Below are 57,671 nucleotides of genomic sequence, written 5' to 3'. Positions count from 1 at the left end.
CTGAATGCGCTTGAGCTTACGTCAAGATCCGGCTTGATAACCGCTGTTTCGACGGTAATTGACGGCAATGGGCGTTTAGTTTCCGCACTGGTGCCGCTACTTGGGGCTTTTACCTCAGCTTTGGCTGCAGTTTTTTCCTGGCCTCCCGCTGAAGCCACTGTCATATCGTCGGGTATGAAAGCCAGCATTCGCATCAGCGTCATGGTGAAGCCGGCGTACTCATCCGGTGCCCGGCTCAGGTCATCACGGCCATTTATGGCAATCTGATAAAACAACTGAATATCTTCCGGCAAAAAGACTTTGGCCAGCGCGAAAATTTGTTCGCGCTCCGGTGCATCCTCGCCGATAGCCGACGGCACGATTTGCGCCAGCGCAAGACGGTGCAGCAGCGTTGCTATATCCTGCAGCGCGGTATCAAGCGACAGGCTGCGGGTTTCCATCGCATCGGCTATCGCCAGCATCTTTGCCCCGTCTTTTTGCGACAAAGCATCCAGCAAGTCATAAAGATAGCGCTGGTCAATAGCGCCGAGCATGTCGCGCACTCCGGCTTCTTCTATCTTCCCTTCGCCAAAAGCAATCGCCTGATCCAGTATGCTCAAGGCGTCACGCATGCTGCCCTGCGCCGAACGCGCAAGCAATTGTAACGACGTTTCATCGCAGCTTATATGCTCCTGCTCAAGTACATGCTTGAGATGCACAGCGATCAGCGGCAGCGGAATCTGCTTCAGGTTGAATTGCAGGCAACGAGACAGAACCGTTACAGGAATCTTCTGGGGGTCGGTAGTGGCGAGTATGAACTTGACGTGCTCCGGCGGTTCTTCCAGCGTCTTCAGCATGGCATTGAAAGCCGATTTGGAGAGCATGTGTACTTCGTCAATAATGTAAACCTTGTAGCGCGCCACCGTAGGGGCGTAAAGTGCGTTCTCCAGCAGTTCGCGCATCTTTTCGACTTGCGTATTGGAGGCCGCATCCATTTCAATCAGATCGATGAAGCGCCCGCCATCAATCTCGGTGCAGGCGGAACATACGCCGCAAGGCGTCGACGAGATGCCTGTCTGGCAGTTGAGAGCCTTGGCTAAAATACGTGCGATAGTAGTCTTGCCGATACCTCGGGTTCCTGTAAACAGATAGGCATGATGCAAGCGTTTTTGCTCAAGCGCGTTGGTAAGCGCCCTGACCACGTGATCCTGCCCGGTCAGCTCGGAAAAGTTCTTCGGTCGCCATTTGCGGGCAAGAACCTGAGTCTGGGACATGATATCGAGAGATGACTATTTAGGCTGGGTTATAGAGCGGAAAGAATTTGGGACTTTTCTGTTTACAGCACGGCGAAGGGAAATCGGCTTGACGCTCGTTCCCTCCACCTGTGCAAACAAAAAATGGTGGCGAGCCTAACCCCCGGCACTTGCAGAAAATAGCTGTGGCTGCTTCCTTCCGGACCTGACCAGATTCACTACTATGCAATGCGGGGAGGCCCGCCATAAAGCTGGAATTCAATAGTGAGGATCACAACGCTACGCTATCCATCAATTGTACTATTGTGCACTGAGTTACGTCTTGCGTCTACCGGCATAATAACCAACCAGGCTCGCATTCCGATGGGAATTGACATTGGGGCAAATAATTCTAAGTATGCCGACGAGCCTGACAGAACAGACCGGAAAAAATTTTCCCCCATTGCATGGTGAGAATATGCAGTCAGGACGCGGCCTTACGATGGATTTGATGAGACTGACGGCACAGCATCTGCGGGTTATACGGTACAACGAACTCCGCCCTCTACGAAACGCAGAGGGCGGAGAGGTAAAGCGCAAAGCTACAGTACGGATTTAGACAACGTTATCCAGAATGGATCTACTTTGTTTATTCCATTGCACATCCAGAAGGTTGGAAAAGCGTGCGATGATCTGCACAGCAAGACCACCAGCGAACAGCGCTGCCCATGCCAAGACTACGAAACCCCAATGCAACGGCGCGCTGAAGAGCTCTTCCATGAACCAGAAGGCATGGCCCCACTCGTTAAGACCCACGTTCGGCAGACTCATCACCGGTCCGCTGATAGCCATTACCAAAGGAAACGAAGTTCCCTTGTTGTAGAGAGGCAACCGCGTGCTTGCGTACAGGTAAGTCGCTATCCCCATGATGATGTACATCGGAAATGAGCCATAAAAAAGCGGGATATGGCTGGGCGTGAAGCTCGTATCGCGAATGATCACCTGATGCCATGAGGCGTCTTGCTCGGTGAAGAAACTTGACCCGAAATAAACAGCGAACAGATATACGCCGAGCCACATGAGGAAATAAAAATAGCGCTTTATTTCCTGTTTCACCGTCAGGCTGGCCAGTTGCGCCTCGCTATCACGCGTCTTCCATATCCAACCCCAGACAACAAGCGCTACGACCGGCCACAGCATCATTTGAAAACGCCATAGTCCCATCCAGATTTGCTCGAACTCCGGTTCCATCGAGTCCATCCCATGCGAGTAGGCATAAGTGCGTTGGAACCAGACCCAGAAAATGGCAATCCCCAGTATAGGCAAAAGGCCCATTTTGTAATACTTGGAGTCGTACCACTCAGACATATCGTAGCGAGCACTGCTCACCTTCGTTTGATGTGTAACTAATTTTTCTGGCGTAGTTGTAGACATTACCAACTCCTATTTTGTAAGTTAATTAAGAATTTCCAGACCAGAAACGTGGGGAGTCCAAATTAAAAACAAAAACTACCAGTTTTGCTTGGACTGAATAAATTTCAATATGGTTCCAAGGTATTTTCCGCAGCGACCAAGGTTTCGCTTGATGCCATCGTAACCATTGCAAGCTCCTTTAAAAAATATTTAAACTACCAGTTCAAATTAGACAAATTTAATTCTTAATAGTTCGCAGCGTGCTGCTTATAACGATCGAATAATCCGCTTTCTTCTGTAAAGCAATGATTTCAAACGATGATGTAAGCATTCGCAAACTCCTGTTTCAAACAATCAAGAACTTCCTGTTCCCAAAGGATCTACTAGTCCTTGTTCGACTCAGCCTCTACAGTTTAGTTCCCCCTGATTACGTCGAGGGTATTTCACTGCAGTCTTGCGCATATTACGATAGTTGCACTGATGGGGATAAACGAACAATTGGCTTGAATGATCCCGGCGAGTCTTGTTGAACTGGGACTCTAAAGAAAGCATTCCTGCCCATATAGCTCATATTCTCCGAAAAACCGGCACCAAAAACAAACCCCGCCGATCAGGCGGGGTTTGTTCATGCGACTTACCTGATATAAATCAGGCTAACCTTGCAGCTTATTATTGTTTCTACGCTTTACCATACCACCCATCAACAACAGCCCTGCTACCAGCATGGCATAAGTCTCCGGTTCGGGAACTGTCGGCACTTGTGTCAGAGTAAAGGTAGAAGTGTTACCGGCACCGGGATCGAACGGGCTCAGGTTGAAGGTCGCGTCGGCCACACCGCCGGCCGCTAAATTCCCGGTAAAGTTAAGATTACGTGGACCGCTTGAACTATCAAGCGTAAAGTCACCAAACGTTGACTGATTATGGGCAGTAAATACAACGCCATTACCCTGGTTTGGTTCGGTAATACTGTAATGAAAGTCTGTCCACGCCTGTCCAGTATTATTGGTAACCGCCTCGGTCACGGCGTAGGGATTTCCCCCCGTAGCATCCTCATGGGCAACCGTAAATGTCAACGAGATGGGATTGATACTGCTGAAGGTCTTGGCAAGATCCAAGGTATGATCCCCAATAACACCTGAGTCAAACGTTCCCCCGGATGTGTCGGTGGCCATAATATTTGTGATCACGCCACCTGCGGTTGCGGTAGAGATGGAACCTCCAAGAACCAAAGCGGCTATGAGTGCTTTTGACATTGTATTCATTTTTCTCTCCTGGGATGATAAGCTATTAATATGGCGGATATTCTCATGTAAAGCCGTGGTAATTCGAATCCCCAGCAAAGCTGCTTTATTTTGAAAGGGAGTCAATTACATCTTTAGCATCTACCATGCCAATTAAAAAAGAGTTAATAAATACAAAGATTTGAGCAGGATTCGCCGTAGAGGCGGAGCTCAGGATTTCGTCGTTGTAAAGCAACACGTTGTTTTTTCTTTTAACTCAGGTACTTGAAAAAAATCATATTAGTTGTGTCGTTGTTTGATGACGGACTTTTTTCCAATATTTTCAATAGCTTGAATCTAAAACAATTAAAGCTGTCTCAAGTTGGAGACATAGTTCTTTATCACTATATCGGGACCTCTCCCTGAAAACCACGATAGTTCACCCCACAAAATACCTGCTTAAGCCGCACGGGAATTAACGACTTGGGTGAAGACAGATTTTTGGGAAACGCCAATACAATAATTTTCTATTGGCCGAAAAAGCGGCGAAATATGAACCGGCCAGACGCTTTTGCAGCCGATTTCCTTAGGGATGCCGTGAAAGGGGTTGTTTAACCGAAACTTGGGAGAAGGCGCGACGCCCCGCCATACGCGGGGTTTGTCTTTTCTGGCGATTGCTCAATGAGTGATTGAGCAGAGAAGTCCGCATCGCTCCGCACATGGGAGCCATACAGCACAAAGCCCCAGCTTGGGTTTGGGGCTAAACGCTTTGATTTGGTTGCGGGGGCAGGATTTGAACCTACGACCTTCGGGTTATGAGCCCGACGAGCTGCCAGACTGCTCCACCCCGCGTCAGAGGAATACGATTATATCAACCTACCCATAGCAAGGTCAAATCTTATTGCTCCGTAAACTTGGACTGGGGACCGCCAGAGATAGTCTGGTTTTACGAAAAAGTTTTCTTGACTTAAGCTACCAAAGCTTGGCCTATATGTCGTTAAGGGTAAAAAATGTCCAAATATGGCCACTCGAATTACAGTAACCCTCAAGCCCAACCCGGAGCGCCGCGTCAGTATTATATTGCGCGCTATTTCTCCCTAAATTTCCATTCGCTGCAGCCGATATTTTCCGAAATGAATCATTTCTTGTTTCTTATGAGAGTTAGCGCACAGATACCGACGCAAAATAGCAGCAAAATTTGCGCGTTTAAGGCCTGAGAATTTGCCATTGACCAAACTCAACATCGATCAGCCAGGTTACAAAAATAGTCGGCCAATTGAATATTCAAGCAATATGATCACTGAAACCGACATTCATAATGCAAAAATCCTGATCGTTGACGACCAGGAATCAAATGTCCAGCTCCTGCGAAGCGTGTTAAGCACTGCAAACTATACTTCCATCAGTTCGACGATGGATCCCTATAAGGTTTATGAATTGCATCGGCAAAATCGTTATGACCTGATTTTGCTTGATCTCAAAATGCCCGGCATGGACGGATTTCAGGTGCTCGAAGCCTTGAAGGAGATCGAAGCGGACGGATACCTCTCCGTACTGGTCATTACCGCTAATCCTGACTGTAAGCTCCGCGCGCTCCAATCCGGGGCAAAAGATTTCGTCAGTAAACCGTTTGATATGGCCGAGGTGCTTGCCCGGGTTCATAATCTGCTGGAAGTACGTTTGTTGCATCAGCGATCACGCAGTTATGCTAAAACGCAGGAATTCATGGCACTGCATGACCCTTTGACTGGGCTATCCAACAGGCGGCTTCTGGTGGAGAGAGTCTCCCAGGCAATTATCCACGCAAAAAGATATGACAGCATTATGGCGGTTATATATCTGGATCTGGATGGTTTCAGGCAGATCAATAACACCTTGGGTCACGACGTCGGCGATTTGCTTCTAAAATTGGTCGCAGCACGCCTGGTGGCGGCTGTACGTCAGGAAGATACCGTAGCGCGACTTGGTGGTGATGAATTTGTGATCGCAATGCCGCATGTCAGTAACGTCAACGGTGTAGCACTTGCAGCAGAAAAAATTATCAAAGTGCTGTCACAACCCTATAGTATTCAGGGAAATAATGTTTGGGTCACAGCGAGTGCGGGTATCGGTCTTTATCCGTTCAATGGCAAAGATGTCAATACGCTTTTGAAAAATGCGGACGCGGCTCTGCTGGACGCCAAGCAGGCAAACAAGAATACCTATCGAATTTCGGAGCGAGCATATATGTGATGGCCAATTCTGTTTCGCGTAGACTCACGAGCTCGATTCGAGTTTGGCAAGGTATTTCCGTGTCAACAATATAAATTCGTCAGGAAAGAATAGAGTGGAATATGGATATCGAGTGCGCGGTACCCGTTCCGCTCCGTGTTTATCCCGGACAGACGTGCTGATAGGCTCCACATTCTGGTCGGGGATGGCAAAAGTCAGTTACTGAGAAATAGTTGCTTTTACCATTACCATCTACAGAACGATGGAGTATCTTAGGCAAATTCGAAAAAAATCGATTAATTGCCAGTGAATAGGGAACAGAAAATGATTAGTACTCCCGACATTCTTAATGCTAAAATCCTGATTGTCGATGATCAGGAAGCTAATGTCCGGCTGCTTGAGCAAATGCTGAGCGACGCACGTTATACCTGTATTGCCTCGACAATGAATCCACGCGAGGTATCCGAGCTCTATCGCCAGAGTCGTTATGATCTGATTCTTCTCGATCTGCAAATGCCGGGCATGGATGGCTTTCAGGTGTTGGAAGCCCTGAAGCAAATTGAACCGAAAGGCTATTTGCCAGTACTCGTAATCACTGCCCAGCCAGGTCATAAGCTGCGAGCGCTTCAGGCCGGTGCAAAAGATTTTGTCAGCAAGCCATTCGATCTGGTCGAAGTCCAGACACGTATCCACAACATGCTGGAAGTACGCCTGTTATATAAGCAACTCGAGGATTATAATAAAAAGCTGGAACAAACCGTGGCGGAGCGAACTGCGGAACTACGCGAGAGCGAAGCGCGCTTTCGCCGGTTGACCGAACTGGCGTCTGACTGGTACTGGGAACAGGACGAGAAGGGGCATTTTACCAAGGTTTATGGACCCGTCCTCGACATGCTCGGGATCGGGGTTGACAAACTGATGGGTGAGCATAGGGAAGATAGTGGAACGCGCTGGAATGAATCCGAGTATGCCGCGTTCAAGGAAAATATCACGGCACGACGGCCTTTTATCGATTTTGTCTACAGCCGCACTAAAGCCGATGGCGCCAAGCAATATCTGATGGTTAGCGGAGAACCGATGTTCGACTCGTCTGGCCGCTTCATCGGTTATCGCGGAATAGGTAAAGATGTTACCGACAGTATGCGGTCAAAACAAAATTCCTAACCTTTGTTCCGATCCCCGAATGAACCCCGGGTTTACCAGTAGCTGGACCGGTGGAGTTAGCGCAGCATAATCAACCGGTATCAGGTCAGCCAACTGTTATCAGGTTAAATTACGCCGCCAAAGCTCCGCTTCCGGATGAGTAATCCGACAAAATAATCGGGATCGGGGAAGCAGCGAAAACCTTTTGCTCTACCTCCACCGAACTGTTCAAACGTTCCCTATAAGTCTACTAGGGGCGATTTCACCCTCTGCGGTTATTTTTCCCAATCCCAGAAAACGTTTGGTCTGATCGTACAATCGAATCTTTTGTCCCTCGGATAGGCAATCCTGCGAGAAATAGTCGCAGATCACACGTCCTTGAAGCAAAGATGCCGCCGCCGCGGCATCCAGTGTAGCGGTCGCCAGGTCCCGCATGAGAATATCGACCGGAAGCAGACAGCAGTCTCGCTGCGGCAGCGGCATAGCTTCAAGCGCATCCAGCGTATAAGCTTGCGATAAGTCAAAATTATCAACAATGCTTCGGCGCAAGCGGGTGAGATATGCCCCACCGCATCCTAGCGCCTTGCCTATATCTTCAGCCAGCGTGCGGATGTAAGTACCCGAACCGCACTTGACCAGGATGCGTAAACCATTCCCCTCGATGGCCTCGATATGCAAATCATGAATAATGGCTTCACGTGGTTGCCGCTCGATTTCCAATCCTTCCCTTGCGTAAGCATACATGGGTTTCCCCTGATGTTTCAGGGCACTATACATCGGCGGCACCTGCATGATCGTGCCGGTAAATCTTTTCAGTACCGCCTCAATCTGCTGCGGCGCCAACTTCAAATCGCTGGGTGCTATTTCGCTTGCAACTGAAATTTCACCTTCGGCATCGCCGGTTGTACTGATATAGCCCAGCCTCAGCGTCGCTTCGTAGGCCTTGTTCGCCCCAAGCAATGCCGACGAGAACTTTGTAGCCTCCCCGAAGCAAATGGGCAACAGGCCGGTTGCCATCGGGTCAAGCGTACCTGTGTGACCGGCCTTATGCGCTGCAAAGATGCGTTTAGCTACCTGCAACGCTTGATTGGACGAAATGTGGGCTGGTTTGTCGAGCAGCAGGACGCCGCTGATGTGACGCTTGACGCTTGCAGGTTTTAGAACACGGTTCAATATGGAGGTGATCTATACCTGATCGGATACAGATCAGGTATCATCCGGTTCGTTTGCCGGCGCCTCTTGTGCTACGGCCTCATCTATCAGTTGGGATAAACGCACACCGCGCTCGACCGACTCGTCATAAATGAAATGAAGTTGCGGGATTACTCGAAGCTTCAATCGATGCATCAAGTGGTTGCGTAAAAATCCAGATGCGTTTTCCAATCCTTTGCCGGTGAGGAAATTGTCGCTTTCGCTACGCAGCGTCGTGTAAAAAACTTTGGCATGCGCGTAATCCTGGCTCACCTCGACACCGGTCAAGGTGATCATGCCAATACGGGGATCGTTGAGGTCGTTGCGAATCAGGTCAGCGAGTTCACGCTGAATCTGGTCGGCTATCCGCAGCGAGCGGGAATAATCTTTAGGCATGATGATCCCATCCGGTGCGGCAGTTACAAGCTACGTGCAACTTCGACGATTTCGTATGTTTCCAGTTGATCCCCCACCTGGATGTCATTAAAGTTCTTCAGTGATAAACCACATTCAAAACCCGCTCTCACCTCTTTCACGTCGTCCTTGAAACGCTTCAGCGAATCAAGCTCGCCTGTGTGAATGAGTTCGCCATTGCGTATCAGCCTGGTTAGCGACCCGCGCTTGATGACGCCCTCCAGCACCAGGCAACCCGCCACCGCGCCCACTTTAGAGATGCGAAACACTTGGCGTATCTCTACCAGACCCGTAACGTTCTCCTTGCGGTCAGGGGTCATCATGCCCGATAGCGCTGCCCTGATTTCGTCCACAGCCTCGTAAATAATACCGTAGTAACGCACATCCACTCCGGTAGAACCGATGAGCTTGCGCGCCACCGTATCTGCGCGGCTATTGAAGCCAATCACAACGGCTTTGGAAGCGAGCGCAAGATTAATGTCGGATTCGGTAATCGCCCCCACACCGCTGTGGATAATATTGACTCTGACCTCGTCGGTGGAAAGCCCTTGCAGCGCATGCGTCAGCGCTTCGTAAGAACCCTGCACGTCGGCTTTGATGATAAGCGCGAGTACTTTGACCTCACCCTTCTGCTCAAATACATTTTCCAGTTTGGCCGCCTGTTGTCTGGCAAGCTTTACGTCGCGGAATTTGCCTTGGCGGAAAAGTGCGATTTCGCGAGCTTTGCGCTCATCCGTCAGCACCACTACCGTTTCGCCAGCGACAGGAACTTCTGACAAGCCTTGAATTTCCACCGGAATGGAAGGTCCGGCCTGCTCCACCGGCCGACCGCTTTCGTCGAGCATTGCACGCACTCGGCCAAAGACGGCGCCTGCCAGCAATATATCACCACGCTTCAAGGTTCCCGACTGAACGAGTATTGTCGCCACCGGGCCACGGCCTTTATCCAGGCGCGACTCGATGACGATACCTTTGGCGGGTCCGTCCGTTACGGCCCCGAGTTCCAGCACTTCAGCCTGGAGCAGTACGCTTTCGAGCAATGAATCGATGCCTTGGCCGGTCTTGGCGGAAACCTCGACGAACATCGTATCGCCACCCCAGTCTTCCGGGACGACTCCCTGCGTTACCAGTTCCTGCCTGATACGTTCTGGATTAGCGTCGGGTTTATCTACTTTTGTTATTCCTACCACGATCGGCACTTTGGCGGCCTTGGCATGGTGTATCGCCTCGATTGTCTGAGGCATTACGCCGTCATCCGCCGCTACAACCAATATAACCAGATCGGTAACTTTGGCGCCGCGGGCGCGCATGGCGGTAAAAGCTTCATGGCCGGGCGTATCCAGAAACGTGACCATGCCTCTTTCAGTTTCCACATGATAGGCACCAATGTGCTGAGTAATCCCGCCAGCTTCTCCGCTTGCCACACGTGTACGACGTATGTAATCGAGAAGCGAAGTCTTGCCGTGATCGACGTGTCCCATAACGGTAACTACCGGCGCACGCGGCTCCGTCTTCGATCCCGCTCCGGGTAGTTCCGTGTCCGCCAGAAAGGCTTCAGGGCTATCCAGCGCCGCATATTTGGCGACATGGCCCAGTTCTTCCACCACGATCATGGCAGTTTCCTGGTCCAGCATTTGATTGATAGTTACCATATTCCCCATTTTCATCAGGGTCTTGATAACCTCTGCGGCTTTAATCGACATCTTCTGCGCGAGCGCCCCGACGGAAATGGTCTCAGGTACCATTACCTCATGGACAATCGGTTCGGTGGGTACGGAAAAGCTGTGAGCGCCCTGGTCTTCCGTAGTCGCTTTACCGTGTCTATCTCTGCGCGTACGCCAACCCTTGACGCTGGATAAATCGCTCCGTGTCTTGAGTCCTCCACGTTTCTCGACCCTGTCGTCTTTCCAGACCACTTGCTTGGCCTGCTTCTTTTTCTTTTCGGCCTTCGCCGCCTTCTCTTCCGGCTTGACTACCGGCTTATGCAATGTTCCTTCGGTTGGAGCAGGCTGGGCCGCCTCAACCGCAGGCGCCACCGATGGGGTACCGACAGGCGCAGCAGGTATGGGCTCGGGAGTAGCAACGGGTTCGCCCGGGACTGCGGCAGCCGGCTCAACTTCCTCGATATTAACTGCCGGCTTTTGCCGTTGTTTCTTTTCCCTCAGTTCCGCAGTCTGCCGTGCGATCAATTCAGCCTGTGTTCTCGCTTCCTCTTGCCGCAAGGCCTGCTGTGCCGCATCCACCACCGGCGTGAGAACCGGCGCAGTCGTAACGGGAACGGAAATGACAGCGGGTTCCGCCGCCTTTGTCTCGGTCGTTAAATCACCCTTCACAAACACACGCTTCTTGCGCACCTCTACCTGGATACTCCGGGCTTTGCCGGTGCTATCCGACTTCTTGATCTCGGAAGTCTGCCGACGCGGAAGAGAAATCTTGCCCTTGTCCTCATTGGCACCGTGGATTTTGCGCAAATAGTCGAGAAGCTGGGTTTTATCGCTTTCGGTCAAACTATCCTCAGTCAGATGCTTGCGGATACCGGCGGCCCGGAGTTGCTCCAGCAGCACTGCAGGAAGCACACCCAGTTCACTAGCGAATTGTTCTACGTTCATTTGAGACATTGATAACCTTTAATAACCTATGCCCTGTCTGCCGAGGCAAACCACGGTGCGCGCGCCGCCATGATCAACTGCCTGGCTCGTTCAGCATCCATCTCGACCATTTCAATCAGGTCATCCACAGCCAGATCGGCGAGATCCTCCTGAGTATTCACCCCTTTGGCCGCCAATTCACGCGCTGTCTGACTGTCCATACCCTCCAGAGAAAGCAGGTCTTCTGCTATATTCTCCACTTTTTCCTCGCTGAAGATCGCCTCCGTCAAAAGAGCGTTACGAGCTCGAGTGCGTAGCTCATTGACCGTCTGCTCGTCAAATGCCTCGATTTCCAGCATTTCATTGAGCGGCACATAAGCCACTTCTTCCAGCGTGGTAAAACCTTCCTGCACGAGAATATCCGCCACTTCCTCATCCACATCAAGTTTTTCCATGAAGAGGTGCCGGAGCACGGAAAATTCCTCTTCATTTTTTGCCTGTGACTCTTCCATCGTCATGATGTTGAGCTCCCAACCCGTCAACTCAGACGCAAGCCGTACATTCTGGCCTCCACGTCCAATAGCCTGGGCAAGGTTATCTTCATCCACCACGATGTCCATGCTGTGCTTTTCCTCATCCACCAGGATGCTGCTGATTTCGGCGGGCGCCAGCGCATTGATCACGAATGTAGCGGGATCGTCGGACCATAAAATGATGTCCACTCTTTCTCCGGCCAGTTCGCCAGTTACCGCCTGCACCCTCGAACCCCGCATACCTACGCAGGTACCGATCGGGTCAACGCGCTGATCGTGAGACTTTACCGCAATCTTGGCACGTGAGCCCGGGTCCCTCGCTGCAACCTTGATCTCCAGCAGACCTTCCTCTATTTCCGGCACTTCCAGTTCGAACAGTTTTACGAGAAACTCCGGTGCAATCCGTGACAATATCAACTGCGGACCGCGGGCGGTCCGGTCGATCTTGTATAAATAGGCGCGCACCCTGTCGCCGACGCGCAGATTTTCCTTCGGGATCATCTGATCGCGGGGCAGTGCCGCCTCAACCCTGCCGGACTCGATGATTGCGTTGCCACGTTCCATCCGTTTGATGGTCCCGGTAACCATGTATTCTTTACGTTCCAGAAAATCGCTCAGAATCTGCTCGCGCTCAGCGTCGCGAATTTTCTGGAATATCACCTGCTTCGCAGCTTGAGCGCCGATACGCCCAAACTCCACCGGCTCCAATACTTCCTCGATGAATTCATCCAGTTCGATTTCAGGATTGCGCTGCAATGCTTCGCTCAACGGAATTTGACGGGCAGGCTCTTCCACAGCATCGTCCGCCACTACCTGCCAGCGGCGCAACGACTGATAATCGCCTGTCTGGTGATCGATCGACACACGCACATCAGCGTCTTCGTGAAAACGCTTTTTTGTAGCGGATGCCAGCGCCAATTCAAGCGCGATAAAAACAATGTCTTTCTCGACATTCTTTTCGCGCGCCAGCGCATCCACCAAAAGTAAAACTTCGCGCGTCATGTTACCTCCAGCCAATCTCTCTCGAATAATTACAATTTTGGAACCAGACGAACCTTCTCGAGATTGTTTAGATCCAGATCGAGCATTTTTCCGTCTACTTCCAGCTTTAATATCCCGTCGTTCACTTCACGCAAAATTCCGACGAAATTTCTTTGACCCTGTAACGCCACGCGTAGCCTCAGTTTAACCGACTCACCCGCAAAGCGGATGAAGTCAGCGGCCTTTTTTAGCGGCCTGTCCAAGCCGGGCGATGAAACTTCCAGTCGATCGTAATCGATGTTCTCAACCGCGAGCAAGCGGCTCAGATGATTGCTGACGGCCCCGCAATCATCTACGGTAATACCGTCGGGTTTGTCAATGAACACACGCAACATTTTCCCTCGCGAAGACCGCTCCACTTCGACGAGCTCATAGCCCAGCCCGGTCAAGGTCGATTCAAGCAATTCATACAGATCCATAGTGCCGGCACAAACAAAAAATGGGCTAGAAAGAGCCCATAGTCATTGCTATTTTAGCAAAATTTTATACTTAATGAAATAGACCCCTGTTTGAATTATAACTGGTTGCGTCAGGGAATATCTGTTTCCGTTTAGCGCTTATTCAGCGGTTCCATACATATTATGAATTTATGAATGATACAATTTCACCGATCTCCCAAATAAAAACTCATTGGAGGCATCCCGTGGCCGCGATCAAATCCATTCTGAATGAAACGCGCATTTTTCCGCCGGACCCGGCGTTTGTTCAACAAGCCAATGTGTCCGGCATTGAAGCTTATCATGCCCTCTGCGCCGAAGCTGAAAAAGACCTTCCTGCGTTCTGGGGCAAACTGGCGCGCGAACACATATTGTGGCACAAACCGTTCACGCGCGTATTGGATGAAACGAACCATCCCTTCTTCAAATGGTTTGATGATGGCGAGCTGAACGTCTCGTTCAACTGCCTCGACCGGCATCTGGCAACCCAGCCGGACAAGATCGCGATTATTTTCGAGGCGGATGACGGCACAATCACCCGTTCCACATACCGTGATCTTCATCGCCGCGTTTGCCAGTTTGCCAATGGTCTGCGATCTCTTGGCATCAAGAGAGGCGATCGTGTCATTATCTACATGCCGATGAGTATCGAAGCCGTAGTGGCAATGCAAAGCTGTGCTCGCATTGGTGCGACGCATTCGGTCGTATTTGGTGGCTTCTCTTCCAAAAGCATTCATGAGCGCATTCTTGACGCAGGTGCAGTGGCTGTCATTACCGCCGATGAGCAACGGCGCGGTGGCAAAGTCAACCATTTGAAAGCCGCGGTGGATGCAGCGCTTGCCATGGGTAACACCGACTCCGTGAAATCGGTCATTGTATATAAGCGCAGTGACGACAACCTGCAACTGCAAGAACGCGATATCTGGTGGCACGAATTGATCAGGGACCAGAGCGACACCTGCGAGCCGGAATGGGTCAATGCCGAGCACCCGCTATTCACGCTCTATACCTCTGGTTCCACCGGCAAACCAAAAGGTGTGCAGCACTCTTCCGCGGGTTACCTGCTGGGCGCAATCACAAGCATGGAGTGGATTTTCGATTACAAACCCACCGATATTTTCTGGTGTACCGCCGATGTGGGCTGGGTTACGGGACATAGCTACGTTACCTATGGTCCGCTGGCCGTGGGCGCCACCCAGATCATCTTCGAGGGGGTTCCCACTTATCCCGACGCAGGCCGCTTCTGGAAAATAATTCAGGACCATAAAGTCACCTCGTTTTATACAGCGCCCACCGCGATCCGGTCGCTAATCAAACTGGGGCCCGACCTGCCCGGAAAATATGATCTTTCCTCTTTGCGCCTGCTCGGTTCGGTAGGTGAGCCGATCAATCCGGAAGCGTGGATGTGGTATTACACCGTTGTTGGCCAGTCCCGCTGTCCCGTTGTGGACACCTGGTGGCAGACCGAAACAGGCTGCCACATGATTGCCCCCATGCCCGGTGCGGTGCCGCTCAAGCCCGGTTCCTGCACGCTGCCCTTGCCTGGCATCATGGCGGCCATTGTGGATGAGGCAGGTCATGATCTGCCTAACGGCAAGGGCGGGTTTCTTGTCATCAAACGCCCGTTTCCGCCACAGGCACGTACTTTATGGGGCGACCCGGAACGCTTCAAGCAAACCTATTTTCCCGAAGAACTTGGCGGCAAGTACTATCTGGCCGGCGATTCCGCCAACCGCGACCTGGATGGCTATTTCTGGATCATGGGGCGTACCGACGACGTATTGAACGTTGCCGGTCACCGTTTAGGTACCATGGAAATCGAATCCGCGCTGGTGGCCAGCCCCCTTGTCGCAGAAGCGGCAGTGGTAGGCAAACCCGATGAAATCAGGGGCGAGGCCATCGTCGCATTCGTGGTGCTCAAGGGCGAGCGCCCGGAGGGCGAGAATGCCCACAATGTTGCAATGGAATTGCGTGACTGGGTATCGAAAGAAATTGGTCCTATTGCCAAACCCGATGAAATCCGCTTCGGCGATAATCTCCCGAAAACCCGTTCAGGCAAGATCATGCGGCGCTTGCTTCGCACCCTGGCCAAAGGCGAGGAAATAACGCAGGATGTTTCTACGCTGGAAAACCCTGCAATACTTGAACAATTGAAGCACCCGATAGCATAGAGGGTTGGATAGCTTGACGAATAATCGCCTTCATATCCAGGCAGAAGCATCGGCTGAAGCCCCACCGCTGCCCGTCCGCCTGCCTCGGGTCACCGACTACGACCATGGTATCAGCGCTATCGACGCGGACTATTTCCGCACGGGGCTGGCCGCGATTCACCTGATTGTCGAGGCGGGAAAAGCGGCACTGGTGGATACTGGAACATCATCTTCCGTCGCCGGCCTGATGGAAATCCTGCACCAAAAGAATATCGCCCCGGTGGATGTAGCGTACGTGTTCCTGACCCACATACATCTGGATCACGCCGGAGGTGCGGGAGAATTCATGCATCGTTTTCCCAATGCGAAACTGGTGGTACATCCCCGCGGTGCGCGACACATGGCCGACCCCGCCAGGCTGGTTGCAAGCGCAATGGCAGTGTATGGAGAAGCGGAATTCAAACGTGTCTATGGGGTTATCCGTCCAGTGGAGGCAAATCGCATCGTTGAGGCACCCGATGGATTCAGTCTGGATTTCAATGGCAGGCCGTTACTTTTTCTTGATACGCCAGGCCACGCACGTCATCACTACTGCATCTTCGATAAGCAAAGCCAGTCGTTTTTTACCGGCGACACGTTCGGCATCTCCTATCGCGAATTCGATGTGGACGGCATGGAGTTCGTGTTTCCGACCACTACGCCGGTGCAGTTCGATCCGATAGCCGCGCATGCCTCGCTGGACCGGCTCATGACCTACAACCCTTCTTATGCTTTTCTTACACACTACGGCCGCATCGGCCATTTGCCGCGCCATGTGGCCGAGATGCACGATTTGATCGATGCCCATGTGTCGATAGCCCGGAAATTGCACGATGCGCCCAACAGGCATTCCGCACTAATGGAGGAACTTGGAGAGTTGCTGTTACAGCGAGTTATCGCACACGGCTGCAAATTGCCGGAGGAAGAAATTCGTTCTCTGTTAAACCTGGATGTTGGGCTGAATGCGCAGGGACTGGAATACTGGCTGGATCATGCGGGAGGAAGCAGTTGAAGTCGATACGGTATCGCAAACCGCAGGATGTCTTTGGTAAAGGAAACCCGGAAATCTGAAGCTGAATATTTCTCAGGCCGTTTCCATCTGCCTTACTCTCTCAAAAAAACATACCGCCGCCGCTGCCGCCACGTTCAATGATTCCGTTCCACCGGGCATGGGAATGCTGATTTCGTCAGTGATTACTTGCAGCACCGCATCAGACAAGCCCACGCCCTCGTTACCGAACACCAGTGCGATCGGCCCCGTCAATTCGGTCTGGTAGAGACTGTTTTTTGCTCTCAGGCTGGTAGCAATTACCTTGCCGCCAAATGCACGCGCCACTTCCGGCAGATTGGATTGTTCGTGAATATGCAGAAAAAAGTGTGCACCCATCGCGGCGCGCAGCGTCTTGGGTGACCACGCATCCGCGCAATCATTGGATAAGTAAATATCCGTCGCTCCTGCGGCGGCGGCGGAGCGCAGTATGGAGCCGATGTTTCCAGCGTCTTGTATGGCTTCGAGCAATACGCAAAAACTTTCATTTCTTCCACGCTTGTTTTGATTCCTTGCAGGTTTACGTATGAGGATGATTTCAGCCGAGGGGACGCGTGCCAGCGCCATGATACCGGTTGGAGTCTTGACTGGAGAAACCTCGCGAAACAGCGAGTCGCTCAACACAACCAAGTTCAAACTTTCCCTGGGTTTCCATTCCTCCAGTAAGCGTTTTATTTCCGCGCTTTCCCCACCCGACTCGCTCATGATGAGAACTTCCGGCTGTCCCAGTGCAACACGATAGGCAGAGACCAGATGTACGCCATCGAGCAGTGTCAAGCCGGCTGCTCTGCGCTGCTGTGCAGACCCGGCCAATTTGATCATTTTCTTGAAGAATGGATTATCGCGGGAACTGATAAATTTCATGATTAGACTGCGAATAGCCTCAGCGGCTATTTGTATCGACCGCCCCCACTTCAGCCTCATCTGCTTTTCCGAATGGTTCCATCGGAATCATCCGGTATCTGACTTCCAGAATTTCCAGTTCTTCAGTGCCACCCGGTGCGTGCAATGTCACCACGTCCCCTTCCCGCGCCTTGATCAATGCGCGTGCCATGGGTGAAATCCAACTGATGTAGGCTTTGGAAGTATCGATCTCATCCACGCCTACGATAGCAACTGTTTTTTCATCGCCTTTTTCATTGGCAAATGTAACGGTTGCGCCGAAAAAAATACGGGTCTCGTCATCCCTGGGTGCGGCTGGGTCCACTATTTCCGCCATATCCAGGCGTTTGGTCAGAAAACGTATACGCCGGTCGATTTCACGCAGGCGCTTTTTGCCGTAGATATAGTCGGCGTTCTCCGAGCGGTCGCCATTGCTGGCAGCCCATGATACTGTAGCGGTCACATGGGGGCGCTCTTTATTCATCAGCCATTGAAACTCGTCCATCAGCCGTGCATGGCCGCCGGGGGTGATATAGTTTCTACTACCGGCAGGTAAAGAAGATGGAGTGTCGATAACCTCTTCTTCAAGATCATCAGCCGGTTCTGTTTCCTTGGTAAACGCTTTGCTCATATTCTGATATCGCGCCCGAAAATATTGATATTTAAAACAACTGACCTTCAGGCTCAGGCCCACTATTATTGGATCGTTACAGCGCCGCAATAATATCCGCTCTCAAGTAAACCAGCTTATCCTGGCTACTCCATCTATGAATAACAGCGCGTCTGTTTGGCACCGTCTCGCTGCAGCGCCGCATCATGGCATGTTTCTGGCTGGAGCTCTGCAAGGTGCGTTCACACTGTTATGGTGGGTACTCGATCTCGCTAGGCGCCATGATATTGCGCTGGCAATCGGATACTTCGCGAATATGGTGCTGGGCATGGCTTCGCGTGTCACGCTTGGGCATTCGGGAAACTTACTGGTGCTGGACAAATTTACCTGGCGGCTGTTTATCGGTTTCAGGCCGTAGTTTTGCTGCGGATATTTCCCGATCTTTTGCCTGACGCTTTCGGTACGGCTACCATGACGCTATACCTCCTGGCGGGACTGTCCTGGCTGATCTGCTTCACACTCTGGGCAGTTCGCTATGTTCCCCTCTACTGGCGACCGCGGATCGATGATAAACCGGGCTGATCACTCGTCGAGTGACAACGATATCACGCGGGCATCATGGTCATTAATTATTTCCGGCAATCCGCCGCGCTTCTTGGGTAGCGCCCAGCAGTCCGATTTTTGGATTCATGACCACATGCACCGGGATATCCTCCATCAATGAGGAAAAACGTCCTTTGTCGCGAAACGCTTTCATGAAACCGCCTTCTCTCAGCTTATCGATGATCCGGGGGGCAATACCGCCCGCCACATACACGCCATTACGGCACAAGCCCGCCAGTGCCAGATTCCCGGCATAAGCGCCATAGATCTCAACAAATAAATCCATCGCTCTCATTGCGATGGGATGTTTTTGGTTGAAAGCCAGGTCTGATACTTGCGCCGCGCCATCGGGCTTCAGCCGCACCTGCACCAGCGCTGGCGTGCTATTCAAGTCCGTCTGCAGAAAATTGAAAGTATTGGTCAATCCCGGCCCTGACAGTATCCGCTCGATCGATACATGGCCAAATTTCTTCCGCAAATATTGGAGCAGGCGATCCTGCAATTCATCCGCGGGAGCAAAATCCATGTGCCCTGCTTCACTGGACAAGGGTATATAGCGGCCGTCTTGCCATATGAGCCACGCCACACCCATGCCCGTGCCTGCGCCAAGCGTAACCCGAAGCTCCATAGCAGAAGGCTTCCCTGCCTGCAGCGTTGCCAGGTCACTCTCGGGCAGGGTTTCAATACCCAGTGCCACGGTTTTAAAATCGTTGATGAGTTTAACCACAGGAATGGAAAATTCTTTGGTGATAGCTGCACTATCCATCACCCAGGGCAAGTTGGTGAGATTTGCCACCTGTTGCGTGATCGGTCCCGCCACCGCGAAACAGGCGCTTACGGGGTTGGAGCCAATGCCCAGCGCCATCGTCTCCCGCAAAAACTCCCTCAGCATATCGGAAAAACACGCGTATTCCTGACTGGCATAACGGCGTTCGCAGCATACCTGAGCGTCGCCGTCCTTCAGTTCAGTTGCCTGTAGCAATGTCTTGGTTCCGCCAATATCACCGCTGATGTAATATCCGGTCACGATTTTCTCCAACGTTGGGCAGGGTCCTGACGATAAAACAACATCAACTGCTCATATACCCCAGGAAAATGTAGCTTTACCGACAAGGGTATTTCAAAAAATGCCTCGCTCATTACTGCGAAGAACTCCGCGGGATCCTCGGCCGCATAGGGATCCACTTCTATCGCCTCATCCGCATCGACGCGTCTGCAAAAATCTGCATAAGCTTCACTGAAAGCTTCGCTCCATGCTTGCCGGCTCATGTCCGCATGCAATGGCGGGAATCCGTTGGCATCGCCGTTCAGCATGTCGAGTTTGTGCGCAAACTCGTGTATTACGACGTTATACCCCAACTCGGCTTCAGCAGCAGAAACATCCTCCCAGGAAAGAATCAGGGGCCCGCCGAGCCAGGATTCTCCCGATACGGCCTCGGCCGCATGATGCACCACTCCATCTTCGTCCACATACTCATAATTGCGAATGAATTCACTGGGGTAAACGATAATTTCGACCCAGCCATCGTAATAATCCAGGTCGAGATTCAGGATCAGAATGCACGCCTGCGCTGCGATCAGCACATGCATTTCATCGGTGACGATCAGCCCGTGCGCGCCACTTATCTGCTTTGAATGAAGAAACAGAGTGGCGTATTCACGCAGTCGTTCTAGCTCAGCCGTATCAAGGCCGCGTAAAAATCTCAGGCGCGTTACGGCCTGTCGCCAGATATCATCAGGTATGGATTCATTTTTAAGGATGCGGCGACGATACCAGGCTTTGAAGTTCGAAAGCATAGAGATTCGGAATCAGCCATCGCCGGGTTCCAGCACAGGGGTTTCCACTTCTGGAGCTTCCAGTTCCACCGCGTCGATCCGCGCAAAGCGCTGACTGATCTTGCGGCTCGAAACGTGTACCTCTTCCACATCCTGATTAGCCTGACGGATATGATCGGCAAGCTTCTTCATGCGCTCGTCGAATCGCGCAAAATCCTTGCCGAGCCTGGAGAGTTCATCCTTGATGATATGCACCTGCTCGCGAGTTTCGATATCTTTCAACACCGCGCGCGCAGTATTCAGCACCGCCATCAAGGTTGTCGGTGAGACTATCCATACCTGCTTCTGCATGGCGTAATCGACCACATCGTAGTGATAAGCATGGATTTCGGCAAAAACGGCCTCCGCCGGCACAAACATCACCGCGCCGTCACAGGTTTCCGGCGGCAGAATATATTTGCCGGCAATATCATCCACATGCTTCTTCACATCCGCCTTGAATTGCTTTTGGGCCAATGCCCGGCTGGCTTCATCCGCATGGCGGTCAAACATGCGATGAAAGTTTTCAAGGGGAAATTTCGAGTCCACCGCCACCATGCCGGTCGGTGGAGGAAGCCTCAACACGCAGTCGGCACGGCTACCGTTGGAAAGCGTGTGCTGCATCGTATAGGCGGCAGCAGGCAGAATATTGCGAACCAGTGCTTCCAGTTGTACCTCGCCGAATGCGCCGCGGGAACGTTTATCACCCAAAAGTTCCTGCAGGCTCACCATATTGGTGGTGAGGCTATCTATTTTTTTCTGCGCCTCATCAATAGTCGCAAGCCGCGTCATGACGCTGGTAAAAGTCTCGTTAGTCTTTTTGAACCCTTCGTCAAGACGCTCGGTAACATGGCCGCTGATCTGATCCAATCGCGACTCTACCGTGCCGCGCAACTGCTCGGAGGTTTTACCGAGCGCCTCCGATAATCGGTCTCCCTGCTTTGCCAATCCCTCGTGCAGGTCCTTGAGCATGTCGCGGTGTTTGTCTTCCATCGACTTCGCCTGATGCCCCAACAGTTCGCGCACCATTGTCGAAAGCATGCTGAGCCTGATCACCAGAAAAGCCATGGTGACAAGCAATATGGCGGCGGAAGCAATAATCAGCAGGGGTCCGGGCATGATGTTGTAGAGTATACCGGAGAAAATAGGACAACTGGACATATGGAAAACATGACCAGGGCGCCACAGGAGAAATTCGCCTCATTGAAAGGCAGTTCGGCATCTACAGCGCTTAATCAATCAGATCAGGGACGCAGTTCTGGTTTGTCCTTTTTTGCAACAGAGCCAAATTTCTTAATGTCTCCGGCTCCAGAAGTCTGACTTAGGCCAGCGGCATTCGTGCTGATAAAATTTATTGCGTGTTTTAAGGTAGCCGTTGAAATGGTTTGTTATATCAAGCTGGTAGGATGCAAATGCGTCTATCGTATTTCGAGTCAAGTTATTTGCAATAAGACGGGCCGCTTGACACGCGGTGGAAATTGCGAAACCAATACCCATTGATGATATCGGGTCAAACGCGCTGACCGCATCGCCAACCGCGATAAAATTTTTGCACGACGAAAAATCCGTTATCTGTGACGCAGCATTGCGAACCCAAGGCTTATTTGAGCATATTGACGCGCCCTTAACCCGCATCTTGACGTGATTCGTTTGCTGTAACAGTGCTGCCCAGTTATCGCCTTGATGCAGTTGATGATGCGATACGATATCGGCATCGGAAAACAAAGTTACCACCATCGTATTATTGGGTAATAAAGCGCTATACCACCACCCCAGTTCGGCTGCCTCAATTAAATATTCATGGGCAAGCATGGTTTTCGGGTCATGGTTAAAAAAAGTTCCTACGCCCACCAGATTATCCAGTTTCCTTGGGGCAGCGCCTACCCGTTTACATATGCTTGCGTTTCGGCCGGTTGCATCCACCAAAAACTTTGCCTCGACATAAAATACACCTTGCACAGGATGCTTGAGTTGGATTCGCCAACCGCCATTATCAAGTTTATCAACTGACATGCACCTGGTTCGTGGAAATATGCGTCCTCCTCGATGAACAACCTGTTCAACCAATTTAAAATCGAATCGTTCACGATCCAATTGAAAACTGGCCTGCTCGGTCGTGAATATTGAATCACGGCAATTGGGCCTATCACTGCCCCAATACGATGTGCCACTGTAAGAGGGAATAAAACTCCCCTCGTCAAATTCATCTTTGTCAATTATCAAATAATCCATCAGGCTGAAAATGCTCGCCGAAACCTGCTCTCCCACGCGAACCTGGTTGAAATCAGACTGCTCAACCAATATAACGTCAGAGCTTGAGTAATTAAGGAGAGCAAGTGCGGCGGAGGCCCCAGCAGGGCCTCCGCCGAATATCAGCGCATCGGTTTGATGAACAATGCTATCCACCGCCCGTTAACGCCTGCTGCGCGTACCGGAGCGAGGCATGCCTAAACCACCGCTGGCAACTTCAATGGGTTTAAATGCGCGTTGTTCGAGAAACTCCACCATTTTTGCAGCACGCAGACTCTTGGCTTTAATTACGTCTTTCTTTTTTTCGATATAAAAAACGGGAATCTGGGTCTCGTTGTCTTCTGGATTTCCGCTTATAAGACCCACACCCACGTCTTGATAAGAGAACAGCTCATGGTTACGCTCTGTTTCTGTGAAGTATGGAAAGCCTGTGTCTTGCGGGTTGGAATCCCGAATAAATGCCAATGCTGACCAATGCTCCACCATTTGCACAAACGTATTAATGCCGCGCGCGTAATTCATTTGCTGCCCTGCAGGCATATGAGATTTAGCCTGGCCTTCGGCGGTAAGATCGCCGGTTAATACATCCCAGGGGCTTTGTGGTGGCCACCAATACGTATAGTAGGTTGGTGGCATTGGTACTTTCTGCTCTGATTTATTCACGTTGGGGTCTGTAAAATTTACGTACTGGACCGTACACTGAAAAAAATCAGCTTGCCATGGGCACGCCATTCTTTTGGTTAAATCACCGGGCTCACAGCCACCCCCTTCGCACTCATCCCGCGAAGGTGACAAACCCGTTTGGTTGTATCCATTTTTACCTTTTTGATCCTCGATAACATAAGGCGCAGAGTAGATATTCTTGTTTTGCAAGCTCCAGGTCACTTCTATACCCGGGCACATCGGCAGCCCAACGCAATTGCCCACGCCGGCTTCATCCATTACATCAACGTTGTAAGGCTTAAAAACAGGATCGCTTACAAAATTTCCATTGGCCCATTGGTTCAGTAAAAAATACTGGGTTTCGTTAAGCGCTAAAAATTTTTCTATGATGTCATTACTCACCGAATTACTGCCGGAGTTCAATGGCATTTGTGGAAAATGCCCTCCCACAGTTTCCTTAAACAATATTTGCTGCGGTTGATCGGAAGACGGGTTCTGCTTGTCGTCTGGCTGCCGAAAAAACGAGAAATAGTGTTGGCGATTGGCCTTATTCGCGTCGCTGCTGTCGGAAAAGTCAAAAACATTGGATGAAAACGCCATCATGGATTGAACATTAGCCACCCATTGATAGCGCCCAGTGCGTTGGATAATCGGCAATATGTCACGCTGATAATTCGCCTGGAACGATTTACAAAAAGCACCGTTGACATACATCTCTGGAACCAAATTAAAGCACCGAACGCCTAAATCAAACATGGTGTCGCTCAGCGTAGAAATATTTACAATCTCCGGCGCGAAATCTGGTGAACCAACAATTACCCACGCCTGTAATTCTTGTGCGGGCGATCCGTCGTTAAAGGTGATTTTGCAATAAACCGGCCCATCTGCGATATCGTCGTGCCATGTGTCTGACCCACCATAACTGGTAAGAGGCGCATTGCCACCGGCGTTGCCGTATGCGCCCAAAACGATCAGGCGGCCTGCATCGTCTGTGATCAAGTTGCCCAGCGTGGTTACGTGATTACCGTAAAGAACGACTTCCGACGGGTACGTCGCCGGATAGCCGTCTGGTACAGAGCTTTTATCAAAACCAATCGTTTGACGCGCCCCCGACACGCTTCGCGGCCCTGGGTCCACAATCAGCTTTCTGCGATCATCATCTTTCACATTAGGGTTACGTAATGCGACGCCACGACTTTGATAACTGTTATTTTCACCATAAAGCAAATTTCCTTTCAATTCTGCATATTGGTACCAAGCGGCTTTTTTATTGGCCAAATGTACCGTCCACTCGATGGATTCGACATTAGCGGAATTCAATGTCAATTCGCTGCCATCGGCCTGGTATACTTTAAAAGGCTGACCTTGCCTGCGTACCTGGCCAACGTCGTCTTTAAAATGGACAATAGTGCCTTGCTTATTGCCGTATTGATCCGCTTCAAAAGGCAAACCACCGATCGATTCTGGTGATAGACAAAACTGACCTTTGCTACTCCCTAAACGTGCTACCCCAATCGAGGGGTGGATCTTGCATTGCATGACAGCATCTCCATTTTGTAATAAATGAATAAAACCACTTTATCAATAAAGCCCCATTAGCTAGATCCAGCTAACGTGCCATTAGCCCAATTATGCTTTTCGACTTGCCCTGCTCTATGGTTGAATTTATTGGACGCTTCCCGAAGCGTTGAGGCTGGAGATTGCTGTATTTGCCCCTGCCTTGATGCGGATTGAGATTCCCATGTTCGTTTCCTTTTGTCTTTTTGTTAATGTTCTTTATCACCTCTCGCGAGCCTTGACATTTTTTTGACCCCGAGAGTTGGTCGAGTTTAGTTGCTTTCCTTGAGCGCCAAATCGAGAATAAGAAGCAATAAACAGCTTCTGTTTGACCATTTGACCTGCTCACAGGAATTAAATAGAAGGCACTCGTAGCGATCCTGGCCTGCGTGATGCACGCAGAAGCGGGCTTCATGGGCAAGCTTTGGGAAACGTTGTTGACTCAACAGATGGCGAGCGGAGGGGTATGGGCAAAGAATGACGACAAGCGGCGATCGCATTGGACGCCGGAAGGGGTATTCAGAATGTGGTGCATCAATCAGGGACGAGACCGGAGCACCCCCTTCTCCGAATGGGCCGGCAAAGGATCAGGTTTCACTTGAGAACACGGACACGGGCTGCCTCATCGCACCGGGATCTCGGCGAGCTTAAACCCCTCCGTAAGTGAATAATCCACTTCTCAAAGGTGCTTATGCAAATTAGACCCCCACACTCCGTTGTTATATAGACCGGTGATAAAGATGGAGGATTGGCGGGAACTCGAAAATTATCTCGCGCGCGTCTCGAAGGATCGGATTATCGCGGCGGTGGCGGAAGCGGCGTCGGCTGACGGTTCGAACGGTATTCCGCACAAAGACTGGCCGTACGCTCGGGCGTATTATCCGGTATTCTGCCAAACGTCGCAGCATGTCTCTATTCAATTGCTTGGCTTCCATGAGCAGAGCAGATCCGAAAGGGACAATGGCTTGGCTGAAAACGAGAAAGTCGCAAAAGAGAAACCGCTTCCTTGTGGCTCAGGATCAGGCCAGCTTAAACACTCTTGCGGCATGCGACATGAATCCGAGCAAACCCAAACCGGTTAGCAGCGTTGCATAGGTCTCGGGCTCGGACACAGCGGTGAGCAATTGGTCGCAGTCCCCGGATGTTGGGCACGACGCACCCCACCCCAACCCATCAAATTAGCGGGTAATTATTGCGCCGATTTGTTACCTCATGCCCATCGGATAATACCGCTCGCTTTCCATCTGGTGCCTTTGCCATTTGTTCTGACGTTGCTTGACGCGATCCTGATAGCTGCTGACTTCTGCCGTATCTTCTTTTTTTTCCGCTCGCTCCTTCCTGGCTTTTCTACCGACCCGGCGTCTCTCTTCCGTAGCTTTCCGTGCTTCGTCCGACCTTAAATCCTTTGGCCTCACCTCTTCCGAAGCCGAGTCCCATGGCCTCGATTCCCATGATTTCGATGCCGACGGCTTCGGATCCCATGGTCTCGCCTCCCAAGGCTTCAGCTCGCGATTTTGCTGCCCCCGCTGTTTTACCTGATTCTTATCCGGTTCCTGCTGTCCCGACCGGCTGTCCTCAAATGCTGTGGCAGGCTGCAGAACCAGCATCATGAAGGCAATAAGTGCTATGCACTGAACACACAAAATTTTCATAATTGGGCTACTCCCCTGCTATTGATTCACTTCGTTATTCATGACCCGCATTATGAGCGCGGCAACCATCCTTATCTATTAAACTCTTCCTACAACGGCAGATTCTCTTGCGGAGGATAGAAAATTCTCAAGCCATCCGTTTGTGCCCAGGGCGTTATCACATGTACCTTCCGTCCCTGCGTATTGATGATATCTTCAACCCGTGCCCCACGTACGGTAAGCGCATCGGCGATCAACGAACGATGGCAGCGCCACGGAACCGCTTCGGCACACATCAGTGCGCACCGTTCCTTCTCGGCAAGTTCCATTACATCCTGCACATTCGAGGCGAATTCCGGCGTTTGCATGTAATCCGCATATCCGCGAAAAGAGACGTTGCGCCAAGCCCCGTTGATCGAATCCTTATGCGCATGCCGCAGCCCGCCAAGCCCCGGCATATGCGTATATTTGATACCTGCTACTTTCAGGGAGCCGGGTAGCGTTTCCTTATTGAATTGCGGATTATGCCGGGACCGCGGTACGGTGCGCACATCAAGGATATGCGTGACCTCGTTCGCTTTTAATACACCAACGAATTCGTCCAATGGGTGCGTGGAATGCCCAATCGTGCATATCAAAGGCTCGGATGCTGATTGCTGTTCACTCATGGCGTTAGCTCTTCCCCGCTCGCTGGTATCCTCTATCGGTACGTAAGCACCGGAAACACTCCCACTATGGAAAACGTCGAAGGACGATGAAAGTCAGTCCAACACTTACGTTAACATTCTCTTCTTATACACAAGATAATTGCAGAGAGTTGACGAAGCTCCCTCCGGGGCATCCCTATATGCCTCAGCCGCACGCTACTATGGCGCCTTTACCGCCGGAGGTGCTGAAATGCACCCGAAGCGGGATGCGTTGAGTTCCACATCAGCGCGCTCCCAAGCCTTTTTGAAACGCGCCTCGATGAGCGCCGCCTGATCATCCTTATTTTGCAAGCGCAGCGCTTGCAGCAGACCATAAAATGCCCATCCGTTGTTACGATTTCGTCTCAGGTCTTCCCAATACACCGTTTCCGCTTCGGCTGGGCGCCCCGATTCAAGCAGGATAGCGCCCAGCGCCAGCCTTGGCGGAGACTGCCATTCCGACGGTTCGGTATAAGCCAGGCTATCCTCAAGGCGGACCGCCCCTTCAAGATGCGCGATAGCGGTATCGAACTGCCCGCGAGCGGAGGCGATCTCGCCTGCGAGCACTTCGGGACCGATACTCAGGACCGCGCGCGCGGTATTGAGCGAAAAGAGCGGCCAGTCCAGCGATCCATTCATGATCTCACGCAACGCGTCCAACTCCTGCTCGGCTTGCTGCAACTGCCTCGTCGCGACAAACGCAAGGCCGCGTGCATAATGCCAACCGCCCTTCAAAAACGCGTTCGTCGACGGTGGCGCGGGCTCCTGGAGAATCTCATTCCATTTTCCGAACCTTGCATATGCCCAGTACGGCACAATCCGGAATACCGCTGTCGCCGGCACCCCCGCCAAAGCCGTGTCGTTGACGGTTCCCGCTACCTTCCGTGCCGATTCAATCGCCAACCGGCTTTGGCCATCCGCCGTTGCCGCGAACCACAGAAAGTGAATATTATGGGGGGTGTACATTATCGGGTACATCCCTTGTGCATGGCGATGGGCTAGATACGCCTCATCCGCTGCCATGGCGAGCTGATTGCTCTTTATCGAATCCGCATATCGGCCCACCCGCTGATAGATGTGTGACGGCATATGTACCACGTGCCCGGCAGCCGGCATCAGTGTAAGCAACGTATCCGCCGCTTTTTCCGCCCGCTCCGGTGTGCTGGTCGATTCGACGAGATGGATATAAAAATGTGCCGCGCCCGGGTGGTTTGGATTGCGCTGCAAGACAGATTCGATCAGTGCCACGATTTCAGCGGTTCCCTCAAGCGGATAGCCGTCGCGCATCCAGTAACCCCATGAGTTGAGGTCCATCATCGACTCGACATAGAGCGTTGCAATATCGAGATCGTTTGCGAATCGCTCATGCACATCCCGCATCGCATTTGCATAAGCTTTATCGTTCGCCTTCCGCTGTTCGGGGTTGCCGTTATAGCGTTTCTCGAGCGCGCTGATAAGCGCCCGTTCGCGGGGCGATGCTTTCGAATGAAGCGAGGCGGCTTTTCGCACGAGCTCCAGGGCGAGCGCCTCGCTCTCGGGTGCCATCGCTGCATTGATGTTGGGGCCGAGCACGAGCGCCTGCCCCCAATACGCCATCGCCAGCGAAGGATCAAGCCGCGCCGCTTCCCGGAAAGAGCGACCCGCCTCGGCATGGTTGAATGCGTAGGACAGGTTCAATCCCTGGTTGATATACTTCTGCGCCAGCTTGTTTCGCGTACTGACCGAAAAGGTATGCGAACCGAGGTTCAGCAGCCTCGGCGCGGCTTTATCATCAGTGTCCGGCTGATCCCGCTGTTCGGAATGCTTCTGAACGGACCCCGATGACACGAATGCCGAACCTGGCTCTTCCGCCTGGGCAAACGCAGCGGCAATGCCCCCGGTCGTCGCTACCAATCCCAATGTGATTAAACGAAGAATAAAGTGAACTTGCATAAACGTTACTCCTTGATGATCGTTGATTCAGCAATCGGCAGCGCGGCATCGGTTGTTCAAGATATTATGTACCGATAGTAAACAGTAAACACTATAGACTATAGACGAAAACCGGGTTGCTCATGGGACGGGCAGGTATCCGAGATAAATCCGCGTGAACGTCAGACAAGTCGCTCGCTACTGTAAATCCGTATTTCAATCGCGATCACGGGGGTTGGCGCACGTTTTTCAGGTGTGCCAAACCGAAATGAATGAAGGCCAGCGCCGTCAGCACTGGTGCGAACAGGTTTAAAATCGGTATAAATTGTACCAATCCGGTCAGCAATCCCAAACCCCACAGTAACGACCGCCGGGAGGAAAATATCGCACGCATTTCGTCCTGGCTGGCGTGCTCCGCCAAGGCGTCATAACGGAACAGGCGCTGGTTCAAATACGCCGTGGCAATAAATGGTATGACCAGGCCTGCCCCGATCAACCACAAAGGAAGCGTGATCAGCCAAATAGCGGCGAATATTCCGAGGGCAATCAGCGCATTGAGCAGGCTACCAGCGAAACCGCCACCATTTTTGCGTTCAAGATGCGGGTAGTCACGGTCAGCCACCAGACGAATCAGGGCAGGCATCGCGAATAAGGCGGTGATCACCAGCGCGGTAATGAAAACGAGCGGCACGAACAGAATCAGATGCGCGATTGCCTGAATTCCGTAGGCGACCCACCTTGGTTCGACACCTTCGAGCCAGGTTTGAATGCCGATCGCCGTGAGGCCGCTCGCAATCCATCCCGAGAATGTACTCCAGAATGCGACGCCTAACAGGAACCACAACAGGCTAGCCGCCAGGATGGGCCAGATGACGATCCACAAAACCTGAAACTGGAATAAATCGCGGAACGCACGCGAAAGCGCTTCGAATACCGAGGTCACGCGTTCTCCTTCTCAGGCCTTATTCGATGTCAATGCAGCCGTTAATTTTCGCCGAACCTTTACAGCGGTTGGAAGATCGCCTTGATGTCATGTCCAGGCCACCTCGATCCCGCGCCCATCAATCTGTGAATTCACCCATCAACCTGTGAATTCAAAACGTAACATCGCTGAGACGTCCCAACAAGTATCCGCTATAACGTATGCCAGTCATTGAATTCCACTTTCGCAATCCGGGTCCCAGTCGTATGCAAAGGAGTTGTACCAGGTAGTATGCTCCCAGATTTCCTCACACACCTCGCCGCAGATTTTTCGCTCGAACCCGCACATGCCACCCAGTTTAAAGCGTGCCGTATACGCACCGGCGGCATCGCCTCCCTTGAGTTCAAGGATAACCTGCCCGCTCTGCTCAGAAACGTTCAGGGAGCGCGTATTAGTGAGATCTTTATAGAATTTCTCGGGAATAACAAATTGTTTACTGCCTATGAAGACGAGAAATGTTTCAGTAACAAACTTTGGAATACCACCATCCACGCCCCATGTGCCCGCGTCAGCCTCGTGGCATTCTCCCCTTTTGCATTGGCGCTCGCGGAATGTAACAGCAACCGTTTGGCCCGAGGGCAGCAAATACGTTTGCTCGTGCGAAAACGGCGTGATCCCGGTTTGTGCAAGCGCACAAAAAGACCATATAGCGGAACCGAGGAACAGAATTTTGAAGAAACTCAACATAAGAAAACGACCATTAATTCTTGTTATCAACTGAGCCCTGTTCGCGCCGCTGGCAACTTGGCGGACTCAAAGGAAATCGGCTGCAAAAGCGTCTGGCCGGTTCATAGTTCACCGTTTTTTCGGCCAATAGAATAACTATTGACCTTCCAAATCCCTCAAAATCTGCCCTCATCCAGTCACTTTTCGCTGCGATTATTCAAGTTCGACACTGCTAGGCTATTTCCAGGAATATTTTTTCGGTTTCCGACGCAATCTTCAGTTTTTCGAATAGCCGATTAAAGGCCCATCGGCTTTCACCGATGAAATTTTCAGTTTTCGTCTCACCGACCAATATGCATCCTTCCGTGTTTGCGGCCGTATTTCCGCTATGTATCCTGACGCCTTCATAGTTCGGCACATTCAGAAGAAGCGGAAGCTGTTTTTGAAACCGCTGTGAGAAATTGATGATCACTTCATAGCGACCGGATGGTATGGCTGTCTTTCCGGCAATTTTGACCGGTCTGACTTTATCTTCAAGCGTGTAGCACTCAAACACGCCATTTACCGATAACTCGCCAATCGTGCTTTCTTCAGAGAAATCTGTCCTTTTAATTTGCAACTCCATTTTGGCTGTCCTTGTATTCGGGGATATCATGGAAATGGAACATCAAGTGTAACGGACGATTCTGATGATCGATGCTGAAATTTTTATAAAAATATCCTTTACGGAATATTAAACCTAAATCCGGTAGTTGATCGCTCATTTGATAGATCAGCATATGATTAATAACAATATTTCATATTATTTGACGCTCACCTTCCGGGTGAGGCCGCTACGGGGTGAATTGCACAGTTTTTGGGGCACATGGCTGCGTTGCAACTCCTTGGAATGGAACGGCGCCCCGAAGCGTCGCCCGAGGGACCCCGCGAAGTGGGGATCGGGCAGCGCAGGGGATGCTGCGATTGCGTTCCACACGCAAGGGGCGCCCGCATCCCGCTTCGGGGTCGCACCTTCCTGCGGAAGGCACTGCTCCGCCCTGCGCGGTCGCATTCCGCGTCGTTGCGCCTTGCCCTGCACCCCAAAAACCGTACACTTCACCCCGTCCAACTACCGGATTTAGGTTAAAGGATAGAAGAACTTGTTTCCCTGCGCCAGGTAGTGCCCTGAGGTCCATCCTCCAGGATAATACCGGCGTCCAGTAATTCCCTGCGAATACGATCGGCCTCACTATAATTTCTGTTTGTCCGGGCAATGAGGCGTTGCTGAATCAGTTGCTCGATACGTTCCGGCGTGAATGCAGAATCACCTGCAAGTCCGTCGTCCTGAAAATATTGCTGTGAATTTTGTTGCAATAATCCCAACACGCCGCCCAGCGCTCTCATCAGCGCCGTGTCCCGTGGTGATCCGGTTTTGTTGACCTCGTTCGCGAGATCGAACAGCACCGCTATCGCATCGGACGTATTGAAGTCATCATCCATCGCTTCCCTGAAACGGCCTGCATGAGGTGCCTGCCAGTCTATGGTGGCCGCAGCGTCACCGGCTTCATTTCCTTTCAGCGCAGTGTAAAGCCGATCAAGCGCGCGCTTGGCATCGTCAAGATGCTGATCCGAATAGTTCAGCGGGCTGCGGTAATGCGCCCGAAGAATGAAGAAGCGCACCACTTCCGGTTGATAGCGGGCAAGAATCTCGCGTACGGTAAAAAAATTGCCCAGCGACTTGGACATCTTTTCATCATTGACACGCACGAAGCCGTTATGCATCCAGTAATTCACGAAAGGATGGTCATGCGCGCCTTCGCTTTGCGCAATCTCGTTTTCATGATGGGGAAACTGCAAGTCCTGGCCACCTCCATGTATGTCAAAGTGTTCGCCGAGATAACGTTCTGCCATTGCCGAGCATTCGATATGCCAGCCGGGACGCCCCCTGCCCCAGGGCGAATCCCATTGCGGCTCATCGGTTTTGGCGGCTTTCCATAATACGAAATCCAGCGGATCCTCTTTGTATGGATCGATTATTACGCGTTCCCCCGCACGCAAATCATCCAGCGATTTTCCGGAAAGCTTTCCGTAACCGGGAAATTTGTGCACGGCATAATACACATCGCCGTTGGGCGCCGCGTAGGCAAGGTTTTTTTCCATCAGAATTCGAATCATGCCAATCATATCTTCCACATGCCGAGTGGCTCGCGGTTCACATGTAGGCGGCGCGACACCGAGCGCAGCGGCGTCTTCTTCCATAGCCCGGATAAAACGATCGGTCAACGCATCGATGGATTCGCCGTTTTCCTGGGCCCGTTTGATAATTTTATCGTCAACATCGGTTATATTGCGCACGTACGTCACATCGAAACCGCTCGCTCGAAGCCAGCCCTGTACCATATCGAATACCACCATCATGCGAGCGTGGCCAAGATGGCAATAGTCGTAAACCGTCATGCCGCAGACATATATTTTGACCTTGCCGGGAACGAGGGGAACAAAGTCCTGTTTTTCCCTGGCGAGCGAGTTATGGATTTTGAGCATCTGGCAAGATTGTGAATTAGACAGGCTTCTTGGTAGAATCCCGGGGATTCCGGGACAACCCAACAAAAATCGGAGCAGTATAGCACAATGAAAATGCTGGATTTTCCCCTCATAAACGCATTCATGGCAGTTGCCGTGCTGCTGCTGTCGAATCCCGCTGCGCTTGCCGATGAGAACGATACAGTTGCCAAACTCTACAAGCAGGGCAATTTCGCCAAGGCGCTGGAGCAAGCAGATGCTTACCTCGCGCGCAAGCCAAAGGATGCACAGATGCGCTTCCAGAAAGGCCTGATACTGACCGAACAAAATAAGACCGCGGACGCTATCGGTATATTTTCTTCACTCGCCGAAGAATACCCGGATCTGCCGGAGCCATACAACAACCTCGCGGTGCTCTATGCCAGCCAGGGCCAATATGACAAAGCCAAGGGTGCGCTCGAAGCGGCGATACGCACCCACCCCAGCTATGCGACTGCGCATGAGAATCTGGGGGATGTATATGCAAAGATGGCAAGTCAGGCATATGGCAAGGCATTGCAACTGGACAAGGGTAACGCCGCTGCGCAAACCAAGCTTGCGATGATCAAGGACCTGTTCACAGGGAGACCTAAAGAAATACAAACCGCATCTTCCCCATCTGTTTCCTCTGCGCCGGCAACTGACGCCCCCGCAATAGCCATGGAGAAAGTTCCGGAAAAAAGAGGGGAAAAAGCTGTAGAAAAGGCGGAAAAACCAACAGCCGGGAAGACCGCCTCTGCGGAACAATCGGGGCCGAAAGTCCAACCCGCTGTTCCGGACGAATCGGATGAGGTTATCAAGACGATAGAGGCCTGGGCCAAAGCCTGGTCCGATAAGAATGTCGCGGCCTATCTGGCATTCTACGCGAGCAGTTTCCGTCCTCAGGGCGGTTCGTCGCATGCGGCATGGGAAAAAACCCGCCGAGAACGCATCGGGAAACCAAAATCTATCCAGGTCGCCATTACCAACCCCAAAGTAAACTTGATCGACACCACGCACGCAAGGGTAAGTTTCAAGCAATCGTACCACTCCGATGCAATCAGGAGTAATACAACCAAGACACTTGAGTTGGTCAAGACAGGGGAAAAATGGCTGATACAGCAGGAGCAAGCCGGGCGATGAGATTAGCCGGTCCGGCTTTCCCCAAGCACATTCAATCACGTACAACTACGGTTACCGCCGGCGTCATAGTCGCGTTTGGTTTCCTGACCTTTGGTGCATTGGCGAGCGACCACTCGGCCCTGCCGGAACTATCGATCACCGGCCCGGAAATCATGCTCGTCAAAAGCATGCAAGAAATTGCGGAGAGCCGCATGGATTCCGCTTTAAGCGGAGTCGAGCAAGTGCTCAAGACCAATCCGAATTTTCGGCTTGCTCACCTGATTAAAGGTGATCTGCTACTGGCTCGTTCTCGCCCGATCAGTAATATTGGTGATACTGCCGGGGTCTCGCAGCAGAACATTGCCGATTTACGCGATGAAGCGCGAGCCCGGCTGCTGCGTCATCAGGAACCTGTTCCGCCTAACATGGCGCCGAAATATCTTGTGCAAATGCCGCCGGAACAAAAATATGCAATTGTTGCCGACACTGGGAAATCCCGGCTGTACATTTATCAGAATGTAGGTGGCCAACCTCGTTACCTTGCCGATTATTACATCAGCAGCGGCAAGAATGGAACTCAGAAACTGAAGGAAGGAGACAAGAAAACTCCGATCGGTGTATATTTTGTTACCGCCAATGTACCTCGCGAGAAACTCACCGATTTTTATGGAGGGGGCGCATTTCCCCTCAATTACCCCAACGAATGGGACAAGCGGCATGGACGTAGTGGTTTTGGCATCTGGCTCCACGGCACGCCATCGGACACCTATAGTCGGCCACCCCGTGCCAGCGATGGTTGCGTCGTGCTGGCCAATCAGGATTTACGTAGCGTAGGTGCGGCGCTGCAAGTCGGGATAACACCCGTAATTATCAGCAACGAAGTAGAATGGGTAAAATCCGGTGCCGAAACTGCTTTGCGCAGCAAACTGGTACAACATCTGGAAAAGTGGCGGCGCGATTGGGAAGGTGGAAACACCGAGGCGTATATGGGCCACTACGGCCGGGATTTTTTCAGCGGTGGCCAGAGCCTGGCCGAATGGTCGCGGCACAAGCGCCAGGTTAATACTGCCAAGAACTGGATCAAAGTGAGAATCAGCAATATCGGCATCTTTCTTTATCCTGGACGAGATGATCTGGTGGTGGTCAATTTCGATCAGGAATATTCCAGCAGCAACCTTTCCAACAAAATGAAGAAACGTCAGTACTGGATGAGGGAGCAAAAAAACGGTCCCTGGAAGATCATTTATGAAGGCACGGCCTAGCAGCCTGTCGGACTTAAAGGAAATCGGCTGCAAAAGTTTCGAAACCGATCAAACATTTTATCGACTACTTTGCGTTTACACCTATGCATATTATCAAGCTTCTTGCTGCTTTCTCGCTTCTGTTCAGCACGGCCGCTCTCGCAGCCAATCCCCAGGTTGAAATAAAGACCAATTTTGGTAATATAACGCTGGAGCTTTATCCGGACAAGGCACCTAAAACCGTAGATAATTTTCTGCGTTACGTGAAGGACGGCCACTATAATGGCACTGTATTTCATCGTGTAATTCCCGGATTCATGATTCAGGGCGGCGGATTCGACAAGGCCTTCAAGCAGAAACCGGAGAGGCAGCCCATCGGGAATGAGGCGGCCAACGGCCTGAAAAATGAGATTGGAACGATTGCCATGGCCCGCACCTCGGACCCGCACTCAGCTTCAGCCCAATTCTTCATCAACGTAGCCAATAACGGGTTCCTCAATTACACCGCGCCGACTCAGCAAGGCTATGGTTACACCGTGTTCGGCAAAGTTATCAGAGGAATGGAGGTGGCCAATAAGATTGCCGGTACACCGACGGGCTCCGGAGGACCATTCCCAAGCGACGTACCTGAAAAAACAGTAATCATTGATGAAATCAAACTTGTCACAGAGGGGCCGGCTGCCGGCACCACTTTGCCTGGAAAATAAGGACAAACATGATCAAACTCCACACCAATCACGGCGATATCACTCTCGAACTGGACAGCGAAAAGGCTCCGCTGACCGTTCAGAATTTTATAGACTATGTGAACAGCGGCTTTTATGATAATACGATATTTCATAGGGTGATCAACGATTTCATGATTCAGGGAGGCGGATTCGAGCCGGGCATGAACCAGAAGCAGGTTCGCGCTCCGATTCAGAACGAGGCCGCCAACGGCCTCAAGAATGATAAATATACAGTTGCCATGGCACGCACATCCGACGTGCATTCCGCCACCGCACAGTTTTTTATAAATGTCAAGGACAATGGTTTTCTTAATTACACGTCGCCTACTTCCCAGGGTTTCGGCTATTGTGTATTTGGCAAGGTAGTGGAAGGCCAGGATGTGGTTGACGAGATCAAGAAGGTAAAGACAGGCACCCGAAATGGTCATCAGGATGTGCCATCGGAAGATGTGATATTGCTGAAAGCGGAAGTGGTTGAAAATAAGTAATCGCTATTTATATCCCGGGCCAGTCGTTAAGGGGCTGTGAAAATCAGCTATGCCCGCTATCAGTACCATGACAACGAGTTTTTATTAAACTTTTGAGCCGGAATAGCGCCTTTTGTCCAAGGTCCGGCACGCCGCCAGGTAATATTGCTGTGTGAGGTATGCACCACCCGTACCGTGAGAGGTTGTTTGGGCAGGGAAAATAAAATATTTCATCAATGGGAAAAATCATGTCCACTTTTCGAATTCTTACAGCAATATCGATCAGTCTTTGGTTAGCTGCGCTAACGGGATGTGCAACCACCACCTCGGGTGGTGCGGTCGGCGCGAACCGCTCTCAACTGATGCTTATATCTTCAGAGCAGCTGGAGCAAACGGCCGCGCAAGGTTATACCAAGCTGAAATCGGACGCAACGCAACAAGGTGCGTTGAACAAGGATCCGAAACTGCTGCAGCGGGTGCAGGCAATAGCCCGCCGCATCGAACCGCAGACTGGCGTATTCCGCAAGGATGCCCCCGGGTGGAAGTGGGAGGTCAATATCATAGACAGCAAGGAACTCAATGCCTTTTGCATGCCTGGCGGCAAGATCATGTTTTATTCCGGACTGATCAATCAGCTTCAACTCAACGATGCGGAAATTGCAGTGGTGATGGGGCATGAAATCGCCCATGCCTTGCGTGAACATTCACGTGAGCAGGTGTCGCAGGCGATCGCGGCGCAGACAGCGTTGGGGTTGGGATCCGCGGCATTTGGCCTCAGCCAGAATGCCACCACTCTCGCCAACGTCGGTTATCAGGCCTTGGTCGCAACGCATTTTAGCCGTACCGACGAGGCCGAGGCAGACCGTATCGGGCTGGAATTGACCGCACGTGCAGGCTATAACCCACGCGCCGGCGTTACGTTGTGGCAAAAAATGATGAATGCCAACAGTGGCGGCCAGCTTCCCGAATTCCTGAGCAGCCATCCTGCGGACTCGAGCCGAGTCCAGCAGATTGAATCGTTGTTGCCGAGTGTCATGCCCCTCTATGAAGCCACGCTTCACTGAAGCTGAACCGTCTCGTTGGTCCAGTGGAAGATTATGCGTTTAATCCTCTTGCAAGGTCGGCCTGGATGTCCTTTACCGCTTCGAGTCCCACCGCGATGCGCAATAAACCTTCGGTGATCCCGGCGGCATCCCGGCTTTCCTGACTGATACGGGCATGAGTGGTGGTGGCGGGATGGGTGAGCGTACTCTTGGCATCCCCCAGGTTGGCGGTGATCGAAATCAATCGAACGGAATCCACTACCCGCCATGCCGCTTCTCTTCCATTTTTCAACTCGAATGAAACGATTCCACCACCGGTTTTCTGTTGGCGTCTGGCAAGCTCGTACTGGGGGTGTGAGGGCAAACCCGGGTAGTGAACCCGCGCCACCCCGGGCTGCGCTTCCAGCCAGCGAGCGATCTGCATGGCATTTGCAGAATGCGCATCCATGCGCAGCTTCAGGGTTTCCATTCCCTTTAAAATAACCCAGGCGTTGAAAGGGCTCAAACTCGGCCCCGCGGTACGCAGAAAGCCAAAAATCCCACGTTCCATCACCAGGTCGCGCTTCCCCAGCACGGCGCCGCCTAAAACCCTACCCTGGCCTTCGAGATACTTGGTGGCGGAGTGAACCACAAGATCGGCGCCCAGATCCAGCGGCCGCTGCAGCGCCGGCGAACAAAAGCAATTATCGACCGCAAGCCATGCGCCGGCTTTTTTTGCCACCTGTGCGAGTGCGGCGATGTCCGAAACTTCAGTCAATGGATTTGACGGCGTTTCGATAAACATGAGTTTTGTGGCGGGTTTTACCGCCGCCTCCCAGGCTGCGACATTGGTGGCGGAAACAAAAGTCGTTTCGATATTGAAGCGCTTGAGGATATTATTGAACAGGCTCACGGTTGCGCCGAAAAGACTGCGCGACGCGATGACATGATCGCCGGCGGAGAGCAACCCCATCACGCAGGCAAGTATGGCAGACATCCCCGAAGAAGTGGCAACACACGCTTCTGCGCCTTCAAGCGCGGCAAGCCGCTCTTCGAAAGCCGTAACCGTGGGGTTGGTGAATCGCGAGTAAATATTTCCGGATTCCGCACCCGAAAAGCGCGCTGCAGCCTGGGCTGCGCTGTCAAATACAAAACTCGAGGTCAGGTACAAGGCTTCCGAATGTTCATTGAATTGACTACGGTGAATACCGGTGTGCAACGCCAGGGTTTCCAGCTCAAAATCATCAGACATGCTTAACTCCCAAAAAAACCCGTTCAGCATTCGCTAAAACGGGTTTCCCGCTTTAGCCGAATTTATAATGCGCCCGCAAGCTGAATATCAAATCGGCGCTACAGTCAAATTACGCCCGATAACTGTTTTTGTCAAATCTCCATTAATCGATCGCCACCAGGTTCAAATCCAGCTGCGTACTAGACCGTGAGCGAGACAAGGGCGCGCCGCCATCACGCTGCGCCTCCAGTAAAGCGAGGTACTCCGGCGTAACATCGCCGGTGATATAGCGCCCATCGAAACAGGAGGTTTCATAATGCGTAATCGATGGATTGACGCGGCAAACATCTTTGACGAGCGAATCGAGATCCTGATAAACGAGGTGGTCGGCACCGATCTCGTGGCAGATCTCATCTTCATTCCGCCCGGTAGCGATGAGCTCGCGGCGCGTCGGCATATCAATTCCATAAACGTTGGGAAACCTCACCGGCGGCGCGGCCGAAGCAAAAAATACCTTATGGGCGCCGGCCTCCTGCGCCATTTGCACAATTTCGAGGCTGGTGGTGCCGCGCACAATCGAATCGTCTACCAGCAGTACGTTTTTACCGCGAAATTCCACACTCATTGCATTGAGTTTTTGTCGAACGGATTTGCGCCTCTGCTGCTGGCCCGGCATGATAAAAGTACGCCCGATATAGCGGTTCTTTACAAAACCTTCGCGAAAGCTCACACCCAGGCGATTAGCAAGCTGCAAGGCGCTGGGGCGGCTGGAATCCGGGATCGGAATCACCACATCGATATCCAAATGACGCATGGTTGCGGCGATCTTGTCAGCCAGGCTCTCGCCCATGTTAAGACGCGTTTCATATACCGAGATACCATCCATGACGGAATCCGGGCGCGCCATATAGACATATTCGAAAATACACGGATTCTGCGTGGGATTGGCGGCACATTGCTTATTATGGAAATTACCGCTCTCATCGATAAAAATTGCTTCACCGGGGGCGACATCGCGCACCAGCTTAAACCCTAAAGTATCGAGCGCCACACTTTCGGACGCCACCAGATATTCCATCCCATGCTCGGTTTCAGCAGAGCCGAACACCAATGGACGGATGCCGTAAGGGTCGCGAAAAGCGAGCAATCCATAACCCGAGATCATTGCCACCACTGCGTAAGCGCCTCGACAGCGCCGATGTACGCCGGACACTGCGTCAAAAATAGCGGCAAGGTCGAGCTGGTGGTTTTTCGTGCTTCTTTGCAACTCATGGGCGAGTACGTTGAGAAGCACTTCCGAATCGGAACTGGTATTGACGTGGCGCAAATCCTCGCGAAATAACTCATCATTGAGTTGGGCTGCATTCGTGAGATTGCCGTTGTGTCCAAGTACGATTCCGAACGGCGAGTTCACATAGAACGGCTGTGCCTCAGCCGACGATTCAGCGGAGCCGGCGGTGGGATATCTCACATGACCAATGCCCATGTTACCAAGCAAAGCACGCATGTTGCGGGTACGGAACACATCGCGGACCAGGCCGCCACCCTTGTGCATGTGGAAAGTATTACCTTGGGCAGTAACGATGCCGGCTGCATCCTGTCCGCGGTGCTGGAGTACCAGCAAGCCGTCGTACAGCAACTGGTTGACGGCTGTTTGTGCGACTAAGCCCAGAATTCCACACATGACCACACTCCGCAAAGATGGCTTTGATTTTGATTAAAACTGTACAAAAGGTTTATCCGGATATGGACGAATGAAATTGCCGAGCGCGGTATTATACCGACAGGCTGCTAGTCACTGTCCGCGCTTTAATTTCACATAATTGATACGCGTGGACAAATCTGGCGGCAACCATGGTATTACCAACATTGCCGCTGTCTCCAGCGGTTTGCTGAGCAAGGCCTTTTGCCAGAACGGCTCTTGCGGCAGCGCAGTGAATCCCGCTGCCAGCACAACCAATAACACTACCAGCAACCCTCGTATAAAACCGAACAACGAACCAAAAAAACGATCTGCAAACCCCAATCCCACACTTTTTACCAAGGCTGAGACCAGCATGGCGATCAGGCTCATCGCCAGCAGCACCGACAGGAATAATGCAGCGAATGCCAGCAACATACGCAATGTTTCGCCGGCGATACCGGACGGCAGCATGGGCGCGAACCCTGCTGAAAATGAGTTTGCCACCATGAATGCGACGATCCAGCCCGCCAGCGACAATGATTCGCGCACCACGCCGCGTATCACGCTCAGCAAAATGGATACAACAAGTATGGCAAGAACGCAGTAATCGAAAATAGTCATTCGTAAACAGGAACGAAATTACAGAAGGGCAACTTTCCTGTGCGGTAATGGTTCCATCATCCTATTTCTCCGCGACTACGCCATCGAATCCAAGTTTCTTCAGTTTCTCACGCGTACGCTCCGCCTCCTCACGCGTATCAAACGGCCCTACCCGAACACGCGTTATCTCGCCCTTTTCGGTACCGCTGTCGACCTTCAGTGTTTCCGTATAGGCCTTGGACCTGCTGTCCTTCGATGTCACGCTCTGCAACTGTTGCCTGGCTTTGCCCGGATCGGAAAAAGCGCCCAATTGCACTACGAATACAGTAGCGGCAGTGGCAGGAACGGTCGCTTTTGCATTTCCCGTTCCCGGTTCACCTTTGGAATCCATGCTGTTCGCCGCCGGTTTCTCTATCGATTCATTCGCGGCTTGGGCAGGCTTTACTGATGTCTCGGAGACTACCGGCTCTTCCTGACCTATTCCGGTTTCCAATTTTTCTGGAACAGTCCTGGCCGGTGCTTCTGTACGAAGGGCGACATCGGGTGCGAGCTCTTCCACCGAGTCTTCAGATGGGATGCGAATGTCAATTTCGTGACTTCTCTGCTCCGGTTTGCTATCGAGCACCATCGGCAGAATGACAACCGCTGTGACCACCAGCGTAATTGCGCCGACGAGACGTCTTCTGGCGCGTTTTCTTAGCTGAATCTCTTCTTCGCTGACGGTCTTTGCCATTCGCCTTTGCTTGATTCTAACCGTGCTCAACCGCGTTCCGGTACCGCAACACTTCGGCCACGGTATGGAATGAGCCAAAAACACAGATTCTATCATTTACGGTTGCGTGCTCACAGGCAAATGCATATGCCGCGGCCGGATCCGGAAAACTCTGAATTGTCTCCTCACCCACACCTGCCTCCTTCAGCGCCTGCGCCACGTCACCAGTCGCAGCCCCACGTGGCAAATCGATGCTTGCCGTCAGCCATACATCGACTTTTGCCACAAGTGCCCGCGCCACACCGGCGATATCCTTATCTTTGAGCATTGCAAATACCGCATAAGTCTTTTGATAGCGGCCCATGCTGTCGAGCCCGGTAGCCAAGGCGCACGCAGCGCCCGGATTGTGTGCCACATCCAGCACCGTCACGGGACGGCCGGGTAACACCTGAAACCGGCCTGGCCAGACAACTTCCAATAGTCCCTGGCGTATATCGCCCATGGTAATCGGCAAGCTATCCTTTACCGCATCCAGCGCAGCAAGACAGGCACTGGCGTTGCGCAACTGATAAGCGCCCCGCAATGCCGGGTAGGGCAGCGAATGACGCTTTCCCTCATTTCCCCAGAAACTCCATCCGGTTGCGCTGGTCGAGTAACCGAAGTGCTCGCCGATGTGCATCAAATTCGCGCCGATCGCTTCTGCATGAAGCCGCACGCTCGCGGGAATATCCGGCTCCGAGCAGATAGCAGTCTTTCCGTTTCTGAAAATTCCAGCCTTCTCAAACCCAATTTCCTCCCGGGTGGTACCCAGATAATCCATATGATCGAAGTCAACACTGGTGATAACCGCACAATCAGCATCAAAAATATTGACTGCGTCCAACCGGCCGCCCAGTCCCACTTCCATGATCGCGACTTCCACTTCGGCCTGTTTGAATAGTTGCATTGCGGCCAGTGTGCCAAACTCAAAATAGGTCAGAGGAATACCGCTGTCAAGCCGGGCCGATTCCACTATTTGAAAAGCATTACATAACTCGTCATCGCTGACTTCTCTTCGGTTCACCCGCACGCGCTCGTTATAACGCAGCAAGTGCGGAGAAGTGTAACAGCCAACGCGATACCCGGCGCGGGTCAGAATCGCCTCCATCATGGCACACGTCGACCCTTTGCCATTAGTGCCCCCGACCGTGATGATGGGAAAGGAATAGGCAAGGTTCAAGCCCGCCTTCACCCGATTTATCCTGTCCAGTCCCATCTCGATGGACTTCGGATGGATACGTTCAAGCCAGTTCAGCCAATCGGAAAGCGTTCTGGATTTTTTATCGGGTTCGCTCATTACTATCTTGCGCCACCCGGCATGAACATCATGACGACATGATCAGGTGAGCCAAAGATCAAGCTGCCGGCGGAGAAACGCGCATCAGCAGCGAACATAGGTTGGCAACCTTATCGCGCATGCGCCGGCGATCTACAATCATGTCTATAGCACCGTGTTCCAGCAGGAATTCGGCACGTTGAAACCCTTCCGGCAGGGTTTGCCGCACAGTCTGCTCGATAACGCGCGGCCCGGCGAATCCGATCAATGCCCCTGGCTCGGCGATTACCACGTCACCGATGAAGGCAAAACTGGCCGACACCCCACCCATGGTGGGGTCTGTCAATACCGAGATGAAAGGCAGCCGCTCCTGACTGAGTTGAGTAAGCACCGCTGTTGTTTTAGCCATCTGCATCAATGATAGCAAGCCTTCCTGCATGCGCGCGCCGCCACTGGCGGCAAAGCATACAAAAGCCACATGTTGCTCAACGCATGTTTGCACCGCACGCACGAAGCGCTCACCTACCGCCGAGCCCATCGAGCCTCCCATGAAACCGAATTCGAATGCCGCTGCTACCAGGGGTACGGTTTTGACGCTGCCCTGCATGACCACGAGGGCGTCATTTTCATCCGTATCTCTTTTCGCTTCCGATAACCTGTCGATATAACGCTTGTTATCCTTGAATTTAAGCGGGTCAAGCGATTGCACTTCCGCGCCGATCTCATGACGGCCTTCGGCATCCAGGAATAAATCAAGACGCACGCGGGCAGAAATGCGATTGTGATGATTGCATTTGGGGCAAACATTTAGATTGTTACCCAGATCAGAGTAATAAAGCACTGCTTCGCAAGATGCACACTTGCTCCACAATCCCTCAGGCACGGCCTTTTTTTCGCCGCTTACCTTGCGTTTTATTTTTGGGGGAAGAAGTTTCTGGAACCAGCTCATAAATTGGTTTAAATGATGGATGTCGCGTGTTCAGCGCTGGTTTCGTCGATGGCGGCACGGAGATTTTTTACCAAGCCGTATACGTTCGTTAATAGATTCTCCCTGGTGGAATTTTCTATTTCTTCAATGATGCGGCTACCTATCACGACAGCATCGGCGAGGCTCGCCACGGCTTTGGCCGTTGCGCCATCGCGTATGCCGAAACCGACGCCAATGGGAATGGAGATGCGGGTACGCAACTGAACCAGTTTGTTGGCGACATCGCGGAGATCGAGACTTAATGCACCGGTTACGCCTTTTAGCGAAACATAATATATGTATCCCCGCGCCAGCTCCGCTACCCGCTCGACGCGCACTTGCGGAGTAGTGGGAGAAAGCAGGAAAATCGCATCTATTTGCTGGCGTTCAAGATTGCTTACCCATTCCCGGGACTCTTCCGGTGGATAATCCACTACCAGCACGCCATCTATCCCGCATTTTTTTGCTCCCGCCGCGAATTTCTCGTAGCCCATCGATTCTATCGGGTTGGCATAACCCATCAGTACAACCGGTGTGTATGTATCGGTTTTCCTGAATTCCTCCACCATTGTCAGCACATCCTTCAGACCCACACCATGCTTGAGCGCGCGTTCCGAAGACCGCTGTATGGTCGGCCCATCCGCCATGGGGTCTGAAAACGGGACACCCAGTTCGATGATGTCGGCGCCTGCCTTTACCAGCTCATGCATCAATGGAACCATCATTGCGGGCTCCGGGTCGCCGGCAGTGATGAAAGGAATCAGTGCTTTTCTTTTTTTCTGGAGCAGGTTGCCGAATACGGTAGCGATACGAGACATGTATGATGATTTCAGAAGGTTATATTGGAAGCCTGCGCTACAGTGGCCATATCTTTGTCCCCGCGTCCGGACAGGTTCACCAGCAGCAGCTTATCCTTGCCAAGCGAGGGCGCGAGCCGGGCGGCATAAGCCAGCGCATGACTGGACTCCAGCGCCGGTATGATGCCCTCGTAATGGCACAGTGAATGGAACGCCTCCAGCGCCTGGTCGTCGGTAATGGCGATATATTCAGCACGATTACTGTCCTTGAGCCAGGCGTGTTCGGGGCCGACGCCAGGATAATCCAGTCCGGCTGAAATAGAGTGGGTCTCGACAATCTGACCGTTCTCATCCTGGATCAGATAGGTGCGATTTCCGTGCAATACGCCGGATCTTCCCATCGTCAGGGAAGCCGCATGCTGCCCGCTCTCAATTCCGCGTCCCGCCGCCTCCACGCCGACCATCCTTACATTACTTTCTATATAAGGATAAAAAAGGCCGATGGCATTTGACCCGCCACCCACGCAGGCAATCAACGCATCCGGCTGCCGCCCGTATTCCTCTTGCATCTGCACGATTGCTTCCCGTCCGATAATTGCCTGGAAGTCGCGTACCATCATCGGATAGGGATGCGGTCCCGCTACGGTGCCAATAATATAGAACGTATCTTCGATGTTGGTTACCCAGTCGCGCATGGCTTCATTCAGGGCGTCCTTCAGTGTTCGCGAACCTGATTCGACCGGTATGACCGTTGCTCCCAGGAGCTTCATCCGATAAACGTTGGCGGCCTGGCGTTCCACATCGACGGAACCCATGTAAACGACACATTCCATGCCATAGCGCGCGGCGACTGTAGCGCTGGCTACACCGTGCTGGCCCGCGCCGGTCTCGGCAATCACGCGCGATTTCCCCATGCGCCTGGCCAGGAGTGCCTGCCCGATAGCATTATTGATCTTGTGCGCCCCGGTATGATTCAGGTCTTCACGCTTCAGCAGAATCTGCGCCCCTCCCAGATGTGCCGACCATCTTCTGGCATGATAGATGGGGCTGGGCCGCCCCACGTAGTGCTTTAACTCGTAAGCAAATTCCGCCTGAAAATCGGTGTCATTACGATAATGCTCGTACTGAGCGCGCAAATCCTCCAGCGCTGCAATAAGTGTTTCAGCGACAAAAATACCGCCATAGGGACCAAAGTGCCCATGGCTATCCGGAAGATCATAAACTTTCACTGGTTCGAACTCCTTGCATGAAAGCGGCAATTTTTTCCACGTCCTTGATACCTTTGGCGCTTTCCACGCCACTTGATACATCTACTGCCCAAGGCTGTGCCTGCTGGATCGCACTGGTAACATTACCCGGGTGCAGTCCTCCCGAAAGAATCAGGGGCAGCGGTAATTCCCGAGGAATCAGACGCCAGTCAAACGCATGGCCTGTGCCGCCCGGTTCGCCTTCGACATAGGTATCCAGCAACAATCCGCTGGCCCCGGTATAACGGGTGGCGTATTGTAGCAAATCTACGCTCGCCCGGACTCGCATCGCCTTTATATAAGACCGGGGAAATTGCCGGCAAAACCCGGGGTCTTCATTGCCATGAAATTGCAGCAAATTCAGGCTGGCTACAGAAAACGTTTCTTCCACCCAATCCGGATCAGGATCGACATAGACACCCACCGTGGTAATGAATGGTGGTAGCGCGGCAATAATTTCCTGCGCTTTTGCCGGCGTCACATAACGCGCACTTTTCTTCCAGAATACAAACCCAATGGCGTTGGCACCAAAACGCACTGCTGCCAGCGCATCCTCCACACGCGTTATACCGCAAATTTTTACTTTGGTAGACATACTTGCAATTTCTTCTTTCCCTTTCGCTGAGTTTTGTGCGGCACCATCGGCGGGTCCGCGACCGAGACGGTTAGCGGGGCCTGCTCGTCCTCGGCAATACCGCGGCAAGCGGTGGTTCGACAAAAGACGGTAACTTCCATTTGGCATCATAAGTAATGCCCGCCAGGTATAATCCGGCAGCGGAAAAAGTCGGCGCCGCATCGCTACGCTTACCGCTTTCAAGCAGCGCGCCTATCCATTCAGGTGGATATTTGCGCTTTCCCACATATATCAGGCAACCGATGATATTGCGCACCATGTGATGCAAAAACGCATTGGCACGCAGTTCGAATGCGATGGTGTCGCCCAACCGGATAATTTCCAGCTTCGTCAGATTGCGTATGGGAGATTTTGCCTGGCACTCGGCCGCCCTGAAAGCGCTGAAGTCATGCTCTCCCAGCAGCATCTGCGCGGCGGCCTGCATGGGTTCAATGTCAAGAGTCTGATGAAACCAGCCGATATTTCCTTGGTAAAGCCCCGGGCGCGCAGGATGATTCAATAGCAGATAGAGGTAACAGCGCTCGACGGCACAGTAGCGCGCATGGAAATCATCCGCAATCTCGGATGCCCATAGTATCGCGATGCTGTCCGGTAATAGCGCGTTAGCCCCGCGAACCCAGGCTCCCATGGGCCGCTCTGCCTGCGTATCGAAATGCACTACCTGATACGCGGCGTGAACGCCGGCATCAGTGCGCCCGGCGGTTACTACTCGAACATCCCCGCATGCGATTCTGGATAACGCGGCTTCCACTGCATCCTGGACCGAACCACCTGATCGCTGGCTTTGCCAGCCACAAAAACTGCTGCCATCGTACTCCAGCACTAATGCAATTCTCACGGCACGGACGCCTGTGCGCCTATTTTTATCGTAGCGCCCACATGCCACTTGAACAGAGATTCATTAAGCAAATTTTGCGGAAGAAGCAGAAGAATTGAACATATGAATGAAAAGGGCAGTCCGGTAATAATCCAGCTTGTTTATGTTGTGTATGAGTTATTCTTGATTTCGTCAAGCGACCTGTGCTTTGCTGCAGGACCCTCCTTCATTGCATAGAGCCCACGCTAGGCACTTGGCTCTTTTCCGCCTGCCTCGTCGCCCACGATCCCACCGATATTGTTTCTGATGTATATGCTCCTATTCCCGCTTTCTTCACCTTTGAAAGCTTTAAAATCTCACCGGAAAGCTCCTGGGCCGGAATAATATCCGTCTCAACAGCGGGGTCAATCCTTCCGCCGACCGTTTGCTTCAGTTCCTCGGTTGCCCCTTCTCTATCCGCAAACCTCCGCCGGTACCAAACCGCAGTCTGTGCTTTCACTTCCCGATTGGCTTCCGCTGGGGTTATCGCACCGACTTCACTATTATTCGGTATCCTTAAAATAGGTCCTGTCTTGAGCTGATTCATATTATTACCGAAGAAAGCATCGCAATTTGCGCGATGCAACGCGACCAGCATCTGATTCAAGCTCACCCCAGCGGGAAAAACGATATTTTTCGCTATTCTGACTAAAGTATCGCCCTGCTTTACCGGACCATAGGCAGTATGAGCCTTGCTGGCGGAATCCAACTCATCCTGTATTGGCAACTTCTCATCCTGCTTGACTGACGCATCTGATTTGCCAACGACCGATTCCGAGGGCGGATGCGTATCAATTTCGGACGGACTGGACAGCACGGTATATTCGCGCAGTAATCGTCCCGACGACCAATTCAGCTCAACCAACATATTGAGAAACGGTTCGGCAATGGGTTGTGGAGACATGATCCTGACGTAGGGCTGCCCGTCGGAGCGGGTTTCAATGCTCGCATTAAATGTCGAGAGGACAGAAGAATAATCGATGTTGGCTTGGCGATACGTTTCTTGTGAGGCAAGACGCGCCACTAGAAAAGGTTTCTCTTCTTTCTTTACCGCAACCAGTTCGATTTCTGCTTTAAAAGAGTGTCCCTGAGCCGAATTGACGGTCAGCCTGCCCAAGCCAACTGCATATCCGGCTACCGGCAAAAAAATTGCAAATAAAAACAAACATGCTTTAGAAGTAAACTTCCGCACAGCCGTACACTCTTGAGGAGGATATATGGATAAATATCACGGGGCCGGCATTAACATTTGGCTGAAGCTTGTCTATTGTTAGTCTATTACTAACCCTCCCGCCAAGTTATACCCGGACCTCGTTTACAGGGAAGCAAATAAATATTGCTGCGGAACGTTATCGGCATCAACCCGCCAAGCGAATACCGTGAGCAGGATCGTTGAGATGATTTTCTATCGGAAAAACAGGAAAATCGCTTAAGCATGGAATTAATATAAGTCCCATTTTGCACGACTCGCATAACCCGGATGTTTCATAAATTCGCGCGCCCTCGCTGGTCTTTTGTTTCGTATGAAAATTTCGCTCAGTCGGGCGTATGAATAACTACGCCACTCTTTCACAAAATCTCCCTACAAAACAAAATCCTGCGCAATCATCACGCGAATTTATGAAACATCCGGGATAAATCAAATTTCTTCCCGAATGAGGCAAAAGGCAACTCCACCGACTCTCAGGCTTGAACCAGAATTCTCAGCATCCTGCGCAAAGGTTCCGCCGCGCCCCACAATAACTGATCTCCCACTGTAAACGCCGAGAGATATTCTCCTCCCATGGCAAGCTTGCGCAGCCTCCCCACTGGAATCGTCAGTTTTCCGGTAACCGCAGCCGGAGTCAGCTCTTGCAAGGTGCTCTCGCGCTCGTTCGGAATAACCCGTACCCAACTGTTGGATGCAGCAAGAATACCCTCTATCTCATCCAGCGGGACGTCCTTCTTGAGCTTGATGGTCAGCGCCTGGCTATGGCATCGCATTGCCCCGACGCGAACACAAATACCATCGACAGGTATCATCTGATCAGCGCGCCCCAGGATCTTGTTCGTCTCGGACTGGCCTTTCCATTCTTCTCTGGTCTGTCCGTTGCCCAGATCCTTGTCTATCCAGGGTATGAGGCTGCCTGCCAGCGGCACACCGAAATTCGCGGTGGGAAAATTCCCATTGCGCAATGTCCCCGCAACCTCCCTGTCAATGTCAAGTATGCCCGCGGCCGGGTCATCCAGCAAATTTTTCGCCACACGATGCGCTTCACCCATTTGCAGCAATAATTCCCGCATGTTCTGCGCGCCCGCGCCGGATGCGGCCTGATAGGTCATGGCGCTCATCCATTCCACCAGATCTTCTTCGAACAATGCGCCCACAGCCATCAGCATCAAGCTGACAGTGCAATTGCCACCGATGTAATTTTTGACATCGTCGTGCAGCGCCTGCTCGATAACCGGCAGATTGACGGGGTCGAGTATGATAATTGCGTCGTCTACCATGCGCAATGTGGAGGCCGCATCGATCCAGTAACCCCGCCAGCCCGCTTCACGCAGTTTGGGGAAGATCGCGCTGGTGTAGTCTCCGCCCTGGCAGGAAACAAGGATGTCCATCGACTTAAGCTGGTCTATATCATGCGCATCCTCGAGCAACGGCGTTTCCTGGCCGATATCCGGACCTTTGCCGCCTTTCTGGGAAGTGGAAAAGAAAGTCGGCTCCACCAATGCAAAATCATTTTCTTCCCGCATGCGCTGCATGAGCACCGACCCTACCATGCCCCGCCAGCCAATAAATCCTACTCGTTTCATCGATCGCCTCTCTCCAGGAAACTGAACCTGGTCTCTTTAAACCATTTACCTATATATTTGCCAGGACCGCATCGCCCATTGACGCCGTGCCGACCTTTTTCGTTCCCGCCTCGTAGATGTCTTCAGTGCGATACCCCTGGGCCAGGACTTTCTTTACCGCGCTCTCGATGCGGGAGGCTGCCGCTTCCTGGTCGAACGTATAGCGCAGCATCATCGCCACCGACAATATCGTTGCCAGGGGATTAGCCACGTCTTTGCCGGCAATGTCGGGAGCGGAACCATGTATGGGCTCATAAAGGCCCTTGTTTCTGTCGTCCAGCGAGGCCGATGGCAGCATGCCGATCGAACCGGTCAGCATGGAAGCTTCATCCGACAGGATATCGCCGAACATGTTGCCCGTCACCATCACATCGAACTGCCGAGGATTGCGCACCAATTGCATAGCGGCATTATCCACCAGCATGTGCGAGAGCTCCACGTCGGGGTAATCTTTCGCTGTCTCGGTCACCACGTCGCGCCATAGTTGAGTGCATTCGAGCACATTCATCTTGTCCACCGAGCAAAGCCTGCGATGACGTTTACGCGCCGCCTGAAAAGCCACCCGGGCAATTCTGCGAATCTCGGTTTCGCTGTAGATCATGGTATTGTAACCAACACGCTGGCCGTCGCGACATTCAATGCCCCGCGGCTCGCCGAAATAGATATCGCCCGTCAATTCACGCACGATGAGAATATCCAGGCCCGCCACCACTTCGGGTTTTAGCGTCGAAGCATTGGCAAGCTCAGGATAAAGTATCGCGGGGCGCAGGTTGGCAAACAGATTCAGCGCCTTTCGAATACTGAGCAAACCTCGTTCCGGCCGCAGGTGACGCGGCAGCGTGTCAAACTGGGGACCTCCAACGGCACCCAGGATCACGGCATCCGCACCGGCCACAAGATTGCGTGTCGCTTCCGGAAACGGCTCACCAGTTGCTTCTACGGCACAACCACCCAATAAGCCCGGTTCCAGCTCAAACTTTAACCCGTCGCTTCTTAATGCTTCCAGCACTCGCACAGCCTGGGCGATAATTTCCGGGCCGATACCGTCTCCAGCCAGGATTGCAATTTTCATAAAATCCTTCGCTTCGTTTAAACCGGAAGAAAAATCATGTAAACAACCAAGGCTGTGCAGCCCGGTGCTTCTCTTCAAAGGCCTTGATCCTGTCCATATGTTGCAAAGTCAGACCAATTTCATCCAGGCCATTCAATAAAGTATGTTTACGGAAGGGATCGATATCGAAAGAGAAGGATTTACCGCTGGGCGTCGTTACCGATTGATGCTGCAAGTCAACCCGCAACCGATAGCCCGCAGTGGCCTCTACCTCCGAGAACAACTGGTCCACGTCAGCTGTATCGAGCACAATGGGAAGCAGGCCGATCTTGAAACAGTTGTTGAAAAAAATATCAGCGAAACTAGGCGCGATGACCACTTGAAAGCCATAGTCCTGAAGTGCCCACGGCGCGTGTTCGCGGCTCGAACCACAGCCGAAATTTGAGCGTGCAAGCAGTATTTGCGCACCCTGGTAACGCGCCAGATTGAGTATGAAATCCGGATTGGGCTTGCGCCGGGCGGCATCCATGCCTGGTTCGCCGTGATCCAGATAGCGCCACTCGTCAAACAGGTTCTGCCCGAAACCAGACCGTTTGATGGATTTCAGAAATTGCTTGGGAATGATGGCGTCGGTATCGACATTAGCGCGATCAAGCGGCGCCACCAATCCGTCGCAGAAAACAAATTTTTTCACGAGCCAATAACTCTATCTATTGTGCCTGTTTTTGTATCGCTTCACCACCACTCTGGAGATCCTTACCGAAGCCTTGCATGGTATTACATGCGGACAGACCGAAGACAGCGATCAAGGCAACCATCATTGAAAACGTTCTCATTGCAACTCCCGTTTTGTAGTAAAAAAAGAACCCGTTTTTATTGCCCCGGAATTTTAATATATTTCCCGTACATCGACAAAATGTCCCGCTACCGCAGCGGCTGCCGCCATGGCCGGGCTCACCAGATGAGTACGCCCCCCCGACCCCTGCCTGCCCTCGAAATTGCGATTGGAAGTAGAAGCACAACGCTCGCCGGATTCAAGCCGGTCATCGTTCATCGCGAGGCACATCGAGCAACCCGGTTCCCGCCATTCAAAGCCGGCATCAAGAAATATCCGGTCCAGCCCTTCCTGTTCCGCCTGCTGCTTTACCAGGCCCGAACCCGGCACCACCATCGCAAGCTTGATGCTCGCGGCAATACGCCTCCCTTTCACCACCTTCGCCGCAGCCCGCAGATCTTCAATGCGCGCATTTGTGCAGGAACCGATGAATATCTTATCCGGACGAATTTCGCTGATCGGGGTGTTGGGAGCAAGTCCCATATACTTCAGCGCATGCTCCATATCGTGGCGCTTCACGCTATCGGTAATTCGCGAAGGATCAGGCACCTTTCCGTCGATAGCCGCCACCATTTCGGGAGACGTTCCCCAGGTTATCTGCGGCTTGATCTGTGCCGCATCCAGCGATATCGTCTTGTCGAAGCTTGCACCCTCGTCGCTTTTCAGCGTGCGCCAGTACACCACGGCTCTGTCCCACAAATCACCTTTTGGTGCAAAAGGCCGCCCCCTGAGATAGTCGATAGTAGTATCGTCCACCCCTACCATGCCTGCGCGCGCGCCCGCCTCGATAGCCATGTTGCAAAGCGTCATCCGTGCCTCCATGGAGAGTTCGCGTATGGCGCTGCCGGCGAATTCAATGGCATAGCCCGTGCCGCCCGCCGTACCGATCTCACCAATCAGGGCAAGCGCGATATCCTTGGCGGTGATGCCATGACCAAGGTCGCCCTCGATTGCAACCCGCATCGTTTTTGCTTTTTTCAAAAGCAAACACTGTGTCGCGAGCACGTGCTCCACCTCCGAAGTGCCGATACCAAAGGCAAGACAGGCAAATGCACCGTGCGTACTGGTATGCGAATCACCGCATACCACCGTCATGCCGGGCAACGTAGCGCCCTGCTCCGGGCCTATTACGTGAACAATACCCTGGCGCAGGTCATTCATCCTGAATTCAGTGATGCCCAGTTCCTCGCAATTCTGGTCAAGGGTCTCTACCTGGAGACGCGAGATCGGGTCGCTGATGCCGTGGTCACGCCGGGTGGTGGGCACGTTATGATCGGCTACAGCCAGTATCGAATCCAGCCGCCACGGCTTGCGTCCAGCCAGCTTCAATCCTTCGAATGCCTGCGGGCTGGTGACCTCGTGCACAAGGTGACGGTCGATATAGAGCAAGGTCATGCCATCCGGCTTATCGGATTCCTCATGTACCACATGGCTTTGCCAGAGTTTGTCGTATAGCGTTTGCATTTCTCAGAATTCGGATTTAGGTTTAATCGAACCTCGATTCCGGTGGAATCTGAAATTATCCCATAATGGGACAGCAAGAAACAGTGACATGAGCGTTGCACCTCGTTTTCCGTTACCGCTCAACGTCCATCTTCCACACTACCAATGTCAACCCAAGCAGAACAGCGGCTGCGCTCACGGTAAATGTAAGGCCCGGCCCGAGCGATTCCCAGGCATAGCCGCTGAATATCCCGCCAATCGTGCCACCGATGCCGAATGTAAGGCTGGTGTAGAGCGCTTGCCCCTTGCCTTGATGGCGCCCGCGAAAGAGTCGATGCACGAACATCATGGCCGTAGCGTGATGAGCACCGTAGGTCGCAGCGTGAAGTATTTGCGCCAATAATATGATGGCCGGCCAGTCCACTCCCCAGCCGATCATCAAGAAACGCACTATCGCGCAGCTCAGGCTGAAAACCATGATCTGCTTGAGGCTAAAACGGTGCATCAACTGGGGCATCAGGAAAAAAATACCTATTTCACAAATTACGCCGATAGCCCACAGCCAACCGACCATGCTCTTGCTATAACCGTTTTCCACCAGATAAATGGAATAGAAAGTGTAATAGGGGCCATGCGCAAGCGCCATCAACAAACAGGCGGCGAAAAACGCCAGCACTTCCGGACGTTTGAATATTTGCCGAATGGAGTGACTATCGGCAGCATGGGCCACTATCTCGCCCTCCGGGATCTGGCGCGAAAAGATGACAATGCCCAGCTTGAATCCGAGCACTGCCCACAATAGTGCAGCAATATTCGTTAAATCAAGCAGATAGCCGACACTTGTCACCGCGAAAATAAATCCTACTGAACCCCAGACTCGAATACGCCCATACTTTGCGGTGCTCTCACCAAGATAGGAAAGCGTGGTTGCTTCGATCAAGGGCAAAGAGGCACTCCAGAAAAAACTTAGCAGCGCCATGGTCACGAATAGCCATGTAAACGACTCGCCGAAAAAAACCGCGCAATAACTTATCAAGCCTGTAATTGCCGCCGATCGTACGATCAGCAACCGCTTGCCGGTATGATCGGCAAGCCAGCCCCAGGCAGCCGGCGCAAAAATACGCGTCACATGCAGGAGGGACATGAGTATGCCAATCTGAAAGGCGCTGAACGAAAGGGATTTCAGGTAGAGGCTCCAGTAAGGAGCAAAAGCACCGATGAAAGCGAAATGGAAGAAATAAAAGCCGGAAAGGCGCCAGTAAGGGATTGGTTGCATCTGGCAGAGTTTAACAGCCTACGCATGAATCGATGTGCAGTCACCCTTCACTGCGGAGCAGCTAACGGCTCAGATCGTCAGCGATATTTCTATCCGCTATCAACACCGCGACGATTCCATTTCGCCTATCGTTCTGGATCAAGGCGTCATTTACCTTATTGACGACAGGTTTACACGACCCGAAGTTCTTCGTTTATTACCGGATTGGTGGAAAGTCGAGCGATATAAAACAAAGAGGCAAGATAAACTTGCCTCTTTGACTCCAACTCAAGAAATCAAGCCGTTGCGCGATTCAGCGCCTTCGTCTTTGCCTATTATTTATGCGTATGGTCACCATGGTCTCGTTTTTACATGATCAGTGCCGATCCGCGCCACAGGTATTATTCTTTCGTTGTTTTTTGAGCCGGCGTCGTGTAGTCCTTGGTGGACTTTGTGTCCGCGTAGCTTGTGTCAGTGTATGTCTTTGTTCCATAGTAGGCGTTAATGGTATTCTGCCAGCTCGGATCCGCCATATCGGGCCAGTTGTCCTTATCGAATCCCGGAGCGGAGTCGAGGCGTTTCTTATCCACATCGAGTATGAAACGCTTGTTCTCCGTATCCAGCTTCAATGCACTCCAGGGCACAGCAAAAAGCTTGTCGCCCATACCCATGAATCCGCCAAAAGACAATACCGCGTAAGCGATTTTGCCATTGTTCATATCCAGCATAATTTCCTTGATGTCGCCCAGATCCTCGTCTTTCCGATTGTAGACGTCCTCTCCAATGAGCGTATCGGCACCCATCAACCGAGGTCCGGGACCCTCGTTTTCGCCATCGCTTTTGTACATACCGTAAGTATCACGATCTTCATAACTCATGGTTATCTCCTGTAAAAGTAGTTTAATTTCAGGCTTTCGGTTTCGTTTTGCTTTTTAACGAGAACTTCCCTGATTTCATTCCTGACCGCTTCGATTAGCTTCAAAAGCGATTCAGACGGGTACAGAATGCGTGAACTCCTAAAACGGGTCAGTGCGGTAACGTACAAAGATAGCCGTTGTCTGACACACCCATAAATATTCACCAACGGCAATCAGTACTGTCCGCCAGCAACCGCGCCCCTATGTCTGGCAGCGCACAGAATGCATATCGGTGTTTATAGAAAATGCACAGCAGAGTTAACGAGAATCGATGAGAATTCGCATGCGTAACACATTTGCATAAAGAGGTTCACGAGTTCACGAACACCATTCTTCATAAACAATTTTAAGAGAATAGCATCGCTTTTTTGTTTAACCAGTTTTCAATTCGCGTCGATAACGACTTCAAAAAGACGAGATACCCCATGCCCGAAACTTTCAGCCAACACATCGGATCTTCGCTACCGCTCACGCGGCCAGGGCGGTATGACGAGGTGCGCAATCAGACCCTGAGGCTTGCCGAAATGCCTACTATAGGTGACCAGACTATCCAGTCCATGCCTGACTCTGGAGCATTTGTTTTAACGCCGTCCATGCGTTCAGCTCACACTGCTCCAGACGCGTCGGCATTTCTCCACACACCCGGTTTACCGATGATGGGGCGAGCACATGATTGCGCCTGAGCGTTTGAATCGAATCTCGACCCCCACGCTCATGCCGGGTTCGGCGCCGGTAATAGCAGGAGACGTACTCCTGGGCCTCACACGCATGCCTAAGAGCCTGCCCCCGAAGCTGCTCTACGATGCCCAGGGTTCGGCTCTATTTGAAAAAATTACCTGCTTGCCCGAGTATTACCCGACGCGAACGGAAGCCGCCATACTGATGACCCATGCCGACGAAATATGCGGCCGGCTCGGCCAGGACGTGTCCGTCAGTGAACTCGGCGCAGGGACGGCGACCAAGACGCGCATTTTGTTGCGTTCATTGTTGCGACGGCAATGCAGCGTGAATTACTTTCCGCTGGATGTATCCGACGCGGCCCTGCAGTTGGCTAAAGATGAAGTGGAAAGAGAAATGGGCGCAGTGAACGTGCATCCACAAATTGGAGATTTCGAAGACCTCGGGTTTCTGAAACAACAGCCCTCGCCGCGTCTGGTCTTGTATATCGGCTCGAGTATCGGCAATCTGGAACATGGCGAAGCCATTGCGCTGCTCCGAAATGTAGCACAGCACCTATCGAGCGGAGATCAGCTACTGCTTGGGGTAGATCTCGTCAAGGACGCGAATGTCATGCATG

The 57,671-nt window shown here is 52.2% G+C and carries 54 protein-coding genes, 1 tRNA gene, 1 other RNA gene and 1 pseudogene (2 of these 57 cut by a window edge); 14 read left to right on the top strand and 43 right to left on the bottom strand.

The window, feature by feature from the left end; translation table 11 throughout:
• The 5 genes from dnaX to BLP78_RS04060 form a co-directional block, all read right to left on the bottom strand.
• Nucleotides 1–1,253, bottom strand: partial view of a DNA polymerase III subunit gamma/tau gene (dnaX, locus tag BLP78_RS04085; protein WP_090456777.1) — the 5' portion only. 376 nt of this gene lie to the left of the window's left edge; the window shows 1,253 of its 1,629 coding nt (coding positions 1–1,253); the start codon lies at nucleotides 1,251–1,253; its stop codon lies off the left edge, out of view.
• A 125-nt stretch (nucleotides 1,254–1,378) separates the two neighbouring features.
• Nucleotides 1,379–1,477: signal recognition particle sRNA small type (gene ffs, locus BLP78_RS04080), an RNA gene on the bottom strand.
• A gap of 349 nt (nucleotides 1,478–1,826) precedes the next feature.
• On the bottom strand, nucleotides 1,827–2,645 hold the full coding sequence (locus BLP78_RS04070; protein ID WP_090456773.1) for a methane monooxygenase/ammonia monooxygenase subunit C: 819 nt from the start codon (nucleotides 2,643–2,645) through the stop codon (nucleotides 1,827–1,829).
• Nucleotides 2,646–3,277: 632 nt separating this feature from the next.
• On the bottom strand, nucleotides 3,278–3,886 hold the full coding sequence (locus BLP78_RS04065; RefSeq protein ID WP_090456771.1) for a PEP-CTERM sorting domain-containing protein: 609 nt from the start codon (nucleotides 3,884–3,886) through the stop codon (nucleotides 3,278–3,280).
• Between the two features lie 733 nt (nucleotides 3,887–4,619).
• A tRNA-Met gene (locus tag BLP78_RS04060) sits at nucleotides 4,620–4,696 on the bottom strand.
• A 441-nt stretch (nucleotides 4,697–5,137) separates the two neighbouring features.
• Between BLP78_RS04060 and BLP78_RS04055 the strand changes: the two genes are divergently transcribed.
• Nucleotides 5,138–6,076, top strand: a complete 939-nt coding sequence (locus BLP78_RS04055; RefSeq protein WP_090456892.1) for a GGDEF domain-containing response regulator — start codon at nucleotides 5,138–5,140, stop codon at nucleotides 6,074–6,076.
• Nucleotides 6,077–6,379: 303 nt separating this feature from the next.
• On the top strand, nucleotides 6,380–7,219 hold the full coding sequence (locus tag BLP78_RS04050) for a response regulator (protein WP_090456769.1): 840 nt from the start codon (nucleotides 6,380–6,382) through the stop codon (nucleotides 7,217–7,219).
• A 207-nt stretch (nucleotides 7,220–7,426) separates the two neighbouring features.
• Here BLP78_RS04050 and truB read toward each other — a convergent pair whose 3' ends face one another.
• The 5 genes from truB to rimP are packed head-to-tail and all read right to left on the bottom strand — an operon-like array spanning nucleotide 7,427 to nucleotide 13,384.
• Nucleotides 7,427–8,374, bottom strand: a complete 948-nt coding sequence (gene truB / locus BLP78_RS04045; protein ID WP_371128853.1) for a tRNA pseudouridine(55) synthase TruB — start codon at nucleotides 8,372–8,374, stop codon at nucleotides 7,427–7,429.
• A gap of 30 nt (nucleotides 8,375–8,404) precedes the next feature.
• Complete coding sequence (gene rbfA, locus BLP78_RS04040; protein WP_090456765.1) at nucleotides 8,405–8,785, bottom strand: 30S ribosome-binding factor RbfA; 381 nt, start codon at nucleotides 8,783–8,785, stop codon at nucleotides 8,405–8,407.
• A 23-nt stretch (nucleotides 8,786–8,808) separates the two neighbouring features.
• The gene (infB, locus tag BLP78_RS04035; protein WP_090456763.1) at nucleotides 8,809–11,421 is read right to left on the bottom strand and encodes a translation initiation factor IF-2; all 2,613 of its coding nucleotides are present in this window, start codon (nucleotides 11,419–11,421) and stop codon (nucleotides 8,809–8,811) included.
• Between the two features lie 17 nt (nucleotides 11,422–11,438).
• Nucleotides 11,439–12,926 (bottom strand): transcription termination factor NusA, encoded by a 1,488-nt coding sequence (nusA, locus tag BLP78_RS04030; protein ID WP_025041560.1) that lies wholly within the window; start codon nucleotides 12,924–12,926, stop codon nucleotides 11,439–11,441.
• Between the two features lie 29 nt (nucleotides 12,927–12,955).
• Nucleotides 12,956–13,384, bottom strand: a complete 429-nt coding sequence (gene rimP / locus BLP78_RS04025; RefSeq protein ID WP_090456760.1) for a ribosome maturation factor RimP — start codon at nucleotides 13,382–13,384, stop codon at nucleotides 12,956–12,958.
• A gap of 224 nt (nucleotides 13,385–13,608) precedes the next feature.
• On the opposite strand from rimP, the gene acs reads away from it, so the two are divergent.
• The gene (gene acs, locus BLP78_RS04020) at nucleotides 13,609–15,573 is read left to right on the top strand and encodes an acetate--CoA ligase (RefSeq protein ID WP_090456758.1); all 1,965 of its coding nucleotides are present in this window, start codon (nucleotides 13,609–13,611) and stop codon (nucleotides 15,571–15,573) included.
• 34 nt (nucleotides 15,574–15,607) lie between these two features.
• The gene (locus BLP78_RS04015) at nucleotides 15,608–16,603 is read left to right on the top strand and encodes an MBL fold metallo-hydrolase (RefSeq protein ID WP_371128852.1); all 996 of its coding nucleotides are present in this window, start codon (nucleotides 15,608–15,610) and stop codon (nucleotides 16,601–16,603) included.
• 72 nt (nucleotides 16,604–16,675) lie between these two features.
• Here BLP78_RS04015 and BLP78_RS04010 read toward each other — a convergent pair whose 3' ends face one another.
• Together BLP78_RS04010 and greB are read right to left on the bottom strand one after the other, a co-directional pair.
• Complete coding sequence (locus BLP78_RS04010) at nucleotides 16,676–17,503, bottom strand: TrmH family RNA methyltransferase (RefSeq protein WP_090456756.1); 828 nt, start codon at nucleotides 17,501–17,503, stop codon at nucleotides 16,676–16,678.
• Between the two features lie 19 nt (nucleotides 17,504–17,522).
• A complete protein-coding gene (gene greB, locus BLP78_RS04005; protein ID WP_090456888.1) occupies nucleotides 17,523–18,152 on the bottom strand; it encodes a transcription elongation factor GreB in 630 nt (209 codons plus the stop codon).
• 136 nt (nucleotides 18,153–18,288) lie between these two features.
• On the opposite strand from greB, the pseudogene BLP78_RS16200 reads away from it, so the two are divergent.
• A pseudogene (locus BLP78_RS16200) lies at nucleotides 18,289–18,713 on the top strand (NnrS family protein).
• 43 nt (nucleotides 18,714–18,756) lie between these two features.
• Here the strand turns inward: BLP78_RS16200 and glk are convergent.
• The 5 genes from glk to lodA all read right to left on the bottom strand — a co-directional run bounded on the left by glk (nucleotide 18,757) and on the right by lodA (nucleotide 25,001).
• The gene (glk, locus tag BLP78_RS03995) at nucleotides 18,757–19,761 is read right to left on the bottom strand and encodes a glucokinase (protein ID WP_090456754.1); all 1,005 of its coding nucleotides are present in this window, start codon (nucleotides 19,759–19,761) and stop codon (nucleotides 18,757–18,759) included.
• Nucleotides 19,758–20,531 carry a M90 family metallopeptidase gene (locus BLP78_RS03990; RefSeq protein ID WP_090456752.1) on the bottom strand — a complete coding sequence of 258 codons (774 nt, stop codon included), beginning with the start codon at nucleotides 20,529–20,531 and terminating at the stop codon, nucleotides 19,758–19,760. The genes glk and BLP78_RS03990 overlap by 4 nt, the downstream gene beginning before the upstream one ends.
• Before the next feature lie 12 nt (nucleotides 20,532–20,543).
• On the bottom strand, nucleotides 20,544–21,668 hold the full coding sequence (locus BLP78_RS03985) for a DNA recombination protein RmuC (RefSeq protein WP_025041569.1): 1,125 nt from the start codon (nucleotides 21,666–21,668) through the stop codon (nucleotides 20,544–20,546).
• A 174-nt stretch (nucleotides 21,669–21,842) separates the two neighbouring features.
• Nucleotides 21,843–22,955 carry a lysine-epsilon-oxidase maturase LodB gene (gene lodB / locus BLP78_RS03980; RefSeq protein ID WP_090456750.1) on the bottom strand — a complete coding sequence of 371 codons (1,113 nt, stop codon included), beginning with the start codon at nucleotides 22,953–22,955 and terminating at the stop codon, nucleotides 21,843–21,845.
• Between the two features lie 6 nt (nucleotides 22,956–22,961).
• Entirely contained in the window at nucleotides 22,962–25,001 is a 2,040-nt protein-coding gene (gene lodA, locus BLP78_RS03975) for a CTQ-dependent lysine 6-oxidase LodA (protein ID WP_090456748.1), read from the bottom strand.
• 431 nt (nucleotides 25,002–25,432) lie between these two features.
• Here lodA and BLP78_RS15500 point away from each other — a divergent pair, with 431 nt between their 5' ends.
• The gene (locus BLP78_RS15500) at nucleotides 25,433–25,621 is read left to right on the top strand and encodes a hypothetical protein (RefSeq protein ID WP_090456744.1); all 189 of its coding nucleotides are present in this window, start codon (nucleotides 25,433–25,435) and stop codon (nucleotides 25,619–25,621) included.
• Between the two features lie 417 nt (nucleotides 25,622–26,038).
• On the opposite strand, the gene BLP78_RS16195 is transcribed toward BLP78_RS15500, so the two are convergent.
• The 8 genes from BLP78_RS16195 to cysS all read right to left on the bottom strand — a co-directional run bounded on the left by BLP78_RS16195 (nucleotide 26,039) and on the right by cysS (nucleotide 33,418).
• A complete protein-coding gene (locus tag BLP78_RS16195) occupies nucleotides 26,039–26,131 on the bottom strand; it encodes a hypothetical protein (protein WP_371128851.1) in 93 nt (30 codons plus the stop codon).
• 93 nt (nucleotides 26,132–26,224) lie between these two features.
• Nucleotides 26,225–26,671: a hypothetical protein gene (locus BLP78_RS03955; protein WP_090456740.1), complete on the bottom strand. Its 447-nt coding sequence runs from the start codon at nucleotides 26,669–26,671 to the stop codon at nucleotides 26,225–26,227.
• 89 nt (nucleotides 26,672–26,760) lie between these two features.
• The gene (locus BLP78_RS03950) at nucleotides 26,761–27,318 is read right to left on the bottom strand and encodes a DUF488 domain-containing protein (protein ID WP_090456738.1); all 558 of its coding nucleotides are present in this window, start codon (nucleotides 27,316–27,318) and stop codon (nucleotides 26,761–26,763) included.
• 198 nt (nucleotides 27,319–27,516) lie between these two features.
• The gene (locus tag BLP78_RS03945; RefSeq protein WP_090456736.1) at nucleotides 27,517–29,268 is read right to left on the bottom strand and encodes a tetratricopeptide repeat protein; all 1,752 of its coding nucleotides are present in this window, start codon (nucleotides 29,266–29,268) and stop codon (nucleotides 27,517–27,519) included.
• 205 nt (nucleotides 29,269–29,473) lie between these two features.
• The gene (locus tag BLP78_RS03940; protein ID WP_090456734.1) at nucleotides 29,474–30,190 is read right to left on the bottom strand and encodes an EI24 domain-containing protein; all 717 of its coding nucleotides are present in this window, start codon (nucleotides 30,188–30,190) and stop codon (nucleotides 29,474–29,476) included.
• Between the two features lie 207 nt (nucleotides 30,191–30,397).
• Nucleotides 30,398–30,916, bottom strand: a complete 519-nt coding sequence (locus BLP78_RS03935; RefSeq protein WP_090456731.1) for a hypothetical protein — start codon at nucleotides 30,914–30,916, stop codon at nucleotides 30,398–30,400.
• Between the two features lie 211 nt (nucleotides 30,917–31,127).
• On the bottom strand, nucleotides 31,128–31,520 hold the full coding sequence (locus BLP78_RS03930; RefSeq protein WP_090456729.1) for a DUF5675 family protein: 393 nt from the start codon (nucleotides 31,518–31,520) through the stop codon (nucleotides 31,128–31,130).
• A gap of 497 nt (nucleotides 31,521–32,017) precedes the next feature.
• Entirely contained in the window at nucleotides 32,018–33,418 is a 1,401-nt protein-coding gene (cysS, locus tag BLP78_RS03925; RefSeq protein WP_090456727.1) for a cysteine--tRNA ligase, read from the bottom strand.
• Nucleotides 33,419–33,505: 87 nt separating this feature from the next.
• Here cysS and BLP78_RS03920 point away from each other — a divergent pair, with 87 nt between their 5' ends.
• From BLP78_RS03920 to BLP78_RS03900, 5 genes are all read left to right on the top strand, one after another.
• Entirely contained in the window at nucleotides 33,506–34,558 is a 1,053-nt protein-coding gene (locus tag BLP78_RS03920) for a nuclear transport factor 2 family protein (protein ID WP_090456724.1), read from the top strand.
• Entirely contained in the window at nucleotides 34,525–35,799 is a 1,275-nt protein-coding gene (locus BLP78_RS03915) for a L,D-transpeptidase family protein (RefSeq protein ID WP_256330021.1), read from the top strand. The genes BLP78_RS03920 and BLP78_RS03915 overlap by 34 nt, the downstream gene beginning before the upstream one ends.
• Before the next feature lie 83 nt (nucleotides 35,800–35,882).
• A complete protein-coding gene (locus BLP78_RS03910) occupies nucleotides 35,883–36,485 on the top strand; it encodes a peptidylprolyl isomerase (protein ID WP_090456720.1) in 603 nt (200 codons plus the stop codon).
• A gap of 8 nt (nucleotides 36,486–36,493) precedes the next feature.
• On the top strand, nucleotides 36,494–36,994 hold the full coding sequence (locus BLP78_RS03905) for a peptidylprolyl isomerase (RefSeq protein WP_090456718.1): 501 nt from the start codon (nucleotides 36,494–36,496) through the stop codon (nucleotides 36,992–36,994).
• Between the two features lie 227 nt (nucleotides 36,995–37,221).
• Nucleotides 37,222–38,037 carry a M48 family metallopeptidase gene (locus BLP78_RS03900; protein WP_176752776.1) on the top strand — a complete coding sequence of 272 codons (816 nt, stop codon included), beginning with the start codon at nucleotides 37,222–37,224 and terminating at the stop codon, nucleotides 38,035–38,037.
• A gap of 31 nt (nucleotides 38,038–38,068) precedes the next feature.
• On the opposite strand, the gene BLP78_RS03895 is transcribed toward BLP78_RS03900, so the two are convergent.
• From BLP78_RS03895 to BLP78_RS03815, 17 genes are all read right to left on the bottom strand, one after another.
• Complete coding sequence (locus tag BLP78_RS03895) at nucleotides 38,069–39,247, bottom strand: O-succinylhomoserine sulfhydrylase (protein WP_090456714.1); 1,179 nt, start codon at nucleotides 39,245–39,247, stop codon at nucleotides 38,069–38,071.
• 142 nt (nucleotides 39,248–39,389) lie between these two features.
• The gene (purF, locus tag BLP78_RS03890; protein WP_090456712.1) at nucleotides 39,390–40,910 is read right to left on the bottom strand and encodes an amidophosphoribosyltransferase; all 1,521 of its coding nucleotides are present in this window, start codon (nucleotides 40,908–40,910) and stop codon (nucleotides 39,390–39,392) included.
• A 111-nt stretch (nucleotides 40,911–41,021) separates the two neighbouring features.
• Nucleotides 41,022–41,531: a CvpA family protein gene (locus BLP78_RS03885; RefSeq protein ID WP_025041588.1), complete on the bottom strand. Its 510-nt coding sequence runs from the start codon at nucleotides 41,529–41,531 to the stop codon at nucleotides 41,022–41,024.
• A gap of 61 nt (nucleotides 41,532–41,592) precedes the next feature.
• Entirely contained in the window at nucleotides 41,593–42,243 is a 651-nt protein-coding gene (locus BLP78_RS03880; protein WP_090456710.1) for an SPOR domain-containing protein, read from the bottom strand.
• A 16-nt stretch (nucleotides 42,244–42,259) separates the two neighbouring features.
• Nucleotides 42,260–43,558, bottom strand: a complete 1,299-nt coding sequence (gene folC / locus BLP78_RS03875) for a bifunctional tetrahydrofolate synthase/dihydrofolate synthase (protein WP_090456708.1) — start codon at nucleotides 43,556–43,558, stop codon at nucleotides 42,260–42,262.
• A 58-nt stretch (nucleotides 43,559–43,616) separates the two neighbouring features.
• A complete protein-coding gene (accD, locus tag BLP78_RS03870) occupies nucleotides 43,617–44,486 on the bottom strand; it encodes an acetyl-CoA carboxylase, carboxyltransferase subunit beta (protein ID WP_090456706.1) in 870 nt (289 codons plus the stop codon).
• A gap of 8 nt (nucleotides 44,487–44,494) precedes the next feature.
• Nucleotides 44,495–45,322 (bottom strand): tryptophan synthase subunit alpha, encoded by an 828-nt coding sequence (gene trpA / locus BLP78_RS03865; RefSeq protein ID WP_090456704.1) that lies wholly within the window; start codon nucleotides 45,320–45,322, stop codon nucleotides 44,495–44,497.
• Nucleotides 45,323–45,333: 11 nt separating this feature from the next.
• Nucleotides 45,334–46,530 carry a tryptophan synthase subunit beta gene (gene trpB, locus BLP78_RS03860; protein ID WP_090456687.1) on the bottom strand — a complete coding sequence of 399 codons (1,197 nt, stop codon included), beginning with the start codon at nucleotides 46,528–46,530 and terminating at the stop codon, nucleotides 45,334–45,336.
• On the bottom strand, nucleotides 46,517–47,143 hold the full coding sequence (locus BLP78_RS03855) for a phosphoribosylanthranilate isomerase (protein ID WP_256330019.1): 627 nt from the start codon (nucleotides 47,141–47,143) through the stop codon (nucleotides 46,517–46,519). The genes trpB and BLP78_RS03855 overlap by 14 nt, the downstream gene beginning before the upstream one ends.
• 70 nt (nucleotides 47,144–47,213) lie before the next feature.
• Nucleotides 47,214–48,020, bottom strand: a complete 807-nt coding sequence (gene truA / locus BLP78_RS03850; protein ID WP_090456886.1) for a tRNA pseudouridine(38-40) synthase TruA — start codon at nucleotides 48,018–48,020, stop codon at nucleotides 47,214–47,216.
• Between the two features lie 205 nt (nucleotides 48,021–48,225).
• Nucleotides 48,226–49,230: a type IV pilus assembly protein FimV gene (locus tag BLP78_RS03845; protein WP_143002887.1), complete on the bottom strand. Its 1,005-nt coding sequence runs from the start codon at nucleotides 49,228–49,230 to the stop codon at nucleotides 48,226–48,228.
• Between the two features lie 491 nt (nucleotides 49,231–49,721).
• Nucleotides 49,722–50,834 (bottom strand): aspartate-semialdehyde dehydrogenase, encoded by a 1,113-nt coding sequence (gene asd, locus BLP78_RS03840; RefSeq protein ID WP_090456678.1) that lies wholly within the window; start codon nucleotides 50,832–50,834, stop codon nucleotides 49,722–49,724.
• A gap of 49 nt (nucleotides 50,835–50,883) precedes the next feature.
• Entirely contained in the window at nucleotides 50,884–51,945 is a 1,062-nt protein-coding gene (leuB, locus tag BLP78_RS03835) for a 3-isopropylmalate dehydrogenase (RefSeq protein WP_090456676.1), read from the bottom strand.
• Between the two features lie 34 nt (nucleotides 51,946–51,979).
• A complete protein-coding gene (gene leuD / locus BLP78_RS03830; protein WP_090456674.1) occupies nucleotides 51,980–52,618 on the bottom strand; it encodes a 3-isopropylmalate dehydratase small subunit in 639 nt (212 codons plus the stop codon).
• A gap of 16 nt (nucleotides 52,619–52,634) precedes the next feature.
• Nucleotides 52,635–52,760 (bottom strand): entericidin A/B family lipoprotein, encoded by a 126-nt coding sequence (locus tag BLP78_RS03825; protein WP_025041599.1) that lies wholly within the window; start codon nucleotides 52,758–52,760, stop codon nucleotides 52,635–52,637.
• A 53-nt stretch (nucleotides 52,761–52,813) separates the two neighbouring features.
• Nucleotides 52,814–54,223 (bottom strand): 3-isopropylmalate dehydratase large subunit, encoded by a 1,410-nt coding sequence (gene leuC / locus BLP78_RS03820; protein ID WP_090456671.1) that lies wholly within the window; start codon nucleotides 54,221–54,223, stop codon nucleotides 52,814–52,816.
• A 112-nt stretch (nucleotides 54,224–54,335) separates the two neighbouring features.
• A complete protein-coding gene (locus BLP78_RS03815) occupies nucleotides 54,336–55,478 on the bottom strand; it encodes an MFS transporter (protein ID WP_090456669.1) in 1,143 nt (380 codons plus the stop codon).
• Nucleotides 55,479–55,512: 34 nt separating this feature from the next.
• On the opposite strand from BLP78_RS03815, the gene BLP78_RS03810 reads away from it, so the two are divergent.
• The gene (locus tag BLP78_RS03810; protein ID WP_090456667.1) at nucleotides 55,513–55,833 is read left to right on the top strand and encodes a hypothetical protein; all 321 of its coding nucleotides are present in this window, start codon (nucleotides 55,513–55,515) and stop codon (nucleotides 55,831–55,833) included.
• 25 nt (nucleotides 55,834–55,858) lie between these two features.
• On the opposite strand, the gene BLP78_RS03805 is transcribed toward BLP78_RS03810, so the two are convergent.
• Complete coding sequence (locus BLP78_RS03805) at nucleotides 55,859–56,335, bottom strand: PRC-barrel domain-containing protein (protein ID WP_090456665.1); 477 nt, start codon at nucleotides 56,333–56,335, stop codon at nucleotides 55,859–55,861.
• 464 nt (nucleotides 56,336–56,799) lie between these two features.
• On the opposite strand from BLP78_RS03805, the gene BLP78_RS15140 reads away from it, so the two are divergent.
• The gene (locus tag BLP78_RS15140) at nucleotides 56,800–57,057 is read left to right on the top strand and encodes a hypothetical protein (RefSeq protein WP_143002886.1); all 258 of its coding nucleotides are present in this window, start codon (nucleotides 56,800–56,802) and stop codon (nucleotides 57,055–57,057) included.
• Nucleotides 57,044–57,671, top strand: the 5' portion of a protein-coding gene (egtD, locus tag BLP78_RS03800; RefSeq protein WP_090456663.1) for an L-histidine N(alpha)-methyltransferase. It continues 359 nt past the right edge of the window; only the first 628 of its 987 coding nucleotides appear in the window; the start codon lies at nucleotides 57,044–57,046; its stop codon lies beyond the right edge, outside the window. Before BLP78_RS15140 ends, egtD begins: the two co-directional genes overlap by 14 nt.

Origin of the sequence: Nitrosospira sp. Nsp1, assembly GCF_900100985.1 — a bacterium.
In the GTDB taxonomy this organism is placed as follows: domain Bacteria; phylum Pseudomonadota; class Gammaproteobacteria; order Burkholderiales; family Nitrosomonadaceae; genus Nitrosospira.
The sequence above is the reverse complement of the archived record's forward strand: the minus strand, read 5'-3'. Positions and strand labels throughout refer to the sequence as shown.

Coding starts and splice junctions, on each gene's coding strand:
- BLP78_RS04070 (WP_090456773.1), bottom strand. CDS start 2,645: ATGTCTACAACTACGCCAGAAAAATTAGTTACACATCAAACGAAGGTG.
- BLP78_RS04065 (WP_090456771.1), bottom strand. CDS start 3,886: ATGAATACAATGTCAAAAGCACTCATAGCCGCTTTGGTTCTTGGAGGT.
- BLP78_RS04055 (WP_090456892.1), top strand. CDS start 5,138: ATGATCACTGAAACCGACATTCATAATGCAAAAATCCTGATCGTTGAC.
- BLP78_RS04050 (WP_090456769.1), top strand. CDS start 6,380: ATGATTAGTACTCCCGACATTCTTAATGCTAAAATCCTGATTGTCGAT.
- rbfA (WP_090456765.1), bottom strand. CDS start 8,785: ATGCCTAAAGATTATTCCCGCTCGCTGCGGATAGCCGACCAGATTCAG.
- infB (WP_090456763.1), bottom strand. CDS start 11,421: ATGTCTCAAATGAACGTAGAACAATTCGCTAGTGAACTGGGTGTGCTT.
- nusA (WP_025041560.1), bottom strand. CDS start 12,926: ATGACGCGCGAAGTTTTACTTTTGGTGGATGCGCTGGCGCGCGAAAAG.
- rimP (WP_090456760.1), bottom strand. CDS start 13,384: ATGGATCTGTATGAATTGCTTGAATCGACCTTGACCGGGCTGGGCTAT.
- BLP78_RS04010 (WP_090456756.1), bottom strand. CDS start 17,503: ATGAAATTTATCAGTTCCCGCGATAATCCATTCTTCAAGAAAATGATC.
- greB (WP_090456888.1), bottom strand. CDS start 18,152: ATGAGCAAAGCGTTTACCAAGGAAACAGAACCGGCTGATGATCTTGAA.
- BLP78_RS03990 (WP_090456752.1), bottom strand. CDS start 20,531: ATGCTTTCGAACTTCAAAGCCTGGTATCGTCGCCGCATCCTTAAAAAT.
- BLP78_RS03985 (WP_025041569.1), bottom strand. CDS start 21,668: ATGCCCGGACCCCTGCTGATTATTGCTTCCGCCGCCATATTGCTTGTC.
- lodA (WP_090456748.1), bottom strand. CDS start 25,001: ATGCAATGCAAGATCCACCCCTCGATTGGGGTAGCACGTTTAGGGAGT.
- BLP78_RS15500 (WP_090456744.1), top strand. CDS start 25,433: ATGGGCAAGCTTTGGGAAACGTTGTTGACTCAACAGATGGCGAGCGGA.
- BLP78_RS03955 (WP_090456740.1), bottom strand. CDS start 26,671: ATGAAAATTTTGTGTGTTCAGTGCATAGCACTTATTGCCTTCATGATG.
- BLP78_RS03950 (WP_090456738.1), bottom strand. CDS start 27,318: ATGAGTGAACAGCAATCAGCATCCGAGCCTTTGATATGCACGATTGGG.
- BLP78_RS03945 (WP_090456736.1), bottom strand. CDS start 29,268: ATGCAAGTTCACTTTATTCTTCGTTTAATCACATTGGGATTGGTAGCG.
- BLP78_RS03935 (WP_090456731.1), bottom strand. CDS start 30,916: ATGTTGAGTTTCTTCAAAATTCTGTTCCTCGGTTCCGCTATATGGTCT.
- BLP78_RS03930 (WP_090456729.1), bottom strand. CDS start 31,520: ATGGAGTTGCAAATTAAAAGGACAGATTTCTCTGAAGAAAGCACGATT.
- cysS (WP_090456727.1), bottom strand. CDS start 33,418: ATGCTCAAAATCCATAACTCGCTCGCCAGGGAAAAACAGGACTTTGTT.
- BLP78_RS03920 (WP_090456724.1), top strand. CDS start 33,506: ATGAAAATGCTGGATTTTCCCCTCATAAACGCATTCATGGCAGTTGCC.
- BLP78_RS03915 (WP_256330021.1), top strand. CDS start 34,525: ATGGCTGATACAGCAGGAGCAAGCCGGGCGATGAGATTAGCCGGTCCG.
- BLP78_RS03910 (WP_090456720.1), top strand. CDS start 35,883: ATGCATATTATCAAGCTTCTTGCTGCTTTCTCGCTTCTGTTCAGCACG.
- BLP78_RS03905 (WP_090456718.1), top strand. CDS start 36,494: ATGATCAAACTCCACACCAATCACGGCGATATCACTCTCGAACTGGAC.
- BLP78_RS03900 (WP_176752776.1), top strand. CDS start 37,222: ATGTCCACTTTTCGAATTCTTACAGCAATATCGATCAGTCTTTGGTTA.
- BLP78_RS03895 (WP_090456714.1), bottom strand. CDS start 39,247: ATGTCTGATGATTTTGAGCTGGAAACCCTGGCGTTGCACACCGGTATT.
- purF (WP_090456712.1), bottom strand. CDS start 40,910: ATGTGTGGAATTCTGGGCTTAGTCGCACAAACAGCCGTCAACCAGTTG.
- BLP78_RS03885 (WP_025041588.1), bottom strand. CDS start 41,531: ATGACTATTTTCGATTACTGCGTTCTTGCCATACTTGTTGTATCCATT.
- BLP78_RS03880 (WP_090456710.1), bottom strand. CDS start 42,243: ATGGCAAAGACCGTCAGCGAAGAAGAGATTCAGCTAAGAAAACGCGCC.
- folC (WP_090456708.1), bottom strand. CDS start 43,558: ATGAGCGAACCCGATAAAAAATCCAGAACGCTTTCCGATTGGCTGAAC.
- accD (WP_090456706.1), bottom strand. CDS start 44,486: ATGAGCTGGTTCCAGAAACTTCTTCCCCCAAAAATAAAACGCAAGGTA.
- trpA (WP_090456704.1), bottom strand. CDS start 45,322: ATGTCTCGTATCGCTACCGTATTCGGCAACCTGCTCCAGAAAAAAAGA.
- BLP78_RS03855 (WP_256330019.1), bottom strand. CDS start 47,143: ATGTCTACCAAAGTAAAAATTTGCGGTATAACGCGTGTGGAGGATGCG.
- asd (WP_090456678.1), bottom strand. CDS start 50,834: ATGAAACGAGTAGGATTTATTGGCTGGCGGGGCATGGTAGGGTCGGTG.
- leuB (WP_090456676.1), bottom strand. CDS start 51,945: ATGAAAATTGCAATCCTGGCTGGAGACGGTATCGGCCCGGAAATTATC.
- BLP78_RS03825 (WP_025041599.1), bottom strand. CDS start 52,760: ATGAGAACGTTTTCAATGATGGTTGCCTTGATCGCTGTCTTCGGTCTG.
- leuC (WP_090456671.1), bottom strand. CDS start 54,223: ATGCAAACGCTATACGACAAACTCTGGCAAAGCCATGTGGTACATGAG.
- BLP78_RS03815 (WP_090456669.1), bottom strand. CDS start 55,478: ATGCAACCAATCCCTTACTGGCGCCTTTCCGGCTTTTATTTCTTCCAT.
- BLP78_RS03805 (WP_090456665.1), bottom strand. CDS start 56,335: ATGAGTTATGAAGATCGTGATACTTACGGTATGTACAAAAGCGATGGC.
- BLP78_RS15140 (WP_143002886.1), top strand. CDS start 56,800: ATGCCCGAAACTTTCAGCCAACACATCGGATCTTCGCTACCGCTCACG.